Source organism: Streptomyces sp. NPDC007905, from assembly GCF_042959345.1.
Classification (GTDB): Bacteria; Actinomycetota; Actinomycetes; order Streptomycetales; family Streptomycetaceae; genus Streptomyces.
This window is the reverse complement of record NZ_JBIBKS010000011.1, coordinates 1-57,671: the sequence shown is the minus strand read 5'-3', so window position 1 is coordinate 57,671 and position 57,671 is coordinate 1. Positions and strand designations below refer to the sequence as shown.

General features: G+C 70.9%; 42 protein-coding genes and 8 pseudogenes (1 of these 50 running past the window's edge). 30 read left to right on the top strand and 20 right to left on the bottom strand.

Features of this window, described 5'->3' with window-relative positions:
* From ACFZDC_RS20645 to ACFZDC_RS20620, 6 genes are all read right to left on the bottom strand, one after another.
* On the bottom strand, positions 1–170 hold the beginning of the coding sequence (locus ACFZDC_RS20645) for an LOG family protein (protein WP_391325746.1). It extends 955 nt beyond the left edge of the window; only the first 170 of its 1,125 coding nucleotides appear in the window; it begins with the start codon at positions 168–170; its stop codon lies beyond the left edge, outside the window.
* Positions 171–303: 133 nt separating this feature from the next.
* Positions 304–711, bottom strand: coding sequence for a VOC family protein (locus ACFZDC_RS20640; protein WP_391325745.1), 408 nt, complete (start codon positions 709–711; stop codon positions 304–306).
* A gap of 112 nt (positions 712–823) precedes the next feature.
* Complete coding sequence (locus ACFZDC_RS20635; RefSeq protein ID WP_391325743.1) at positions 824–2,179, bottom strand: hypothetical protein; 1,356 nt, start codon at positions 2,177–2,179, stop codon at positions 824–826.
* Positions 2,161–2,901: an ATP-binding cassette domain-containing protein gene (locus ACFZDC_RS20630; protein ID WP_391325741.1), complete on the bottom strand. Its 741-nt coding sequence runs from the start codon at positions 2,899–2,901 to the stop codon at positions 2,161–2,163. The genes ACFZDC_RS20635 and ACFZDC_RS20630 overlap by 19 nt, the downstream gene beginning before the upstream one ends.
* A 190-nt stretch (positions 2,902–3,091) precedes the next feature.
* Positions 3,092–4,474, bottom strand: a complete 1,383-nt coding sequence (locus ACFZDC_RS20625) for an aspartate aminotransferase family protein (protein WP_391325739.1) — start codon at positions 4,472–4,474, stop codon at positions 3,092–3,094.
* A complete protein-coding gene (locus ACFZDC_RS20620) occupies positions 4,459–4,977 on the bottom strand; it encodes an Lrp/AsnC ligand binding domain-containing protein (protein ID WP_391325737.1) in 519 nt (172 codons plus the stop codon). The genes ACFZDC_RS20625 and ACFZDC_RS20620 overlap by 16 nt, the downstream gene beginning before the upstream one ends.
* A 205-nt stretch (positions 4,978–5,182) precedes the next feature.
* Between ACFZDC_RS20620 and ACFZDC_RS20615 the strand changes: the two genes are divergently transcribed.
* The 8 genes from ACFZDC_RS20615 to ACFZDC_RS20580 all read left to right on the top strand — a co-directional run bounded on the left by ACFZDC_RS20615 (position 5,183) and on the right by ACFZDC_RS20580 (position 13,478).
* The gene (locus ACFZDC_RS20615) at positions 5,183–6,631 is read left to right on the top strand and encodes an aminobutyraldehyde dehydrogenase (RefSeq protein ID WP_391325735.1); all 1,449 of its coding nucleotides are present in this window, start codon (positions 5,183–5,185) and stop codon (positions 6,629–6,631) included.
* Between the two features lie 204 nt (positions 6,632–6,835).
* Positions 6,836–8,029, top strand: a complete 1,194-nt coding sequence (locus ACFZDC_RS20610; protein WP_391325733.1) for an extracellular solute-binding protein — start codon at positions 6,836–6,838, stop codon at positions 8,027–8,029.
* A 328-nt stretch (positions 8,030–8,357) separates the two neighbouring features.
* Positions 8,358–8,849, top strand: coding sequence for a MarR family winged helix-turn-helix transcriptional regulator (locus ACFZDC_RS20605; protein ID WP_391325731.1), 492 nt, complete (start codon positions 8,358–8,360; stop codon positions 8,847–8,849).
* A gap of 822 nt (positions 8,850–9,671) precedes the next feature.
* Positions 9,672–10,634: a hypothetical protein gene (locus ACFZDC_RS20600; protein WP_391325729.1), complete on the top strand. Its 963-nt coding sequence runs from the start codon at positions 9,672–9,674 to the stop codon at positions 10,632–10,634.
* A 40-nt stretch (positions 10,635–10,674) separates the two neighbouring features.
* Positions 10,675–11,331: a hypothetical protein gene (locus ACFZDC_RS20595; RefSeq protein ID WP_391325727.1), complete on the top strand. Its 657-nt coding sequence runs from the start codon at positions 10,675–10,677 to the stop codon at positions 11,329–11,331.
* Positions 11,315–12,295, top strand: a complete 981-nt coding sequence (locus ACFZDC_RS20590) for an inositol monophosphatase family protein (RefSeq protein ID WP_391325725.1) — start codon at positions 11,315–11,317, stop codon at positions 12,293–12,295. The genes ACFZDC_RS20595 and ACFZDC_RS20590 overlap by 17 nt, the downstream gene beginning before the upstream one ends.
* Positions 12,296–12,445: 150 nt before the next feature.
* Positions 12,446–13,285 carry a Scr1 family TA system antitoxin-like transcriptional regulator gene (locus tag ACFZDC_RS20585; RefSeq protein WP_391325723.1) on the top strand — a complete coding sequence of 280 codons (840 nt, stop codon included), beginning with the start codon at positions 12,446–12,448 and terminating at the stop codon, positions 13,283–13,285.
* The gene (locus tag ACFZDC_RS20580; RefSeq protein WP_391325722.1) at positions 13,257–13,478 is read left to right on the top strand and encodes a DUF397 domain-containing protein; all 222 of its coding nucleotides are present in this window, start codon (positions 13,257–13,259) and stop codon (positions 13,476–13,478) included. The genes ACFZDC_RS20585 and ACFZDC_RS20580 overlap by 29 nt, the downstream gene beginning before the upstream one ends.
* A 10-nt stretch (positions 13,479–13,488) precedes the next feature.
* Here ACFZDC_RS20580 and ACFZDC_RS20575 read toward each other — a convergent pair whose 3' ends face one another.
* The 3 genes from ACFZDC_RS20575 to ACFZDC_RS20565 form a co-directional block, all read right to left on the bottom strand.
* Entirely contained in the window at positions 13,489–14,199 is a 711-nt protein-coding gene (locus tag ACFZDC_RS20575; RefSeq protein WP_391325720.1) for a DUF4232 domain-containing protein, read from the bottom strand.
* 92 nt (positions 14,200–14,291) lie between these two features.
* Entirely contained in the window at positions 14,292–14,585 is a 294-nt protein-coding gene (locus ACFZDC_RS20570; RefSeq protein WP_391325718.1) for a hypothetical protein, read from the bottom strand.
* Positions 14,586–14,922: 337 nt separating this feature from the next.
* Positions 14,923–16,209, bottom strand: coding sequence for an SLC13 family permease (locus ACFZDC_RS20565; protein WP_391325717.1), 1,287 nt, complete (start codon positions 16,207–16,209; stop codon positions 14,923–14,925).
* A gap of 102 nt (positions 16,210–16,311) precedes the next feature.
* On the opposite strand from ACFZDC_RS20565, the gene ACFZDC_RS20560 reads away from it, so the two are divergent.
* Both ACFZDC_RS20560 and ACFZDC_RS20555 read left to right on the top strand, forming a co-directional pair.
* Complete coding sequence (locus ACFZDC_RS20560; RefSeq protein WP_391325715.1) at positions 16,312–22,158, top strand: TIR domain-containing protein; 5,847 nt, start codon at positions 16,312–16,314, stop codon at positions 22,156–22,158.
* 66 nt (positions 22,159–22,224) lie between these two features.
* Positions 22,225–22,737, top strand: coding sequence for a hypothetical protein (locus tag ACFZDC_RS20555; protein ID WP_391325714.1), 513 nt, complete (start codon positions 22,225–22,227; stop codon positions 22,735–22,737).
* On the opposite strand, the gene ACFZDC_RS20550 is transcribed toward ACFZDC_RS20555, so the two are convergent.
* Together ACFZDC_RS20550 and ACFZDC_RS20545 are read right to left on the bottom strand one after the other, a co-directional pair.
* Entirely contained in the window at positions 22,727–23,872 is a 1,146-nt protein-coding gene (locus tag ACFZDC_RS20550) for a serine hydrolase (protein WP_391326085.1), read from the bottom strand. The genes ACFZDC_RS20555 and ACFZDC_RS20550 overlap by 11 nt on opposite strands.
* Before the next feature lie 175 nt (positions 23,873–24,047).
* Positions 24,048–24,131, bottom strand: a pseudogene (locus ACFZDC_RS20545) (transcriptional regulator); the annotation flags it as partial.
* Here ACFZDC_RS20545 and ACFZDC_RS20540 point away from each other — a divergent pair.
* Positions 24,131–24,232: pseudogene (locus ACFZDC_RS20540) on the top strand (NADP oxidoreductase); the annotation flags it as partial. The pseudogenes ACFZDC_RS20545 and ACFZDC_RS20540 overlap by 1 nt on opposite strands.
* A gap of 386 nt (positions 24,233–24,618) precedes the next feature.
* Here the strand turns inward: ACFZDC_RS20540 and ACFZDC_RS20535 are convergent.
* Together ACFZDC_RS20535 and ACFZDC_RS20530 are read right to left on the bottom strand one after the other, a co-directional pair.
* Complete coding sequence (locus ACFZDC_RS20535) at positions 24,619–25,329, bottom strand: glycerophosphodiester phosphodiesterase family protein (RefSeq protein ID WP_391325712.1); 711 nt, start codon at positions 25,327–25,329, stop codon at positions 24,619–24,621.
* 20 nt (positions 25,330–25,349) lie between these two features.
* Complete coding sequence (locus tag ACFZDC_RS20530; RefSeq protein ID WP_391325710.1) at positions 25,350–26,420, bottom strand: adenosine deaminase; 1,071 nt, start codon at positions 26,418–26,420, stop codon at positions 25,350–25,352.
* A 150-nt stretch (positions 26,421–26,570) separates the two neighbouring features.
* Between ACFZDC_RS20530 and ACFZDC_RS20525 the strand changes: the two genes are divergently transcribed.
* Complete coding sequence (locus ACFZDC_RS20525) at positions 26,571–27,539, top strand: DUF4190 domain-containing protein (RefSeq protein ID WP_391325708.1); 969 nt, start codon at positions 26,571–26,573, stop codon at positions 27,537–27,539.
* A 243-nt stretch (positions 27,540–27,782) separates the two neighbouring features.
* On the opposite strand, the gene ACFZDC_RS20520 is transcribed toward ACFZDC_RS20525, so the two are convergent.
* Positions 27,783–28,346 (bottom strand): NADAR domain-containing protein, encoded by a 564-nt coding sequence (locus ACFZDC_RS20520; RefSeq protein WP_391325706.1) that lies wholly within the window; start codon positions 28,344–28,346, stop codon positions 27,783–27,785.
* Between the two features lie 208 nt (positions 28,347–28,554).
* Here ACFZDC_RS20520 and ACFZDC_RS20515 point away from each other — a divergent pair, with 208 nt between their 5' ends.
* The 8 genes and pseudogenes from ACFZDC_RS20515 to ACFZDC_RS20480 all read left to right on the top strand — a co-directional run bounded on the left by ACFZDC_RS20515 (position 28,555) and on the right by ACFZDC_RS20480 (position 38,316).
* Entirely contained in the window at positions 28,555–30,090 is a 1,536-nt protein-coding gene (locus tag ACFZDC_RS20515) for an aminobutyraldehyde dehydrogenase (RefSeq protein ID WP_391325704.1), read from the top strand.
* A 52-nt stretch (positions 30,091–30,142) separates the two neighbouring features.
* A complete protein-coding gene (locus ACFZDC_RS20510) occupies positions 30,143–31,390 on the top strand; it encodes an extracellular solute-binding protein (protein WP_391325702.1) in 1,248 nt (415 codons plus the stop codon).
* Positions 31,387–32,547, top strand: a complete 1,161-nt coding sequence (locus tag ACFZDC_RS20505) for a polyamine ABC transporter ATP-binding protein (RefSeq protein ID WP_391325700.1) — start codon at positions 31,387–31,389, stop codon at positions 32,545–32,547. The genes ACFZDC_RS20510 and ACFZDC_RS20505 overlap by 4 nt, the downstream gene beginning before the upstream one ends.
* 2 nt (positions 32,548–32,549) lie before the next feature.
* Complete coding sequence (locus ACFZDC_RS20500; protein WP_391325698.1) at positions 32,550–33,479, top strand: ABC transporter permease subunit; 930 nt, start codon at positions 32,550–32,552, stop codon at positions 33,477–33,479.
* Positions 33,480–34,280 carry an ABC transporter permease subunit gene (locus ACFZDC_RS20495; protein WP_391325696.1) on the top strand — a complete coding sequence of 267 codons (801 nt, stop codon included), beginning with the start codon at positions 33,480–33,482 and terminating at the stop codon, positions 34,278–34,280.
* A 23-nt stretch (positions 34,281–34,303) separates the two neighbouring features.
* Positions 34,304–35,734 carry an FAD-dependent oxidoreductase gene (locus ACFZDC_RS20490; protein ID WP_391325694.1) on the top strand — a complete coding sequence of 477 codons (1,431 nt, stop codon included), beginning with the start codon at positions 34,304–34,306 and terminating at the stop codon, positions 35,732–35,734.
* Between the two features lie 215 nt (positions 35,735–35,949).
* Positions 35,950–36,386 (top strand): annotated as a pseudogene (locus ACFZDC_RS20485) (hypothetical protein); the annotation flags it as partial.
* Positions 36,387–36,510: 124 nt separating this feature from the next.
* The gene (locus tag ACFZDC_RS20480) at positions 36,511–38,316 is read left to right on the top strand and encodes a carbohydrate binding domain-containing protein (protein WP_391325692.1); all 1,806 of its coding nucleotides are present in this window, start codon (positions 36,511–36,513) and stop codon (positions 38,314–38,316) included.
* On the opposite strand, the pseudogene ACFZDC_RS20475 reads toward ACFZDC_RS20480, so the two are convergent.
* The 3 genes and pseudogenes from ACFZDC_RS20475 to gabT form a co-directional block, all read right to left on the bottom strand.
* Positions 38,258–38,938: pseudogene (locus ACFZDC_RS20475) on the bottom strand (phosphatase PAP2 family protein); the annotation flags it as partial. The gene ACFZDC_RS20480 and the pseudogene ACFZDC_RS20475 sit on opposite strands and share 59 nt — an antisense overlap.
* 99 nt (positions 38,939–39,037) lie before the next feature.
* Positions 39,038–39,265 (bottom strand): annotated as a pseudogene (locus tag ACFZDC_RS20470) (phosphoesterase); the annotation flags it as partial.
* Positions 39,266–39,386: 121 nt separating this feature from the next.
* Complete coding sequence (gene gabT / locus ACFZDC_RS20465; RefSeq protein ID WP_391325690.1) at positions 39,387–40,721, bottom strand: 4-aminobutyrate--2-oxoglutarate transaminase; 1,335 nt, start codon at positions 40,719–40,721, stop codon at positions 39,387–39,389.
* A gap of 294 nt (positions 40,722–41,015) precedes the next feature.
* On the opposite strand from gabT, the gene ACFZDC_RS20460 reads away from it, so the two are divergent.
* The 3 genes from ACFZDC_RS20460 (at position 41,016) to ACFZDC_RS20450 (ending at position 46,540) form a co-directional block, all read left to right on the top strand.
* Positions 41,016–43,139, top strand: coding sequence for an ATP-binding protein (locus ACFZDC_RS20460; RefSeq protein WP_391325689.1), 2,124 nt, complete (start codon positions 41,016–41,018; stop codon positions 43,137–43,139).
* Positions 43,140–43,315: 176 nt separating this feature from the next.
* Positions 43,316–44,887, top strand: a complete 1,572-nt coding sequence (locus ACFZDC_RS20455; RefSeq protein ID WP_391325687.1) for a PucR family transcriptional regulator ligand-binding domain-containing protein — start codon at positions 43,316–43,318, stop codon at positions 44,885–44,887.
* A 207-nt stretch (positions 44,888–45,094) separates the two neighbouring features.
* Entirely contained in the window at positions 45,095–46,540 is a 1,446-nt protein-coding gene (locus ACFZDC_RS20450; RefSeq protein WP_391325685.1) for an aldehyde dehydrogenase family protein, read from the top strand.
* A gap of 477 nt (positions 46,541–47,017) precedes the next feature.
* On the opposite strand, the gene ACFZDC_RS20445 is transcribed toward ACFZDC_RS20450, so the two are convergent.
* On the bottom strand, positions 47,018–48,169 hold the full coding sequence (locus tag ACFZDC_RS20445) for a hypothetical protein (protein WP_391325683.1): 1,152 nt from the start codon (positions 48,167–48,169) through the stop codon (positions 47,018–47,020).
* A gap of 704 nt (positions 48,170–48,873) precedes the next feature.
* On the opposite strand from ACFZDC_RS20445, the gene ACFZDC_RS20440 reads away from it, so the two are divergent.
* The 3 genes and pseudogenes from ACFZDC_RS20440 (at position 48,874) to ACFZDC_RS20430 (ending at position 51,609) form a co-directional block, all read left to right on the top strand.
* Positions 48,874–50,247 carry a S8 family serine peptidase gene (locus ACFZDC_RS20440; RefSeq protein ID WP_391325681.1) on the top strand — a complete coding sequence of 458 codons (1,374 nt, stop codon included), beginning with the start codon at positions 48,874–48,876 and terminating at the stop codon, positions 50,245–50,247.
* 464 nt (positions 50,248–50,711) lie between these two features.
* Positions 50,712–50,936, top strand: a pseudogene (locus ACFZDC_RS20435) (hypothetical protein); the annotation flags it as partial.
* A gap of 31 nt (positions 50,937–50,967) precedes the next feature.
* Positions 50,968–51,609, top strand: coding sequence for a chorismate mutase (locus tag ACFZDC_RS20430; RefSeq protein ID WP_391325679.1), 642 nt, complete (start codon positions 50,968–50,970; stop codon positions 51,607–51,609).
* A 117-nt stretch (positions 51,610–51,726) separates the two neighbouring features.
* Here ACFZDC_RS20430 and ACFZDC_RS20425 read toward each other — a convergent pair.
* Both ACFZDC_RS20425 and ACFZDC_RS20420 read right to left on the bottom strand, forming a co-directional pair.
* A pseudogene (locus tag ACFZDC_RS20425) lies at positions 51,727–51,846 on the bottom strand (hypothetical protein); the annotation flags it as partial.
* A gap of 184 nt (positions 51,847–52,030) precedes the next feature.
* A pseudogene (locus ACFZDC_RS20420) lies at positions 52,031–52,225 on the bottom strand (TIM-barrel domain-containing protein); the annotation flags it as partial.
* A 272-nt stretch (positions 52,226–52,497) separates the two neighbouring features.
* Here ACFZDC_RS20420 and ACFZDC_RS20415 point away from each other — a divergent pair.
* From ACFZDC_RS20415 to ACFZDC_RS20400, 4 genes are all read left to right on the top strand, one after another.
* Positions 52,498–54,435 carry an acyl-CoA dehydrogenase family protein gene (locus tag ACFZDC_RS20415; protein ID WP_391325677.1) on the top strand — a complete coding sequence of 646 codons (1,938 nt, stop codon included), beginning with the start codon at positions 52,498–52,500 and terminating at the stop codon, positions 54,433–54,435.
* Between the two features lie 263 nt (positions 54,436–54,698).
* Positions 54,699–55,973, top strand: coding sequence for a 1-deoxy-D-xylulose-5-phosphate reductoisomerase (dxr, locus tag ACFZDC_RS20410; protein ID WP_391325675.1), 1,275 nt, complete (start codon positions 54,699–54,701; stop codon positions 55,971–55,973).
* Complete coding sequence (locus ACFZDC_RS20405) at positions 55,970–57,274, top strand: site-2 protease family protein (RefSeq protein ID WP_391325673.1); 1,305 nt, start codon at positions 55,970–55,972, stop codon at positions 57,272–57,274. The genes dxr and ACFZDC_RS20405 overlap by 4 nt, the downstream gene beginning before the upstream one ends.
* A gap of 204 nt (positions 57,275–57,478) precedes the next feature.
* On the top strand, positions 57,479–57,671 hold a 193-nt coding region (locus ACFZDC_RS20400; RefSeq protein WP_385512837.1), incomplete at its 3' end, for a flavodoxin-dependent (E)-4-hydroxy-3-methylbut-2-enyl-diphosphate synthase.

Sequence of the window (57,671 nt, the reverse complement as noted above, 5' to 3'; positions counted from 1 at the left end):
CCGGTGGTGTCGAGGGTGAGCAGGGCCTTCGTACGGCCAGTCAGATCGATGGCCTGGACGCGGAACCGGGCCAGGGAGCCGTGCTCGGCGACCACCTGGTCGAACTCGGCGAGGGACTCGATCTCGCGGTCGTGGGCGGCTCGGGGCGGCTGGGCGGGTGTCGGATGCACCCGCCCATGCTAGGTCCGGTCGTCGAACTCCCGTCGTCACACTCCCTTGAGGCAGTGGGGGAGCGTGCAGGGCGTCGCGGGGCAGGCGGGAGTCCGACGACAGGGCCCGGGCTCGGGCGTCGGCCGGGGAGGGTCAGCCCTGCACCGCGGCCGGGTCCATCCACATGACCTCCCAGGTATGGCCGTCGAGGTCGTCGAAGGCGCGGCCGTACATGAAGCCGTGGTCCTGGGTCTCGCCGCTCGCCGAGCCGCCGGCCGCGATCGCCTTGTCGACCAGCTCGTCCACCTTCTCGCGGCTCTCCGCGCTCAGACAGATCAGCACCTCGCTGGTCGTGGTCGAGTCGGCGATCTCCTTCTTGGTGAAGGTGGCGTAGTGCTGCCTGCTGAGCAGCATCGCGATGATCGTGTCGCTGATCACGACGCAGGCGCAGTCGTCGGTGCTGAACTGCGGGTTGATCGTGTAGCCGAGTTCCGTGAAGAACTTCTTCGACGCCTCGACGTCGGCGGTGGCCAGGTTCACGAAGATCATCTGCTGGTACATGGGTCCCTCCCGGGGTGCCGTGGCTGCTGTTCGCGCGGATCCGTTCGTGGGGATGGACACCGGGCCGCCGGAAAACTCATCGCCGCGCCGGAGATCTCTTTCGTCCGGCTTCTCAGTGGGCCGACGGCAGCGCCGCCAGGTTGGCGATCGCCACGGTGAGCGGGCCGAACAGGGCGAGCAGGGCGGCCGCGCGGAGGGCGGCGGCGCCGCGCAGCACCGTGGCCGGGGCGCCGAGGCGCAGCAGGGCCGCGGTGGTGTCCGCGCGGCACTGACGGACCTCGTCGGCCGCCGTCAGCAGGGTCGCCACCGTGCAGCCCGTGACCACGAGCGCGCCGAGCGTGGTCAAGGGGCCGAACGAGGGGGCGGGCCCGTCGTACAGGGCGGTCAGGGCGTAGGTGGCGGACGCCACCGCGCAGACCACGCCGAGCGGGCGGCCGATCCGGGTGGCCTCCGCCATGAGGCCCCGGCCGGCCAGCAGCCTGAGGGCACCCGGGCGGACGGACTGGAGGAGGCGCCCGCACAGATGGGTGAGGCCGGGGGAGGCGAGGACGAGCCCGAGGGCCGTGAGGATCCAGCCGACCAGCACGGCGATGGCGCCGACCGGGAGGTAGGTGGGCGCGGGGACGGGGACGGAGCGGCCCGCGTAGGCCTGGACGGCGAGGCCGACGGCGACGATGGCGATACCCCAGGGCAGACCGGCGGGCGCTTCGCCCGGTGGCGGGGGCCCGGTGAGGGCGCCGGCGCCGGCCCCGGCCCCCGCCGGGGTGGCGGGGGCCTCGGCCGCGGTGCGCTCGGCCGAAGGCGGCGGAGCGGTCGGCGCAGCGGCCTCCTGCTGTCGTGCGGGGCCGCGCAACCGCGCCCCGAACCTCCCGTACGCCCCGAACGTCTCCCTGCTGACCGAGTGGCCGTACGCCCCGAATCGGCCGAACGCGCGCGGGCTCCGGACAGTGGGGCGGGGTTCCCTCGGCCGGAGGGCCACCGCCACGGTCGTGGAGGCGAGCGCCGGGACCAGGGACAGCAGGATCAGGGCCCCCGGAACCGGCAGGGGCTGGTCCGCGGCCAGGAACTGTGCTGCCGCGCCGTCGAAGGGCATGCCGGTCAGGTCGCCGCGCAGGAGCAGGAACACGAGCAGCGCCAGCAGCGAGCCCAGCGTGGTGGACAGGGCCGTCGTCAGGGCCGAGACCGCCATCAGGCGGCCAGGGCCCAGGCCGACGGCCGACAGGCCGGGGCGGGGCCGGGTGCCGGGGTCCGTGCGGGCCACCGCGAGCGCGAAGTACACCGTGGCGGCGAGCGGGACCAGGCACCAGGCCAGCCGCAGCACGGCCGCGCCCGGAGTCTCAGGGTGGCCCAGCGCGTACCCCAGGGCGCCGAGCAGCAGGAAGCCGGTGCCGGCCGAGGCCGCCGCCACCAGCAGGCGGCGCAGCTGGACGGCGGGCCGTGCCCCGCGGGTCAGGCGGAGAGCGAGCACGCGGCCCGGCCTTCCGTCTCGGGGGCGTCCGGCAGGTGCACGGTCTTCACGCGCCGTCCGTCCAGCAGGGAGACCGTGCGGTCGGCGAGGGCCGCGGTCTCGGAGTCGTGCGTGGCCAGCACGACGGTGATGCCGTGCGAGCGGGCCGCCGTGGTGAGCGTGCGCAGCACGTGTGCGCGGTCGGCGCGGTGCAGCGGGGCCGTCGGCTCGTCCGCGAAGAGGACCGTGGGCCCGGGGGCGAGCGCGCGGGCGATGCAGACGCGCTGGCGTTCGGCCTGCTGCAGCTCGCAGGGGCGTTTGCGGGCATGTTCGCCGACGTCCAGCCGCTCCAGCCACTCCAGCGCGGCCACCTTGGCCCGGCGGCGGCGGACGCCGCGCAGCATCAGGGGCAGCGCGGCGTTCTCCCAGACGTTCAGCTCCGGTACGAGCACGGGAGCCGGGTCGATCCAGCCGAACCGGTCGCGGCGCAGCCGCGCCCGGGCCGGCGGCCCCATCGTGTGCACGGGCACGCTGTTGAACCAGACCTCGCCCCTCTGCGCCGGGACGAGACCGGACAGGCACCTGAGGAGCGTGGTCTTGCCGCTGCCGCGCGGGCCGCCGATGGCGAGGATCTCGGCCTCCCGCACGCCTAGCGAGACCCCGGCCAGGCCGGGTGATCCGTCGTCGTGCCTGAAGTGCAGGGAGTATGCCCACAGCACATCGTTGTCCGGCCGAGCCTCCATCGGCGTACACCTCGGTTCTGATCCGTTTTCCCGTGCCTGATCCCCCGTTAGGCGGAACGAAGGCTGGGCCGATCGGTCACTGGAACGCTAGGCAGCCGTCACGGGGAGGCCGGACAGCACACGGCCCCGGGCCGCCGTTCTCACTCGAACGGACGCCACCGGGGCCGGTGTCGATCATCCAGTCGGATGATCAGAGCTTCGTCCACGCCTCCGTGAGGGTGGCACGCAGGATCTGCTCGATCTCGTCGAAGGTCTCCTGGGTGGAGATCAGCGGCGGGGCGAGCTGGATCACCGGGTCGCCGCGGTCGTCGGCACGGCAGTACAGGCCGTTGTCGAACAGCGCCTTGGAGAGGAAGCCGTACAGGACGCGCTCGGTCTCCTCGTCGTTGAAGGACTCCTTGGTGTGCTTGTCCTTCACCAGCTCGATGCCGTAGAAGAAGCCGTTGCCGCGGACGTCGCCGACGATCGGGAGGTCGTGCAGCTTCTGCAGGGTCTGCAGGAAGGCACCCTCGTTGTCCAGCACGTGCTGGTTGAGGTTCTCGCGCTCGAACAGGTCGAGGTTGGCGAGACCCACCGCGGCCGACACGGGGTGCCCGCCGAAGGTGTAGCCGTGCAGGAAGGTGTTGTCGCCCTTGTAGAAGGGCTCGGCGAGGCGGTCGGAGATGATGCAGGCGCCGATCGGGGAGTATCCCGAGGTCATGCCCTTGGCGCAGGTGATCATGTCCGGGACGTAGCCGAACTTGTCGCAGGCGAACATCGTGCCCAGGCGGCCGAAGGCGCAGATGACCTCGTCCGACACGAGCAGGACGTCGTACTGGTCGCAGATCTCGCGGACGCGCTGGAAGTAGCCGGGCGGAGGCGGGAAGCAGCCGCCGGCGTTCTGCACCGGCTCCAGGAAGACGGCCGCGACCGTCTCCGGGCCCTCGAAGAGGATCTGCTGCTCGATCTGGTCGGCGGCCCAGCGGCCGAAGGCCTCCGGGTCGTCACCGAAGATCGGGGCGCGGTAGATGTTGGTGTTCGGGACCTTGTGCGCGCCCGGCACCAGCGGCTCGAAGGGGGCCTTCAGAGCCGGCAGGCCGGTGATCGACAGGGCGCCCTGCGGGGTGCCGTGGTAGGCGACCGCACGCGAGATGACCTTGTACTTGGTCGGCTTGCCCTGCAGTTTGAAGTACTGCTTGGCGAGCTTCCAGGCGGTCTCGACGGCCTCGCCGCCGCCGGTGGTGAAGAAGACCTTGTTGAGGTCGCCCGGCGCGTGGTCGGCCAGGCGCTCGGCCAGCTCGACGGCCTTGGGGTGGGCGTAGGACCACACCGGGAAGAAGGCCAGCTCCTGGGCCTGCTTGAAGGCGGTCTCGGCGAGCTCCGTGCGGCCGTGACCGGCCTGGACCACGAACAGACCCGCGAGACCGTCGAGGTAGCGCTTGCCCTTGTCGTCGTAGATGTAGGTGCCCTCGCCCCGGACGATGGTCGGGACGGGGGAGTGCTCGTACGAGGACATGCGGGTGAAGTGCATCCACAAGTGGTCGTACGCGGTGCGGCTGAGGTCCTTCTGGCTCACGGTTATCGGGTTCCCCACATGTAGGTCTGCTTCTTCAGCTTCAGGTAGACGAAGCTTTCGGTGGAGCGCACGCCGGGCAGGGCCCGGATGCGTTTGTTGATGACGTCCAGCAGGTGGTCGTCGTCCTCGCAGACGATCTCGGCGAGGATGTCGAACGAGCCCGCGGTCATCACCACGTACTCGACTTCCGACATGCCGGTCAGCGCGTCCGCGATCGACTCGACATCGCCCTCGGCGTTGATCCCGACCATCGCCTGCCGGCGGAAGCCCACGGTGAGCGGGTCCGTGACGGCGACGATCTGCATCACGCCCTGGTCCAGCAGCTTCTGGACGCGCTGGCGCACAGCCGCCTCGGACAGGCCCACGGCCTTGCCGATCGCGGCGTACGGCCTGCGGCCGTCCTCCTGGAGCTGCTGAATGATGGCGAGGGAAACGGCATCCAGCTGGGGGGTGCCGTTCCTGGACTCGCGGGAGGAGTCCCTCTGGTCTGCGCTTCGACTGGCCACGAGCTCACTGTGCACGACGTCTCGACAGTTTCGCAAGGTCGTGGCGATGAAATTCGTTGTTTACGAGTATGAGACTTGCGGATTTCGCAGAACGGGTGCCGATAGGGGTGTTGAAAACGTGGGTGTGCCGATTAGGGTGGGTGTCTCAGCGACTGGACAGCCGCACCGGGCTGGCCGCGCTGCACAGCGTGAATCTTCGAACCAGATCAGGAGGCCGGCAGTGAGCACCGAGCTGCGTGGGCTGCGCACACTCCGGAATTACATCGCCGGTGAGTTCCGGGACGCCGCCGACGGACGGACCACCGAGGTGGTCAACCCCGCGACGGGCGAGGCGTACGCCACCGCTCCGCTGTCCGGGCAGGCCGACGTGGACGCAGCGATGGCTGCCGCCGCCGCGGCCTTCCCGGCCTGGCGCGACACGACCCCCGCCGAGCGGCAGAAGGCCCTCCTCAAGATCGCGGACGCGTTCGAGGAGCGCGCCGAGGAGCTCATCGCGGCCGAGGTGGAGAACACGGGCAAGCCCACCGGGCTCACCCGCTCCGAGGAGATCCCGCCGATGGTCGACCAGATCCGCTTCTTCGCGGGTGCGGCCCGGCTGCTCGAGGGCCGCTCGGCCGGCGAGTACATGGACGGGATGACCTCGATCATCCGCCGCGAGCCGGTCGGCGTCTGCGCGCAGGTCGCGCCGTGGAACTACCCGATGATGATGGCCGTGTGGAAGTTCGCCCCGGCGATCGCGGCGGGCAACACGGTCGTCCTGAAGCCGTCCGACACCACCCCGGCCTCCACCGTCCTCATCGCGGACATCATCGGCTCGATCCTGCCCAAGGGCGTCTTCAACGTCATCTGCGGCGACCGTGACACCGGCCGCATGATGGTCGAGCACGACACCCCGGCGATGGCCTCCATCACCGGATCCGTACGCGCCGGCATGTCCGTCGCCGAGTCCGCCTCCAAGGACCTCAAGCGGGTCCACCTGGAGCTGGGCGGCAAGGCCCCGGTCGTCGTCTTCGAGGACACCGACATCGCCAAGGCCGTCGAGGACATCTCCGTGGCGGGCTTCTTCAACGCCGGCCAGGACTGTACGGCCGCGACCCGCGTCCTCGTCCAGGAGTCCATCCACGACGAGTTCGTCGCGGCGCTCGCCAAGGCGGCCGCCGAGACCAAGACCGGTCACCCGGACGACGAGGACGTCCTCTTCGGCCCGCTGAACAACCCCAACCAGCTCAAGCAGGTCTCCGGCTTCATCGACCGCCTGCCGGCGCACGCCAAGGTCGAGGCGGGCGGCCACCAGGTCGGCGACAAGGGCTACTTCTACGCCCCGACCGTCGTCTCCGGCCTGAAGCAGGACGACGAGATCATCCAGAACGAGGTCTTCGGCCCGGTCATCACCGTCCAGTCCTTCTCGGACGAGGACCAGGCCGTGCAGTGGGCCAACGGCGTCGAGTTCGCCCTCGCCTCCTCGGTGTGGACCAAGGACCACGGCCGCGCGATGCGCATGTCCAAGAAGCTCGACTTCGGCTGCGTGTGGATCAACACCCACATCCCGCTGGTCGCCGAGATGCCCCACGGCGGCTTCAAGAAGTCCGGCTACGGCAAGGACCTGTCGGCGTACGGCTTCGAGGACTACACGCGCATCAAGCACGTGATGACGTCGCTGGACTCGTAGCACTGGACTCGTAGCAGCCGGGCAGGCCCGAGCGGCCCCCGGACGGGACACCTCCCCGTCCGGGGCCGCTCTTCGTCACTCCGCTGCCACGCACTGCAGCCCGGAGGAGTGACCGGCACTGATCGACAAGGTGTCGGGCCGGCGCCGGCGTACTTGACGCAGCGTCGATTGCCGGTACGGGGGCCGGGACGGCATCCTTCCGGGGTGCCCCAGACTTCCTCGCCCGCAGTCCCCGTCTCCCGTCGCTCCCTGCTGCGCGCACTCGGCGGCACGGCCGCGCTCGGCGTCCTCGCCGGCTGCGGTGTGCCCGCCGCGTACGTCGGGCCCGGCGACCGCGCCGTGACCGACGAGTCCACGGCCGACCGGAAACTGACCTGGGCGAACTGGCCGTTGTACATCGACACCGACGACGACAACCCGAACAAGCGGCCCACGCTGGAGGCCTTCGAGAAGCGCACCGGCATCTCCGTCGACTACGTCGAGGAGATCAACGACAACGACGAGTTCTTCGGCAAGATCAGCCCCGCGCTGATGAACCACCAGTCGACCGGCCGCGACCTGATCGTCATCAGTGACTGGATGTGCGCGCGGTTCGTGCGGCTGGGCTGGGTGCAGCGGATGGACCGCGCCCACCAGCCGAACGTGGCGAAGTACCTGGACCCACTCCTCCGCTCCCCGGCCTTCGACCCGGGCCGCAGGTCCACGGTGCCCTGGCAGTCCGGCATCACCGGGATCGCGTACAACCGCCGCAAGCTGGGCCGCGAGATACGGCAGGTGAAGGACCTCTGGGCGAGCGACCTCAAGGGCCGTGTGACGTTGCTGTCCGGACTCGACGAGGCGTTCGCGCTGCTGATGCAGGGCAACGGCGTGGACATCACCAAGTGGACGGCGGCCGACTTCCACCAGGTCTGCGACCAGGTGGAGCGTGAGGTCCACCGCGGCCAGATCCGCCGCTTCACCGGCAACGACTACACCAAGGACCTGGTCAGCGGAGACGTCCTCGCCTGCCAGGCGTACTCCGGCGACGTCATCCAGCTCCAGGCGGACAACCCCGACATCCGCTTCGTCGTCCCCGAGGAGGGCGCCGAACTGTGGTCGGACTCCCTGATGATCCCCAACCGGGCCCGCCACAAGGCCAACGCCGAGCGCCTGATCGACTACTACTACGACCCCGAGGTCGCCGCGAAGCTCGCCGCCTGGGTCAACTACGTCTGCCCGGTCCCTGCGGCACGCGAGGTGCTCGCCGCAGCCAAGGACAAGGACGCCGCGGCCCTCGCCGACAACCCCCTGATCTTCCCCGACGGCACGATGCGCAAGAGGCTCGCAATCGCCCGGGACATCACGTCCACGCAGCGCGCGGAGTTCGCGAAGCGCTGGAACAGGATCGTGGGGCTCTGAGGCGTCCCGCTGGTTGCGTGTGACGAGGATTTTTGGTTGGCACAAATCAGGGATAGTTGGCACCAGCCAGCGGCGTGCGTCTGCGCAGGGAGTGGATATTGAGATCCGTAGCTTCGGCGCGGATCGACGAGGTCCTTGTTCCCGCGCCTGTCGGAGGCACCTCCCAGGTGGGTCGGCGTATAGGGTCCTACCCGCGCGTGCGGTGTCGGGTGGCGGGAGAGGGGGCTGAGGGTGAGCTTGTCAGGTTCGCATCTCCAGACCCCGCCAGTTGAGAGGGTTAGCGAGATTCGACATGTTCGCATCCGCACGGGCATGTAGCGTCGCGATCATGGAAGAGCTGATGGGAACCCCCACTGACCAGGCGCCGGCCGATCCGGCCGTCACCGACGACATGCTGGCCACTCAGCCCGTCGGTTACTGGAGCGGCCTGGCTCATACGGCCGTCACCCGGCATCTGCGCGACGCTATGGCCAAGGTCGACGTCACGCAGCCGCAGTATTGGGTGCTCAACCACGTGAACGGTGGGCCCGCGGCGCCGAGTCGTGAGGAAGTGGTCGCCCAGCTGTCGCCACTCGCGGACGGGCAGAACGAGATCGCCCGGGTCGTCGACCAGTTGCTCCACCGTGGCTGGCTCCACATCGACGCCGGGCGGCGCCTGCACCTCACTGACACCGGGGAGGCTGCCAGGGTGAGGCTGCGCGAGCTGGTGACCGAGCTGCGCACCGTGGTCCACATGGGCATAAGCGACGAGGATTATGTAGCAGCAATCAAGGTGCTGCGCAGGATGATCGCCAACGTCGAAGGCAACAAGCACTCCTAGCCTCGCGCTCTGGCGGCGGCTGTCGTCCAGCAGGCGATCACGTCAGTAGAAAGTGCCTCTGAACAGCAATGCCGGTGATTTAGGGTCTTTTCGCGGGTGGGGGTAGGTGTCCTGGGTTCCCTGTGACTTTGAGTGAGTAGCTGACGTGGCTGGGAGGGCGGGGTTCGTCCCGGCGTTTGGCTTCGAAGGTGTTCCTCGGTGGTTTCTTGAGTCGTTGGCAGCGGCGGTCGCGGCGCGAGGGCAGGAGGTCGTTCAGGAGTTCCTGGACTACTTCGAGTCGGGCGGCGCACTGGATCTGCGGGCTCGCTGCGGTCTGGCCAGCGGTCGTGAGCCGGGCGAGCTGCACCGCTGTGGTGAAGGAGATCCGGTCGGGAGCCGTCGGCCCGCAGGCCGCTGTCAGCGTCTCACCACGTCTAGGACATCCCCGGCCAGTGGGTGCTCGACACCGAACCGGCGGCGCACGATCTCGGCGATCCGGGCCAGCGTCCCAGCACTGGTCACTCCAGCCGGAGACGGCCAGGTCGGCGTCCCACACCGCCGCCATGACCGCGCAGTTGTACCGCATCGGGCTTGCGACGAGCGCCGCCGGGGCCCGTGCGAGCCAGAACCTGCCGGCCGCCATGGGCCAACGCCCGCGGCCAACGGTTCGCAGACGTCCGGGTCACCCGGAACCGTCGGGCCACCTCCCGGAACGACCTTCCCTGACAGACCGTCGACTGGATGCCGAAGGCCTCGTCACCCGGTCTGCCGAAGGCTGATTGACGCATGGTTGCGCACGCAGCTTCCTCTTACGATGGAATCCACCGTCGGGGGAGGGTGGACGTGACGCGCAGGACACCGCAGGGGGCCGGGCGCCGGCTGGAGGAGTCGATCGCCTGGGCGGTCCGGAACGCGGACGGGGTCGTCGCCATCGGGGTCGCCCTGGTCGTCGGGCTCATGGACGTCATGAACGACAAGTTCAGTGACCACATCGTCTCCGGCGCCACCCTGCTGGTTCTCGCCGCGCTGGTCTACGGCTCACTGACCGAGCGCAGACGTCGGCTCGCCGACATCCAGCAGGCGACCGAGGGGACCAGCCGGGCCATCGAAGACCTGGCGATGGTGCGGACCCTGTCCGGGCCGGAGGTCGCGCTGGCGCACGAGCGGGCCCGGCGCAGCACCACCCGCTGGGTGTTCAAGGGCGGCACCGGCACGTATCTGCGCGCCGTCACGCTGCCGGAGTGCGTCCTGGAGGCCCAGCGGCAGCGCCGCTCCATCAGCATGAAGATCGACATCGTCAACCCGGACGACGACCAGGCCTGCGCCGCCTACGCCCGGTTCCGGCGCACCTTCGGGCAGGGCACCGGCGGCGAATTCGCCGAGTGGACCACCGAGCGCACCCGCAAGGAGTCGTACGCCACCGTGGTCGCCGCCGCCTGGCACCGGCAGCGGCTGGACACCCTGGAGATCGACGTCCACCTGTCCTCGGTGGCACCGGCCCTGCGCTTCGACCTCTCGGACACCTGCCTGATCATCACCCAGGACGATCCGCGCCGGGTCAGCCTCTACGTCGAGCGGGACCGGCCGCTGTACGACTACTACGTCACCGAGCTGCACCAGAGTCGGGAACAGGCGGTCAAGCTCGACCTGCGGGAGGCCGTCCCGCTGAGCGACGAGCCGACCGTCGACGAGGTCAGACGGCTCCTCGACCGGCTCGGCCTGCCGCTGCCGGCCAGCTTCACCGACCCCGACGTCGGCGACATCATCGACAAGGCGCTGCGCGCGGAGAACCCCTACCGCAGGTGAGCGCCGTGTTCCGGCCACAGCAGGCCCGAGGGGGGACACGATGGACTACCCGGCCCTGGAACGGGCCGCCCGGCGGCACGCCGCCGCCGAGCTGAGGCGACACGCCGTGGCGGAACTGGATCGGATCGTCTCCGGGCGCCGCGACCTGCGCGCGGTACGCCATCCCCTGGGGTTCGTCTGCCTGCCCATCCTGCGCGACGGCAGCGAAGGGGTCTGCGTCCATGTCTTCGGGGTGGCGGAGGCGCAGTCCGACGCGCCGGTCCCCCAAGTGCACTCGCACAGCTGGGACCTGATCAGCACCGTGTTGTACGGCTGGCTGGGCAACCGGCGCATGGACGTCGACGACACGACCGAGGCACCCACCCACCGGGTCTTCGAGGTGCTCAGCGAACCGTCCGGCGTGGACGAACTCCGGCCGACCCAGCGGCTGGTGCGCTGTCTGCCCGGCGCCGAACAGACCAGCGCCCGCGGCCAGACCTACGCCCTGCCGGCGGGTGAATTCCACACCACGGTGGTGCCGGACGACCGCCCCACCGCCACCCTGGTCCTGGGACGGACCCTGCCCGGCCGGCTGGACCTGTCCCTGGGCCCGTTGTCGGCACCGGGCCACCGCATGGTCCGCCGGACCTGCGACGCGACCGAGACCGCCCGGATCGCTCGGGCCGCCCTCAGGAGGATCCATGAGTCCGAACCCTGACCCCCCGGCCCCGCCCACCGGCTTCGCCCCCGAGCACCGTACGGCGGTGGCCGCCGCCGAGGAGGCCGGGGCGCTCCTGCGGTCCCGCTTCCCGGACGGCTTCACCGCCCGCCCCAAGGGCCAAGGCGGCGACGTCGTCACCGACTTGGACCTGCAGGCCGAACAGCTCGTCGTCGGCCGCATCCGCGAGCGGTTCCCGCACGACCGCATCCTCGCCGAGGAGTCCGGGGAACTGCAGGGGGACGGTGGCGGCCGTACCTGGCTGGTCGACCCGCTCGACGGCAGCAACAACGTGGTGATCGGCCTGCCCGTCTACGTCGTCGGCATCGCCCTGTGCGTGGACGACACGCCGGTGGTGGGTGTCGTCCACGACCCGATGACCTGCCGCACCTGGTCCGCCCTGCGCGGCGGCGGGGCGCACGGTCCGCGCGGACGGCTCGCCGCGCCCGCCGGCGCCCGGCCGCTGCCCCCGGCCGGGCCGTTGCTCGCCTGGACGCAGGGGCACGCCGTCTCCCGCGACGACCCCGCCGCCTGCGCCCTCAAACGCACCCTGGAACTCCGCTGCCGGCGACTCCTCCAGCTCTGGGCACCCCTGGTCGCCTGGGCCATGCTCGCCCGCGGCGACATCGACGGCTTCGTCGGCTACCGCGCCGAAGCCATCGACCTGCCCGCCGGCGCGCTGCTCGCCCGCGAGGCCGGCATGGCCCTACGGCACCTGGACGGCGCCGAGTTCGCCGGCGGCTTCAGCGGGCCGGACACGGCGCGCTCCTTCGTCGCCGGGCGGCCCGAGGTGCTGCCGCACCTGCTCGACCTGGTCGCTAACTCCACTTCTTCACCCGGCACCGAGGACACGCACACGGCGGGAACCGCCCCGACAGGTCCAGCGGCGCGGCGTCCTTCGGCGGCCGGTACGTCACCCTGCGGCCCCACGTCCGGCCGCCGTCCCGGGAGACCCTCAGCGTGAGGTACGCGCCGATGAAGCCCTCTTCCTCGTCCTGCATGCCAACGCCTTTCACGTTCCGTGGTGATGCATGCACAGAGTGAGGTGGAGTCGGGTACCTTCGGAAGGTGACCGAGCGTGACAATGGCGTGCGCACCAGGGGGAGTTGAACAGGTGGCGATTGAGGACAATCCACGGTCGCGCGAGCAGTACGGGCAGGAGCTGAAGCGGAGGCGGGAGGCGGCGGGGCTCACGCAGGAGGAGCTGAGCCAGCGTGTCGTGATGTCCCGCACGCACATCGCGCATATTGAGGCGGGGCGGCGGCGGCCGGATGTGGAGGATGCGCGGCGGCTGGATCTGGTGCTGGGGGCGGGTGGGTTCTTCGAGCGGTTCCTGCCGGTGCTGGATGGCAGGAGGGTTGCAGAACACTTCGCAGAGGCACTGGAGTTCGAGAGCAAGGCGACTGAGATCCGTGAGTACGCGCCCAAGCTGGTGCCCGGCATCCTTCAGACGCCGGCATACGCCCGCGAGGTGCTCAGTTCCGGTGCCTCCCCCAAGACGCCTGAGGAGCGCGACGAGCTACTCGTCACACGCCTCGAACGCGCCCGTATCCTCGACAACTTCCATGCCCCCAAGGTGTGGATGCTGCTCGACGAGGCGGTCTTGAGGCGGAAGATCGGGGGCGCGCAGTTGATGTGCGAGCAACTTCGTCACATCGGGGCCCTCGGGGAGAGCAACCGCATCCGCGTACATGTCCTCCCGTTCTCGGTCGGCTACCACGCACTCCTGGAGGGATTCGTCTCGCTCATGTGGTTCGAGGACCTTCCGCCCATCGCCTACGCGGAGGGCTTGAAGTCGGGCCGGATACTGGAACTTCCGTCCGTGGTCCGCGCATGCCAGGTCGCCTACGATCATGCGCTGGGCGACGCGTTGTCGCACCGTAAGTCCCTGGCGCTGATCAGGTCGGTTGCGGAGGATTACCAGCATGAAGCACAGCGAACACAGCACTCCTGACGCATCCGCCCTGACGGGTTGGCGCAAGTCGAGCTACAGCGGCGGCAGCAGCGGCGACTGCCTCGAAGTCAACGACGCCGCCGCCCCCACCCACATACCCGTCCGCGACAGCAAGAACCCCACCGGCCCCGCCGTACTCTTCACGGCACCCGCCTGGTCGGCGTTCATAGGTGCCGTGAAGATCAGCGGCTAGTGCTGCCCGGTCAGGCGTGGAACGCCTCGAACTTCACGTCGGGACCGCAGACGTTGAACGTGGCCGGCGAGCCGCTGCCGTTGACGACCTTGACCGTGCGGCCGACATCCTTGGGCAGGGCGATCTCCACCTTCGACGCCTGGACCCCGCACACTTCGCGGGCCGACTGGCTGCCCTCGAAGTTCAGGTCGGCGTAGAGCACCTCGGCGGTGGCCGTCGCACCCGGCGCCAGGTCGACGGCGTCGGTTCCGGCCGCGGAGTTGTCGGCCTCGATCGGGTTGCTCTTGCCCTGGTCGTCCTTGGCCACCAGGCTCGTGGCGCCGACGATCGTGCACGGCTTGCCCGACGTGTTGGTGATCTTCACCGTGGCGGCCGCGGGCTCGGACTCGGTGGCGTGCTTGGCGGCGGCCACGAAGGTCACGCCGGTCGTCTTCGCGGTGCAGGCGACGATCGTGCCGCCCTTGCCGCCCGAGCCGGCCGCGCCGCCCGACGTGCCCTTGCTGCTGGATCCGGCGGTGCTGCCCGCCGCGCCCTTGCCGCCGGTGGCGGAGCCCGCCGTGCCGGAGGCGTCGCCCTGGGACTTGCCCGGCGTGCTCTTGGCCGTGGTGGTGTTGGCGTTGGACGGGTTGCCGCCGGCCTTGTCGTCGTCTCCCTGACAGGCAGTGAGAGCCAGCCCTGCGACGAGCATGGTGGCGGCGGCGATCGCTGTACGAACTCGCATTGGAAATCCCCCCTGATGCCGCATTCGGGTGAATGCATGCGGGGAGACGTGGTCGACACCGAGCTCCGTTCCGAGCTGGTACATGACATGAGTCACAGTCCCTGGTGCGGCGAGCGCGGCAACCGAGGGGCGGTTACTTCCGCCGGTGCCCGGTGCCGCTTCGTGTACGACCAGGCCACCGCGGTCATGAGGGCCGGGATGGCGAGCAGTGGGGCGTAGGCGAGGGCCCGGACGGTCTGTGCGGTACCGCTCGACAGGTACGTCCGGCTCTCGACGACGCAGGCGACCACGACCTGCCACAGCGCCACCACGACCAGGCCGGCCGAAGCGGTCCAGGCCGGCGTGGCGAGGGTCCGGGGCCGCGGCGGCCGCCACCGGTCGCTCACGAGGAGCGGCGGGAGCAGGGCGGCCGGCTCGGCGAGGACGGGGAGGCCGACGACGTACGCGACGCCCCAGCTCGGGATGTCGTGGACGTCCTGCAGGACCCGGTCGCTGTAGCCGACGGGGAGACCGGACGGCCATGGCGATGCGCCACAGGCCGGACGGCACCGCGCACAGGGCGATGCAGTGAGCGGCGCGGCGGGCCCAGACGGGCGCAGGAGCGGGGAGCGGAGCGGCTCCTGTCGTCATGAGGCACATGCTGGCCGCGGACACGGCTGCCACGCTTCGTCCGCTGTGGCAGACCGTCTCCCCCGTGCGGCGGAGGACTCATCCGCCGATGCACTACCAGCGGGTCAGCGCCAACGCCGTCACCGAAGCCACCACCGCGGTCGCGGCCAGCACCGCGCCCGTGCCCATCAGCCGTGCCACCGGCACCCGTACCCCGTACGCCACGCACCGCTCGTACCACAGCAGCGTCGCCAGGGAGGCCCACGGCGTCACCACCGGTCCGGCGTTGGTGCCGATCAGCAGGGCGAGGAGCTGGTCATGGTTGCCCAGAGGCACGGCTGACTCCCCGGCGAGATACACGGGGAGGTTGTTGAGGACGTTGGACAGCCCCCCGCCCACCGCCGCCGCCCGGAACAGGCCGAGCGTGCCGCCGTCATGGCCGACCGCCGCCGCCAGCAGGTCGTGCAGTCCGTGCGCGTTGACCGTCTCGACCACCAGGAACATCCCCGGCACCATCACCAGCAGGCGCCAGGGAATGAGGGACGGCCGCAGCACGGACCGGTCGCGTACGGCGAACGCGGCGACGGCGACGGCCGCCGCCGTTGCGGACGCCATCCACAGCGGCACGTCGGCCACCAGGATGGCGAGCAGGAAGCCGCCGCAGGCGAACGCACAGGCACGGAAGAGCACGGGGTCGGCGGGGCTGTGCACTCCGGGCGGCACGTAGCGGTCGGCGCTGTCCGGCCGGACGTCCCCGGCGCGGGCCGCGCCCGGCCCGGACGCCGGTACGGCCACCAGGTCGAGCCGGTCCCCATCCGAAACACCGGCCCCACGCCGGTCCCGCCGCCAGAAGAACAGCCACAAACAAGCCATCGTCACCACGACAGCGGCGAGTTGCGGCGCCCACATCCGCCCCGCCAGGCCCAGTGGTGACAGAGCCACCCGATTCGCGGCGAGGAGGTTCGTCAGGTTCGAGACCGGCAGCAGCAGGCTCGCCGTGTTCGCCAGCCATACCGTGGTCATCGCCAGCGGTACCGGTGCGATGCCGACCCGGGAGGCGAGCGCCAGCATCACCGGGGTCAGCAGGACGGCGGTGGTGTCCAGGTTCAGGGAGATCGTGGTGAGGGACGCGAAGGCCACGCACAGCAGGAACAGAAGCGGATAGCTGCCCCGTCCCGCCCGGGCCACCCGTGCCGCCACCACGTCGAACACCTCGGCTCTGCTGGTCAGTTCGGCCAGCACGATGACCGTGCCCAGGAACGCCAGCAGTGGCGCGATGCGGGACATCGCGTCCGACGCGGACCCTGTGGGGAGCAACCCCGTCGCCACGCACAGCAGCCCGGCCGTCAGCAGGCCGAGCGCCACCCGGTCGAGGACATGCAGACGTAGTAAGGCACGCACGGAGGGTAGCGTCGCACACCTGTGCCCAGCCGGAGCCGGACTGCTCTCGAACGCCTGGAAACGGCCGGTATCGGCCTCTCTTCTCACGGCATCATTGAACACATGGTGGCTCGTCAGATCATCCCGGGGGACACCGGGCCATTGGATTTCTTCATCAGCTACTCGCCCGCGGACGAACGCTGGGCGTCCTGGATCGCCTGGACCCTGGAGGAGGCCGGTTACCGCACGGTGCTGCAGGCCTGGGACTTCGTGCCGGGCACCAACTTCGTCGACTTCATGGACCGCGGGGTCAGCGAGTCCGCCGCCGTCATCGCCGTACTGTCGCGCAACTACGAGCGCTCGCGCTACGGCCGGATGGAATGGCAGGCCGCGTTACGGGCCGACCCCGACGCGCCGGAGCGGCGGCTGATCACCGTGCGGGTCGAGGACATTCCGGTGGAGGGGCTGCTGGCCACCATCACCTACGTCGACCTGGTGCCGGTCACCGACCCGTCGGCCGCCCGCGAGTTGCTGCTCACCCGCGTGCGCCAGGCGCTGGACGGCCGTGCCCGGCCCAGCCTCCGCCCCGGCTACCCGGGTGCCGGCGGCCACCCGGTGCAGCCCGTTCTCCCGGCGCCCGCCGTTCCGTCTCCCGGGCGGCCGCTCGGCCGTACCGGCTGGGCGGGGCGGCGCAGACCGGCCGCCCCGCCGTCGTACCCGCGGGTCTCCGTAGAGACCCGGGGACGGGAGGCGGTCACCGTGCTGCATCTGGCCGGTCCTGCCTTCGGCCGGGGCCAGGACCCCGCCGAGCTGCAGGCGGCGATCTGGGGCGACCTGGTCGAACTCACCGACGCCGGCGCACCCTCGCCCGACCTGCTGGTGGTCACCGGCGACCTGACGGCGAGCGGCAGCCGCCGGGAGTTCGAGCAGGCGCTGGCCTTCCTCACCGGGCTGCGCGCCCTGCTCGGCCTCGAACCGCACCGGGTCGCCCTCGTCCCAGGGGGCCAGGACGTCAACCAGGCCGCCTGCCAGGCCTACTTCAGCAACTGCGAGGCCGACGAGATGCCGCCCCGGCCGCCGTACTGGCCCAAGTGGCGGCACTTCACAGGGCTGTTCCAGGAGCTGTACCAGGGCCTCGACGTCGTCTTCGACAGCGACCAGCCGTGGACCCTCTTCCCGGTGCCCGAACTGCACACGGTGATCGCGGGCCTGAACTCCTCGATGGCCTACAGCCACCGCCGTGACGACCAGTACGGCATGGTCGGCCCCGAGCAGGCCGCCTGGTTCGCCCAGGCGCTGCGCCCGCACGAGACCGAGGGCTGGCTGCGCATCGGCGTGCTGCGCCACTCACCCGGCACCGCGCGGACGTCCGGCGCCCGCCGGACCGCGGCCGCCCTGGACGGCGCCGGGCCGCTGCGCGACACCGACGTCCTCACCCGGCTGACCGCGCCCCGGCTGCACCTGCTGCTGCACGGCCCGACCGACCCCGGTGCGCTGCCCGTCCTGACCACCGCCGCCGGCGAGGTGCCGGTGATCGGTGCCGTCGGACCGGGGCGGCACCAGTTGCTCCGCGTCTCCCGCGAGGGCCTCGCGACCTGGCAGGGTCCGGGGGAGCCGCAGCGGCGCCCGGTCCCGTGGCGGCAGGCCCACCGCGCCTTCGGTCCCGAGGCCACCGTGACGACCGACGGCGGGGAACCGGACGGCCCGGACAGCCCCCTCCTGCCCGAGCCGGAGCCGCGCTCCGTGCAGACGCCGGCCGAGATCCTGCTCGCCCGGGTCGCCGAGGTCTGCCGCACCCGTCACGAGGGCGCCCAGATCCGGCAGGTGGACGGGCCCGTGCCGCAACTCCTGGTCACCTGGAGCCAGTCCGGCTTCGTGCGGCAGCAGCGGGTGGCGGTCCACACCGGCACCCCGACCGCGCAGGACATCGACCGGTTCGTGGCCCTCGTGCACGCCGCCGACGCCGAGACCGAGGCCGAACTCGTCCACGACGGCCCGCCGCCTCGCCGGGAGCTGCGCGACGGCGCCCGCCGCAGGGGCGTGCGGGTGCGCAGTTTCACCGAGTTCCAGGGCCTGCTCGACCTGCGCGGATACGTCGCCGGGCAGAGCGAGCGGCTGCGCACCGATCCCCGCTATCCGCCGGGCATGTACCTGCCGCAGAGGTACCGCGAGGTGGAACGCCTCGACGCCGAGGACCGCGACGGGCTGGTCGACGAGATGCTCCGGCTGCTCGACTCCGACCAGGGGCGCTTCCTGCTGCTCCTCGGTGACTTCGGGCACGGCAAGACCTTCGCGCTGCGCGAGCTGGCCCGTCGTATCCCGGCCGAACTGCCCCATCTGGTGCCGCTGCTGGTGGAGCTGCACGCGCTGGACCGGGCGTACTCCTTCGAGGGGCTCGTCGCCGCCCACCTCGCCGCCCACGGCGTCGACAACATCGACCTGCGCGCCTTCCGGTACATGCTCCAACAGGGCCGGATCGTGCTGCTGTTCGACGGCTTCGACGAGCTGGTCAACCAGGTGACGTACGACCGTGCCGCCGAACGGCTCCAGGTGCTGCTGGACTCCGCCGTGGACAGCGCCAAGATCGTCGTCAGCAGCCGTACCCAGCACTTCCGCTCCCAGGGCCAGGTGCTGACCGCGCTCGGCGAACGCGTCGGCCTGCTCCCGCACCGCCGGGTGCTGGCCGTCCAGGAGTTCACCCCCCGGCAGATCCGCGCCTACCTGGTCAACCGCTACGACGGCGACGAGCAGGCCGCCGACCGGCGCCTCCGCCTCCTCGACGCCATCCCCGACCTGCTCGCCCTGTGCCGCAACCCCCGGCTGCTCGGCTTCGTCGCCGACCTGGACGACGACCAGCTGCGCGCGGTCGCCGGGGCCGGCCGCGCGCTCAGCCCCGCCGGGCTCTACCAGGAGGTGCTGACCGCGTGGCTGCGCTTCGAGGAACAGCGCGCCGGCGGCGGCACCGGCCGGGTACCCGGACTCAGCCTGGACCAGCTGTGGCACGCGGTCACCGCGCTCGCCCTGCGGTTGTGGGAGAGCGGCCAGGACGCGCTGCGGCTGGACGAGCTGACCGACGTCGCCGAGACCCTGACCGGACTCGCGGGCACCCGGCTGTCGGTGCCGCAGACCGCGCACGCCATCGGCTCCGGCAGCCTGCTGGTGCGCAGCGAGGACGGCCTGTTCCGGTTCATCCACGGCTCGGTGGTGGAGTGGCTCGTCGCCCGGGAGTGCGCCCAGCGCCTCACCGCCGGCGACGCCGCGCTGCTGACCAGACGCCAACTCAGCCAGCTTGCTGTGGAGTTCCTGTGCGACCTGGCCGACCACCGGGTCTGCCAGGCGTGGGCCGAGCGACAGCTGGGCGGCGAGGAGCCGGACAACTCCTCGGGGGGCGAGGAGGTCGCCCGGGCCAACGCCGTGAAGATCCTCACCCGGCTGCGCGTGCCCGCCCACACCGACCTTCGCGGGGCCGCCCTGGCCGGTGAGGACCTCTCGTACCGCGACTTCTCCGGCGTAGACCTCACCCGCGCCGACCTCACCGACGCCCGGCTCGTCGGCGCCAACCTCTCCGGCGCCGTCCTGCGGCACGCCCGCCTCACCGGCGCCCGGCTGGACGGCGCGGACCTGACCGGCGCGGACCTGCGCGGCGCCGATCTGCGCCGGGCCCGGCTGATCCGTACCGACCTGACCGGCGCCCGGGTCGAGGGCGGCCGCTGGCGGCAGACGGCGCTGATCTCGGCGACCACCGGCTCCTTGGCGGACACTCCCGAACTGGCCACCGCCGCGATCGCCCCCGGCCTGGCCGTCGACTCCGGCTTCCGGCCCTCCACGGTCGGAGTGCCGTACGGCTTCGACACGCGCACCAGCCGGCTGCCCGAGCCCATCTCCCACAGCCCGGACGGCGAACTGCTCGCCGTGGGCGGTGAGGACGGCGGCGTGCTGGTCTGCGACGCCGCCACCGGCCTGGCCCTGCGCACCCTGCGGGGTCACACCGGCCGCGTGTACGCGGTCAAGTTCCGCGAACGGGTGCTGGCCACCGGCAGCGCCGACGGCACCGTACGGCTGTGGGACCCGGTCTCCGGCCGCTGCCTGCACGTGCTCCCCATCCACCCGCGCGGAGTCTGGCCGCTCGCCCTCGACGCCGAGGGTTCCCTGCTGGCCACCGGAGACGCCGACGGCGTGGTCACCGTGTGGGACACCGCCTCCGGCACCGCGCTGCACCGGCTCCCGGGACACTCCGCGCCCGTCTACACCGTGGCGTTCGGGCCGGGCAACGCCGGCCTGGTCACCGGGGACGCCTCCACCGCCGTACGCCTGTGGGACCTCACCACGGGGCGGCAGACGGGCGAACTGCCCGGCCACCGCAGCGCGGTGTACCGGGCCCGGTTCAGCCCGGACGGCACCCTGCTGGCCACCGGCGACCGGGGCGACGACCGGCGCGACGGCACCGTCCGCGTCTGGGACCTGGCCACCCGGACCCTGCGGCACGAGTTCCCCGGCCACTCCGGCCGCGTCTACACCCTGGACTTCCACCCCGACGGCAGGTTGCTGGTCAGCGGCGACACCGACGGCGAGGTACGGCTGTGGGACCTGGCCGCCGGCGGCTCGGCCGGGCTGCTCGGCGGCTGCCGCGGGGCCGTCTACCAGGTGCTGTTCGACCCCGACGGCACGCTGCTCGCCGCCGGCGACAGCGCCGGAGTGGTCCGGCTGTGGCGCATCGACCCGCAGGCCGACCCCGTCGCGGCACCGCTGAACCGGCAGCCCGCCGAGCACCGCGGCTCGGTCTGGGTGTGCAAGTTCCGGCCGCACGGCGACACACCCGCCCCGGGCTCCGGTCCGCTGCTGGTGACCGGCGGCAACGACGGTGTCGTACGGCTCTGGGACCCCGCCACCGGCCAGGGCAGGCGCATCCTGCGCGGCCACGGACGGCGGATCGGCACCCTGTCCTTCAGCGCCGACGGATCGATGCTGGCAGCCGGCGGCAACGACGGTGTCGTCCGCGTCTGGCACTCCGCCTCCGGCCGGCGACTGCGCGAACTCACCGGGCAGAGCGACCGTCTGGTCTCGGCGGCGTTCGGGCCCGCCGGCCACATGCTGGCCACCGCGAGCAGCGACGGCGACATATACCTGTGGAACGCGGCGACCGGCGAGTACCAGCGCGAACTGGACGTAGAGACCGAGAACGTGTGGGCCGAGGCGTTCAGCGCCGACGGCGAACTGCTGGCCACCGCCAACGACGACGACACGGTACGCCTGTGGTACCGGGCGACCGGAGCGCACGTGGCCACCATCACCGAGCACTACGGCCGGGTCCGCGCGATCGCCTTCCGGCCCGACGGCACGGCCCTGGCCACCGGCTGCGACGACCGCAAGGTGCGGATCTGGGACCTGGCCGGGCGCCGGATCACCGGCGTGCTCGACGGCCACACCGACCGGGTGTACGCCGTGGCGTTCGGGCCCGACGGCTCCTGGCTGGCCAGCGCCTCCTGGGACGGTACGGCGGTGATCTGGAAGGACGGCGAGGTCGACCACCGTCTGACGGGCCACACCGGCAAGCTCTGGACGGCCGCGGCGCATCCGCTGCGTCCCCTGCTGGCGACGGCGGGCGACGACCGGACCGTCCGCCTGTGGGACCCGCGCACCGGCCGGGAGACGGCCCGTCTGACGGGCCACACCGGCCGCGTGCTCGCGGTCGCGTTCAGCCCCGACGGCTCCCTGCTGGCCAGCGGCGGCGAGGACGGCACGGTACGGCTGTGGAGGGTCCCCACCGACGCCCCGGCCGCCCTGCGCGCCACCCTGGTCGGCATGCCCGGCGGCTGGGCCGCCCTGTCGCCGTCCGGCGGCTACAAGTACGAGGGCGACGTGACCGGCGAGTTCTGGCACGCGGTCGGCATGTGCCGCTTCGAACCAGGAGAACTGGACGGCCACCTGCCGGGCGTGCGGCACGTGCCCCTGGACGAACCACTGGAGTGATACGGGCGTACGGAGCGGACAGGGGGCGGTTTTGAACGCGTTCAAACGCGGGCGTACGCTCCTGCCATGAGCGACAGAGCCGCCCTCCTGAAGGGCATTCGCGTCTGGCTGGTCTCCTTCGTCGTGTGCCTCGTGCTCAGCGGGGCCACCGCGTTTCCCCTGGTGCACGAACTGCGCTGGACCGAGAGCGCGCTGCGGGCGCTGTCCGCGCCCGACCTGCTGCCGGGCCTCATGGAGTGGATCTCGCGGGTGCGGGACGGGCTCGACACCGTCGACGCCGAGTACCCGTTCGTGCTGTACGGCACGGACTGGCTGGCGTTCGCGCATCTCGTCATCGCGGTCGCCTTCTACGGGCCGTACCGGGACCCGGTCCGCAACATCTGGGTGGTCGAGTTCGGGATGATCGCCTGCGCCGGGATCATCCCGCTCGCGCTGATCTGCGGGCCGGTCCGGGGAATCCCCTTCTGGTGGTCGCTGATCGACATGTCCTTCGGGGTGTTCGGGGCCGTCCCGCTCTACGTCGTACGGCAGAAGATCAAGCGGCTGGAGGGCTTGAACCAGGGGTACGTCAGCGGTTGAACGCGGGGTAGGCGAAGCGCTGGGCGACGGCCTGGCCGTCGCCCTTGGCGTCGGTCGAGGTGACCGAGTAGACCAGGGTGCGGGAGAGGTCGGGGGTGGCGGCGATCACCGTGGCGTAGCCGGGCCGCGAGCCGGTCTTGCCCCAGATCACCCTGCCGTCCAGCTCGAACCGCTCCAGCGCCGCGCCGTACCGCGCACCGGGGACGTCGGGAAGCGTGAACATCTCCTTCAGCTGCGGCTCGGGCACCACCCGGCCGCTGAAGAGACCCACCAGCAGCTTTTCCAGGTCGGCGGTCGTGGAGATCATGTCGCCGGCCGCCCATCGGTCGGACATGTTCCAGTCGGTCACGTCCGTCAGCCTGCCGTCGATCCAGTCGTATCCGCGGTTGTGCGGCCCGTGGATCCGGGGGTCGGCGCCGACGGGGAACGAGCTGTCCCGCATGCCGAGCGGCCGGAAGATCCGCACCGCGGCCTGGTGCGCGTACGAGTCGCCGGTCACCTTCTCCATGAGCATGCCGAGCACGGTGTAGTGAATGTTGTCGTAGTCCTGGTGGGTGCCCGGCTCGTACGCCGGCCCCTGGGCGACGGAGGAGGCCACGACCTGCTGGGGTGTCAGCGTCTCGAAGCGGTGCGGGTACCCTTCCTCGACCGTGTCGCCGAGCGACGCGCCCGACCGCAGGCCACTGGTGTAGTTCAGCAGCTCCCGCACGGTGACGGGGTGGAAGTCCGCGGTGAGCAGGCCCGGCAGATACTGCTGCACTGTGCCGTCGAGGTCGATGCGGCCCTCCGAAGCCAGCTGCAGCACGATCGCCGCGGTGACCACCTTCGTCACCGAACCGGCCCGGAAGCGTCCGTTCTCCAGGACGGGCGCCCCGGTCCGGACGTCCCGGACCCCGGCCGCCCCGCGCCACGTTCCCTTGCCGCCGACGCGGAGGACCGCGGCGGTGGCGTCGTGGTCGGGCAGTCCGGCGATCGCTGCGGCCAGGGCCTCGGCGTCCGGACCGGTCGACGTGCCGCCGGCCGTGCCGGTCGCGGTCCGCTCGGGTGCGGCGAACGCGGGGGCGGCCAGCGGACCGGCGGCCAGAGCGAGGACGAGACCGGCGGCAAGGACGGTGGTGCGGTGGGCGCGGCGCATGCTGGGCTCCTTGAGGAGATCGCGGTGAGGATTCTTGATCATCCTCTGGCTCCGCGTCGCCCACCGGATCGTCGGCGAGGAGGGGTGCCGACCCTGACCGGCCCCTGGTCAGGGGAACGGAAAAACGGGGGAGTTGTGGGGGTCGCCCCCTACGGCGGCCCGCGCCAGCGGCGGCTCAGGGCTCGCGCGCGTAGCGCTCCTGCGCGGCCATGACCTCGTCCCCGTGCTCGAACGCCCAGGCGCCGAAGGCATCGATGGGCCGGACTGCTGGAGGCGACGGCCGCGCTCCTGATCCGGCTGTGGGTGGTGGAGGGGGCCGATGCCCAGACGATCGCGCCGCCGCTGGAGTTCGCCGGCGGCCATGGCCTGTCCGATGGACGACCGCTCAGCGGAAGAGTCCCGGGCCCGGTGCGCGACCTCCTCGGCCGTCAGGTTCTCCGTGCGGGTGAGGAAGACCCGGACATGGCCGTAGGGGTTTTGCAGGATGGTCGTGCGGTCGCCGTGGAACTGGTCGGCCGGCGGCTGCAGTAGTTCGGCACCCGCCGCAACGGCCCTGCGTGCGAGCGCGTCGACGTCGTCGACGACGAATGACGCTTCGTACTAACCCGGCCACCGACACCGTCGTCAACGCGGATCACCAGCGCTTCCTACCACGCGAAGTACCTGAGCAACTTCTACAAGATCCGCTCAGCCTGCGGAGGCTGATGAGGCCGGTGCCCATCGCTGCACCCCTCGCCGGAGAGGCCCTAACCGCCGTTGCGCAGGGCGTGCAGGGTGTCGTTGCGCAGGGCGTGCAGGGTGTCGATGCGGTTCGTGGTGATCGAGTCGACGCCCAGGTCGAGGAGGTGGCGCATGGCACGGCGGGTGTCCGGGGTCCAGACGGACAGCAGGTAGCCGCCGTGGTGGACGCGGGCCGTCAGGTCGCGATCGACCAGGGAGAAGCGGTAGTTGAGCCAGCGCGGGCGCACCGCGTCCAGCAGGGCGGGCCGGGGCGGGGCCAGGGTCGTCCAGGTCAGGGCGATCTCGGCGGACGGATCGGCGGCGCGGACGGCGAGCATGGCCTCGGCGTTCGCGCAGTAGTACACGCGGTCCCGGGCCCCGCACTGCCGGACGACGTCCAGGGTCTTCTCGACGGTCCGCCGGTCGACCCGGCCGCACAGGTCCACCATCACCCGGGCGCCGTGCGTCGCGGCGAGGGCCTCCGCCAGCGTCGGCACCGCGCCCGCCGTGAGTCCGCGCAGTTCCTCGGCCGACAGGGCGAGCAGCGGCCGGTCGTGTGCCCACAGTCGCTCCAGCGTCTCGTCGTGCAGCAGCACGGGGACGCCGTCGCGGGTGAGCCGTACGTCGATCTCGACCGCGTCCGCGCCCAGGTCGAGCGCGGAACGCAGCGAGTCGAGGGTGTTCTCGCGGAAGCGGTAGGGGTCGCCGCGGTGGGCCACGGCGGTCACGGTCTGCATGGCCCCCATTGTGGGGTGTCTCAGGGGGCGAGCCAGCGGGCGGTATAGGTGTCGATCTCCGCCGCGATCCGGGCCTTGCCGACCGGGTCCAGGAAGGACGCCTCGACGGCGTTCTTGGCGAGGCCGGCCAGGCCCCGCTCGTCCAGGTCGAGGAGGCGGGCGGCCACCGCGTACTCGTTGTTGAGGTCGGTGCCGAACATCGGCGGGTCGTCGGAGTTGATCGTGACCAGCACGCCGGCCCGGGTGAACTCCTTGATCGGGTGCTCGTCCAGGGTGCGGACCGCGCGGGTGGCGATGTTGGAGGTCGGGCAGACCTCCAGCGGGATGCGGTGCTCGGCGAGGTGTGCGAGCAGCTTGGGGTCCTGGGCGGAGCTGGTGCCGTGCCCGATGCGCTCGGCGCGCAGTTCGGTCAGCGCGTCCCACACCGTCTCCGGGCCGGTCGTCTCCCCGGCGTGCGGGACGGAGTGCAGGCCGGCCGCGATGGCACGGTCGAAATAGGGCTTGAACTGCGGTCGGGGCACGCCGATCTCGGGCCCGCCGAGCCCGAAGGACACCAGGCCCTCCGGGCGGATCCGGTCGTCGGTGGCGAGGCGGGCGGTCTCCTCGGCGGACTCGAGACCGGCCTCGCCGGGGATGTCGAAGCACCAGCGCAGTACGGTCCCGAACTCGGCCTCGGCCGCCTTGCGCGCGTCCTCGATCGCGGCCATGAAGCCCAGTTCGTCGATGCCGCGGCGGGTCGAGGAGAACGGGGTGATGGTCAGCTCGGCGTACCGCACCTGCTGCCGGGCCAGGTCACGGGCCACCTCGTAGGTCAGCAGCCGGACGTCCTCCGGGGTGCGGATCAGGTCCACGACGGACAGGTACACGTCGATGAAGTGCGCGAAGTCCGTGAACGTAAAGTAGTCGACCAGTGCTTCGGGGTCGGTGGGGACCTTGGAGTCGGGGTGGCGGGCGGCCAGTTCCGAGACGATGCGCGGGGAGGCGGAGCCGACGTGGTGGACGTGCAGTTCGGCCTTGGGCAGTCCGGCGATGAAGGCGTGCAGATCGCGGTCGGGCGTGCCGACGGCGGGTACGGAGCTGCGGTCGGTCAAGGGTTCCTCCCCAGGAACGGCGCCCACGGACCGAGGTCCGGGCGCGGGTGATCGGCTGATCGGTGACTCGGGGTCATGGTAGGCCCCCGCCTTCGGCGGTCGGGCCCTCGCCGTAGCATGGCGGGACATCCATCAAGGGGGGCTTGAGACATGTCCGACGAGGTGCCGCAGTCGATGCCACCGGAGCACGGCGCCGGGGGCCGGCCCACCTCACCTCGGGTCTCCCTGGACAAGGAGTCCGGGGAGCGTTCCGTGCCCGAGCAGCCCGTACCGGACCCGCCGGGGGCGGCGCCGCCCGCGAGCACGGACCCGTGGGCGGCTCCGACGAGCCGGCCGGGAGCCGGTGACACGGTCCTCTCCGGTGCGTCCGGAGCACCGGCACCGGCACCGCACCCTTCCGTTCACGACCAGCAGACGGTCACCTCCCTCTCCATGCCGGACGCGCCTGCCGACGCGGTGCCACCGGCGTGGGCCAAGCCGGCCGACCCCTACGCGTCTCCAGCGGTCGCGCCGTCGGCGAATGCCCCGGCCAACCCCTTCGCGCCTCCGTCCGCGGACGCCCCGGCGACCCCGTTCACCCCGCCCGGTGCCGCCTACTCGGCAGGAGCTCCGGTGCATCCCTACGCCCCGTCGGCGCCGGCCGCCCCCGGCAACCCGTACGCGCCGCCCACGGCATCCGCTGCCCAGCCCCAGGAAGCGGTCCCCGTGCCTCCGCCGCCCATAGCGCCCGACGGCCCCGGCCAGGTGCCGTACGGCTACCCGGCCGCCCCGTCCGCGTACGGCTACCCGGCCCAGCAGCCGCAGTACGCCGGGCCCGGCATCCCGTCCTACCCCGCGGCCAACGGCTACGCCTGGCCGGGACTGCAGCAGCAGCCGAACAACGGCATGGGCACGGCCTCCCTGGTGCTGGGCATCCTGGCGTCGGTCGGCTTCTGTGCCTGGCCGCTGGCCCTGGTGATGGGCGTCCTGGCCGTGATCCTCGGTGCCCTGGGCCGCGGCAAGGCCCGCCGGGGCGAGGCCACCAACCCGGGCGTGGCCCTGGCCGGGATCATCTGCGGGGCCGCGGGCATCGTGCTGGTGCTGGGGCTGTTCGCGTTCGCCATCGCGTACTACAGCTGACCTGTCGGTCACCTCGTGGGGGGGCCATCGCGTACCACAGCCGGCCTACCGGGCACCTCGCCGCGGGCGAGCGGAGAGCCGCCCAGGAAAGCGGGCTGTGTGTGATGCGGGGCCGGTTCCAGGCGGGGCCGTGCTTGATACGCGGCTCGCCGCCTGGGCGCGCACAGGTCTCACCGCATCCGCTGTTGCCGTCACCCCTCACGCCCGGCGGCGATCAGGCCAACCCGCCGAAGGCCCGCACCATCACACGCCGACTGCTGCCAGCCGCTCCCGCGCCTCCATCAGCGCGAAGCCCAGCAGGTTCGGGCCGCGCCACTGCTGCGGATCCGCCGCCCGCTCGTCGTCCGCGGCGAGTCCGATGCCCCAGATCCGGTCCACGGGGCTGGCCTCGACCAGCACCCGCTTGTCCGTGGCCAGCAGGAAGTCCCGCAGGTCCGGATGCGCGGCGAACTTGTGGACGCTGCCCGCGACCACGATCGCGTACCGCTCGCGCTCCCATACGGAGTCGTCGAAACCGCGCACCAGCCGCCCCGCCTGCTTGGCCAGCGCGGGACTGCGCGCCTCCAGAACGCGCCGCTCCGCCTCCGCGTCGCCGAAGAGCCGCGCCTTTCCCGCCATCATCCAGTGCTCGGCCGTTGCATAACGCCTGCCGTCCACGGTGAACGGCGCCGGCCACCACTGGCTCAGGCAGCTCGCCCCGACCTGCCCGTCCGTCCGCGGACGGTGCCCCCAGAAGTGCAGATACTCGACCTTCACCCCCGAGCGGACCGCCTTGATCAGGGCTTCCCTCGAACCGATCTTCCCCATGCACGCGAGTCTGGCACGTACTACGGACACTCCGTCCGCCCTTTTCCGCGCCCACTCGACACCTGGTCGACAGATTTCGTCGCGTAACCAAAAGGCAACAACGGAATCACTTGTTGGGGTCCTATTGCTCTGTCAGGATCGGCACTCAAATCGAGCTGGAGCTACGCCACCCCACCCCCGGGACGGGCGAACGGCGGAGGAGAGCGACATGCACAACCCGGGCATTGCCCCCCCGGAACGATTCGCCGCGCAGGAGCGCCTCGCGGACGGCGCGCAGTTCATCGCGGGCCGTCTCACCAAGGGCACCTCGGGCCGCACCCACGCCGTGGTCGACCCCGCCACCGGCGAGGAGGTGTACACCTATGAACTGGCCGGCACCGACGACGTCGACGCGGCCGTCGCCGCCGCGCGCGAGGCCTTCCCCGGCTGGGCCTCCACCACCCCGGGCGAGCGCTCGGACGCCCTGCACCGGTTCGCCGCCGTCCTCGCCGACCGTGCCGAGGAGTTCGCCCGCGCCGAGTCCCTGCAGTGCGGCAAGCCGCTGAAGCTCACCCGCGAGTTCGACGTACCGGGGACCATCGACAACACCGCGTTCTTCGCCGGCGCCGCCCGGCATCTGCAGGGGCAGTCCGCCGGTGAGTACTCGGGCGACCACACGTCGTACGTCCGGCGCGAGCCCATCGGTGTCGTCGGGTCGATCGCGCCCTGGAACTATCCCCTGCAGATGGCCGCCTGGAAGATCCTCCCGGCGGTCGCCGCGGGCAACACCATCGTGCTCAAGCCCGCCGAGCTGACGCCGCTGACCTCGCTGCTGTTCGCGCAGGCCGCCACGGACGCCGGCATCCCGGACGGTGTCATCAACATCGTCACCGGGACCGGCAAGGAGGTCGGTGAGCACCTCGTCGGGCACCCCGACGTGGCGATGACCTCCTTCACCGGATCCACCGCCGTCGGCAGGCGGGTCGCCGAAATCGCCACGGCCACGGTCAAGCGCCTCCACCTGGAGCTGGGCGGAAAGGCCCCCTTCGTCGTCTTCGACGACGCCGACCTGGAGGCCGCCGTGAACGGCGCGGTCGCGGGTGCGCTGATCAACACCGGGCAGGACTGCACGGCCGCCACGCGCGCGTACGTGCAGCGACCGCTGTACGAGGCCTTCGTGGAGCGGACGGCCGCCCTGATGGAGACCGTACGGCTGGGCGATCCCTTCGCGGCCGGCACCGACCTCGGACCGCTCATCTCACACGTCCAGCGCGACCGCGTCGCCGCCTTCGTGGACCGGGCGCGCGACTACGCGCGCGTGGTGACCGGCGGCGAAGCTCCCCAGGGGGACCTGAAGAACGGCGCCTACTACCGGCCCACCCTGATCGCCGACGCGGCCCAGGACAGTGAGATCGTCCAGTCCGAGATCTTCGGTCCCGTCCTGATCGCACTGCCGTTCGAGAGTGATGATGAGGGCATCCGGCTGGCCAACGACACCCCCTACGGCCTTGCCGCCTCTGCCTGGAGCGCCGACGTCTACCGGGCGAACCGCGCCACCCGTGAGCTCAAGGCGGGCTGTGTGTGGATCAACGACCACATCCCGATCATCAGCGAGATGCCGCACGGCGGCTACCGGGCCTCCGGCTTCGGCAAGGACATGTCGGTGTACTCATTCGAGGAGTACACGCAGGTCAAGCACGTAATGTTCGACAACACGGCGGTGGCGAGGAAGGACTGGCACCGCACCATCTTCGGGGACCGCTAGAGACGATCCGGCCAGTGAACAGGCCGATTCCTCCCGAAAGGGCACCACGCGCATGGAGCAGTACGAGCCCGACCGCCTGACCCCGGCCCAAGTGGCCGCCGTGCGGCGCAGCCTGCGCAACGGCCGGGCGGCGATGACCCGCCGGTCGCTGCTGCGCGCCTCCGCCGGCGGCGCGCTCACGGTCGGCGGACTCGGGGCGCTGAGCGCCTGCGGGATCCCCGCGGCGGGCAAGACGCAGGGCGGCACGTCCGCCCAGGACCACTCGGCCAAAGAGAAGGTCGTGAACTTCTCCAACTGGACCGAGTACATCGACGTCGACGACAGCGGCAAGCACCACCCGACGCTCGAGGCCTTCCGCAGGCGGAGCGGTATCACGGTCAAGTACACCGAGGACATCAACGACAACAACGAGTTCTTCGGCAAGATCAAGCCGCAGCTCGCGGCGGGCCAGGACACCGGCCGCGACATCGTCGTCCTCACCGACTGGCTGGCCGCCCGGCTGATCCGCCTCGGCTGGGTCCAGAAGCTGGATCCGTCCAACCTGCCGCACGCCTACACCAACTTGTCGGCCCAGTTCCGCGACCCCGACTGGGACCCGGGACGTGCGTACTCCTATCCCTGGCAGGGCATCTCGACCGTCATCGCCTACAACAAGAAGGCGCTGGACGGCGTCGAGGTGAGGTCGGTCTCCGACCTGCTCGACAACCCCAGGCTCAAGGGCCGCGTCGGCTTCCTGTCGGAGATGCGCGACAGCATCGGCATGACCCTGCTCGACATGGGCAAGGACCCGGGGAACTTCACCGACGACGACTTCGACGCGGTGATCGCCCGGCTGCAGAAGGCCGTCGACAAGGGCCAGATCCGCCGCTTCACCGGCAACGACTACACCTCGGACCTGACCAAGGGCGACTTCGCGGCCTGCATAGCCTGGGCCGGTGACGTGGTCCAGCTCAAGGCGGACAGCCCGGACGTCGACTTCGTCATCCCCGACAGCGGCTACATGACGTCGACCGACAACATGCTGGTCCCCAACCGGGCGCGTCACAAGACGAACGCCGAGCGGCTGATCGACTTCTACTACGAGCCCGAGCAGGCCGCCGCGCTCGCCGCCTACATCAACTACGTGAGTCCGGTCGACGGAGTGAAGCCCTACCTTGCGAAGATCGACAAGGATGCGGCGAACAACCCGCTGATCGTTCCCGACAAGGCCATGCAGGCAAAGTCCCACGCCTTCCGCTCCCTGAGCCAGAAGGAAGAGACGGCCTACGAAGAGAAGTTCGCGAAGCTCACAGGGGCGTGACGACCATGACGACAGACAACAGCGGCGACGTCCGCCTCTCCGGTATCGGCAAGACCTACGGCGCCTTCACCGCCGTGCACCCGCTGGACCTGACCGTGCCGCAGGGCTCCTTCTTCGCCCTGCTCGGCGCCTCCGGCTGCGGCAAGACGACCACCCTGCGCATGATCGCCGGCCTGGAGGAACCTTCCTCCGGCACCGTGCACCTCGGTGACCAGGACGTCACGCACCTGCCGCCGTACAAGCGGCCGGTCAACACGGTGTTCCAGTCCTACGCCCTCTTCCCCCACCTCGACATCTTCGAGAACGTCGCCTTCGGTCTGCGCCGGCGCGGCGTCAAGAGCGTGAAGAAGCAGGTCGAGGAGATGCTGGAGCTGGTCCAGCTCGGCGAGCAGGCGCGCAAGAAGCCGCACCAGCTCTCCGGTGGCCAGCAGCAGCGTGTCGCCGTGGCCCGCGCGCTGATCAACCACCCCAAGGTGCTGCTCCTCGACGAGCCCCTCGGCGCCCTCGACCTGAAGCTGCGCCGCCAGATGCAGCTGGAGCTCAAGCGCATCCAGACCGAGGTCGGCATCACCTTCATCCACGTCACGCACGACCAGGAGGAGGCCATGACGATGGCCGACACGGTCGCCGTGATGAACGCGGGCCGTGTCGAGCAGCTCGGCTCGCCCGCCGACCTCTACGAGAACCCGCAGACCACCTTCGTCGCCAACTTCCTCGGCACCTCCAACCTGATCGAGGCCGAGGTCGACACGGAGAACGGCGACGACATCGTACTCAAGGCGGGCGGCGGCAAGCTCGTCCTCCCCGGGGCGCGGTGTTCCGCCCCGGCCACGGCCGGCGGCAAGGTGCTGGTCGGCATCCGCCCGGAGAAGATCTCCCTCACGCACGCCGACGACGCGGGGGAGATCCCCGAAGGCCGCAACCGCATCACCGGGAAGATCGCCGATTCCAGCTTCATCGGTGTCTCCACGCAGTACGTCATCGACAGCCCGGTCTGCCCCGAGTTCGAGGTCTACGCCCAGAACATCGACCGCGACCACCGCCTGACGCCCGGCGCCGACGTCGTCCTGCACTGGAACCCGGCGCACACCTTCGGCCTGGACGCGGCCCAGGACATCGACGCCGGTGTGGAGACCGTCGAGGAAGAGGTCGCGTAGACATGTCGACGCTCACCGAGGCGCCCCCGCCCCTCGCACCCGCCGAGCCGGCGAAGCAGCCCCCGCGCAAGCGCGGCCGGTTCACGCCCTACTGGCTGCTGCTGCCCGGCATCCTCTGGCTGGTCATCTTCTTCGCGCTGCCGATGATCTACCAGGCCTCCACGTCCGTGCAGACGGGCTCCCTGGAGGAGGGCTACAAGGTCACCTGGCACTTCGCGACCTACTGGGACGCGCTGTCCGCGTACTGGCCCCAGTTCCTGCGCTCGGTCCTCTACGCGGCCGCCGCGACCGTACTGTGCCTGCTGCTCGGCTACCCGCTGGCCTACCTGATCGCCTTCCGCGCGGGCCGCTGGCGCAATCTGATCATGATCCTGGTGATCGCGCCGTTCTTCACCAGCTTCCTGATCCGCACCCTGGCCTGGAAGACGATCCTCGCCGACAACGGTCCGGTCGTGCACATCCTGAACTCGCTGCACATCCTGAACCTCACCGACTGGCTCGGCTGGACGGCCGGCGACCGGGTCCTCGCCACACCGCTCGCCGTGGTGTGCGGACTGACGTACAACTTCCTGCCCTTCATGATCCTTCCGCTGTACACCTCGCTGGAGCGGATCGACGGCCGGCTGCACGAGGCGGCCGGCGACCTTTACGCCAAGCCGTGGACCACCTTCCGCAAGGTGACCTTCCCGCTGTCGATGCCGGGCGTGGTCTCGGGCACGCTGCTCACCTTCATCCCGGCAGCCGGTGACTACGTCAACGCCGAACTCCTCGGCTCCACCGACACCCGCATGATCGGAAACGTCATCCAGACACAGTTCCTGCGGATTCTGGACTATCCGACGGCCGCCGCACTCTCCTTCATCCTCATGGCCGCGATCCTGGCCATGGTCACGATCTACATCCGCCGGTCCGGGACGGAGGATCTGGTCTAAATGCCCTTCGTCAACTGGCTCAAGCGTCATCTCGTCGTCATCGCCGGGCTGCTGACCCTCGGTTATCTGCTGCTGCCGAACGTCATCGTCACGGTGTTCTCCTTCAACAAGCCGAAGGGACGCTTCAACTACGAGTGGCAGCAGTTCTCGACGGCCGCCTGGAAGGACCCCTGCGGGGTCGCGGACATGTGCGGTTCGCTGTCGATCAGCCTCCAGATCGCCGTCTGGGCGACGGTCGGCGCCACGCTCCTCGGCACGATGATCGCCTTCGCGCTGGTGCGCTACCGCTTCCGCGCACGATCCGCCGTGAACTCGCTGATCTTCCTGCCGATGGCCATGCCCGAGGTCGTCATGGCGGCCTCGCTGCTCACCCTGTTCCTCAACATGGGCGCCCAGCTGGGCTTCTACACGATCCTGATCGCGCACATCATGTTCTGCCTCAGCTTCGTGGTCGTCGCGGTGAAGGCGCGCGTGATGTCGATGGACCCGCGCCTGGAGGAGGCCGCCCGGGACCTGTACGCCGGCCCGGCGCAGACCTTCCTGAGGGTCACCCTGCCGATCGCGGCACCCGGAATCGCCGCGGGCGCGCTGCTTTCGTTCGCGCTCTCCTTCGACGATTTCATCATCACCAATTTCAACGCGGGCTCGACCGTCACCTTCCCCATGTTCGTGTGGGGTTCGGCGCAGCGCGGAACACCCGTCCAGATCAACGTCATCGGTACGGCCATGTTCCTGGTCGCCGTGCTGCTCGTCCTGGTCTCGATGCTCATCACCAACCGTCGTAACAGCCAAAAGGCGTAATCGCTCTGTAGGGAGTTGGAATCATGGCCCCAAGCGCCATGAGTCGTGGCAAAGACAACTGGATCGCCTCTCTTTCCGAAGCCCAGCCGGTCCCGTACTGGCTGGAAGACCCCGGCAAGCCCCACCCCGAACCCGCCCTCACCGGCACCGAGACCTGCGACCTGCTCGTCGTCGGCGGCGGCTACAGCGGACTGTGGACCGCGCTCAACGCGAAAGAGCGTGATCCGCAGCGGGACGTGGTCCTGCTGGAAGGCCGTGAGGTGGGCTGGGCCGCCTCCGGCCGCAACGGCGGCTTCTGCGCCGCCTCCCTCACGCACGGCCTGCCCAACGGCCTCACCCGCTGGCCGGACGAGATCCACAAGCTCCAGGCGCTGGGGATGCGCAACCTCGACGAGATCGAGGCCGCGATCGTCCAACACGACATCGACTGCGACTTCGAGCGCACCGGCGAGATCGATGTCGCCACCGAGACCTACCAGGCCCGGGAGCTGCGCGACTGGCACCGGGAGATGGAGGAGAAGGGACTTGCGGAGGGCATCGAGTTCCTCGACGCCGACGCCGTGCGCGAGCAGGTCCGTTCGCCCACCTTCGAGGCGGGCCTGTGGGACCGCCGGGGCGTGGCCATGCTGCACCCGGCCAAGCTGGCCTGGGGGCTGAAGCAGGCGTGCGTCAGGCTGGGCGTGCGCGTGTACGAGCACACGCCCGCCCTGACCCTGAAGCAGTACGGCGCCGGCATGGCGGTACGCACTCCGTACGGCTCGGTCCGGGCCCGCCGGGTCGCGCTCGGTACGAACATCTTCCCGAGCCTGCTGCGGCGCGTGCGCTCGTACACCGTCCCGGTCTACGACTACGCGCTGATGACCGAGCCGCTGAGCGCCGGCCGGCTGGCGTCGATCGGCTGGAAGAACCGCCAGGGCCTCGGGGACTCGGCGAACCAGTTCCACTACTTCCGGCTGTCCGCCGACAACCGGATCCTGTGGGGCGGCTACGACGCGATCTACCCCTACGGCGGCCGGGTGCGCGCGGAGTACGACGACCGGCCGGAGACGTACGCCAAGCTCGCCGGGCACTTCTTCACCTGCTTTCCGCAGCTGGAGGGTGTCCGCTTCACCCACGCCTGGGGCGGCGCGATCGACACCTGCTCCCGGTTCTCGGCGTTCTTCGGCACCGCCCACCAGGGGAAGGTGGCGTACGCGGCGGGCTACACCGGCCTGGGGGTGGGCGCGACGCGCTTCGGCGCCGACGTGATGCTGGACCTGCTGGACGGGGAGCGCACCGAGCGGACGGAGCTGGAGATGGTGCGCAGGAAGCCGCTGCCGTTCCCGCCGGAGCCCTTCACCTGGACGGGTATCGCCCTGACCAAATGGTCCCTGGCCCGTGCGGATGCGCAGGGCGGGCGGCGCAATCTGTGGCTGCGGACGATGGACCGGCTGGGGCTGGGCTTCGACAGCTGACCTCGTCCCGAGCAAAGGCCCCGGGCATCGACCTGGGCCTTTGCGACCAACGGCAGGCCCCCGGCTGACGATGCCGCCCCTGCCGGTGGCCGACCCGGGTAGGGCGTGACCCGGTTCACTCAAAAGAACAGCGGAACCCGGCGTAATGCCGGCCGCAAGGCCTCCCTCTCCCTCGTGACGCGAACCGCGTCCACGAGCGAACGGGAGGCCTTCTCATGACTGGGGCGAAGACGGTGGTCGAATGGCCGGCATCCGTCGCACCGGACCCCGAGGCCTGCCGCTGGGAATGGGAGCGCAGCCCCTGGGCGTCGCGCTGCTCCCCGCCGGCAAGGCCTGGGACGTGCTGATGCTGCCGGGTGGCCTCGGATACGCCACGCTCGACGTGCTCACCCGGACCCTCGACCAACCCGGCCCGGTACTGGCCGACTTCGGCGACGACCGGGTCGGGTTCTTCGTGCCGCCGGGCACCGCGGCCAGCCGGCTCGGCACCGGCATCCGTACCGCAGGACCCGGCACCTGGATCGTCGTGCCGTACCCGGGCCGGGCGACCCGGGGCGTGCGCCGGCTGATCCCGCCGGACGGCTCGGGCACGCTGACCGACCCGGCGCTGCCGGAGCTCGCGATGCACGAGGCGGCGGCGGGGCCGGCGAGGGGCAGGGGCGGTGAGGGGGAGCGACGAGAGACCTTGACAACAGGATTGGTCTGGACCAAGTTGAGTGCGCTCCACCCCTCCAACTCCCCCGACACCGGAGGCCCTTGTGGATCGCGTCCGACCCGTGCGCAGCGCCAGACGCCCCAGATCCGTGCTCGCCCTGCTCACGGCCGCGCTGCTGGCCGTACCCGGCATCACCGCGCTCTCGTCGGCCGCCCGTGCGGCCGATGCGGACCTCGCCCGGAACGGCGGCTTCGAATCCGCCCTCGACGGCTGGACCTGCACGGCCGGCAGCGCGGTCAACTCGCCCGTGCACAGCGGAAGTCACGCGCTGCAGGCAACCCCGGCCGGCAGCGACAACGCCCAGTGCGCGCAGACGGTGACCGTCCAGCCGAACGCGCAGTACACCCTGTCCGGCTACGTCCACGGCTCCTACGTCTACCTCGGCGCGAACGGCACCGGCACCACCGATGTCTCCACCTGGACCCAGTCCGCCCCCGACTGGCAGAAGCTGGTCACCACCTTCACCACCGGCGCGGCCACGACGAAGGTGACCATCTACACGCACGGCTGGTACGGCACCGGCGCCTACTACGCCGACGACATCTCCCTGGTCGGCCCGGGCGCGAGCACCGGGCAGCCGCCCGCGGCGCCCACCGGCCTCAAGACCGGCCCGATCACCTCGTCCTCCGTGGCGCTGTCCTGGCCGGCGGTGACGGGCGCCACCGGTTACGCGGTCTACCGCGACGGGGTCAAAGTCCAGACGGCGAGCGCCACGTCGGCCACCGTCGGTGGACTGGCGCCCTCGACGGCGTACAGCTTCCAGGTCACCGCGAGCAACGACGCCGGCGAGTCCGCCAGGTCGGCCGCGGTGACCGCGACCACCGCGGCCGGCTCCGGCGGCGGCTCGACCGGTCTGCCCACCCACGCCCTGGTCGGCTACCTCCACGCCACCTTCGCCAACGGCTCCGGCTACACCCGCCTCGCCGACGTACCCGACAGCTGGGACGTCATCGACCTCGCCTTCGGCGAGCCCACCTCGGCCACCTCCGGGGACATCCGCTTCAACCGCTGCCCGGTCACCGAGTGCCCGAACGTCGAGAGTGACGCCGACTTCAAGGCGGCCGTCAAGGCCAAGCAGGCGGCCGGCAAGAAGGTGCTGATCTCGATCGGCGGCCAGAACGGCCAGGTCCAGCTGACGACCACGGCCGCACGGGACACCTTCGTCGCCTCCGTCTCGAAGATCATCGACGACTACGGCCTGGACGGCCTCGACATCGACTTCGAGGGCCACTCACTGTCCCTGAACGCGAACGACACGGACTTCAAGAACCCCACCACGCCCGTGATCGTCAACCTCATCTCGGCCCTGAAGACCCTGAAGGCCAGGTACGGCTCGAAGTTCGTGCTGACGATGGCACCGGAGACCTTCTTCGTGCAGAACGGCCACCAGTTCTACGGCACCGGCAAGTGGGGCGGTCAGGACCCGCGCTGCGGGGCGTACCTCCCGGTCATCCACGCCCTGCGGGACGACCTGACCCTGCTGCACGTCCAGGACTACAACTCGGGCCCGATCATGGGCCTGGACAACCAGTACCACTCCATGGGCGGTGCCGACTTCCACATCGCCATGACCGACATGCTGCTCACCGGCTTCCCGGTCGCGGGCGACGCGAACAGCGTCTTCCCGCCGCTGCGCCCGGACCAGGTGGCGATCGGCATGCCCGCGTCGACGAACGCGGGCAACGGCTACGTGTCCCCGTCCGAGGTCACCAAGACCCTGGACTGCCTCACGAAGAAGACGAACTGCGGCTCGTACGCGACTCACGGAACCTGGCCCGCTCTGCGGGGTCTGATGACCTGGTCGGTGAACTGGGACCGGTACGCGAACTGGGAGTTCGAGAAGAATTTCGACGCCTACTTCGGCTGAGCACGAGGGACAGGGCGGTCAGCAGCACCGTGCACAGGCACCAGCTGGCCACCACGTCCAGCGGCCAGTGCCAGCCATGGCGGACCAGGCCGTAGGACACCCCGAGGACGAGGGCCACGCAGCCGCCGACGAGGGCCCGGCGGGCGGCGGGGGAGCGCAGCCCCGGCAGGAGGAGCAGGGTGGCGGAGCCGTACGCGATCGCCGCCGTCGCCGTATGGCCGGAGGGAAAATAGCCGACCCCCGGGGGCACCACAGGGGTCCCCGGGCGGGCGGTCCAGTCCTTCAGCGGTACGACGATCGCCGGGACCAGCGCCATCAGCACGGCGGCGGCGACGGGCGGCAGCCACCACAGGTTGGTACCGGCCGTACGGCCACGCCGGGCGGAGCAGGCCAGGGCGACGACGAGCACCGGCACGGCGACCTGGATGTCGCCCAGGTCGGAGAGGAGCTCGGAGAACCGGTCCGGGTGGACCAGCGCGTGGCTGAGCCGGGCGTCCAGACCCAACAGCGGGCCGTGGCTGACGACCTGCCAGGTGATCAGGGCGAGGAGGAGGGCCGGGACGAGGCCCAGGAGAAGGCCCGGCAGCAGGTGTTTGAGGCGCGGATCCGGTGAGGTCGACACGGGGCCCAGCTTCGCAGGTCCGGCCGGAAGGAGCGGGCAGGCGAAGGAAGACGAAGAGACGCCGACGGGACGCCGACGAGGCGCCCACGAGAAGCCGAAGAGAAGGAGGTCGGCCGCCCCGGAACAGGGGGGGTGGTTCCGGGGCGGCCGTCCGGATCGGAACGTCGCTCGCCCCGGGGGGTTTGGGGCGGCGACCGTCCGATCGGTGAGGAGATCCCGGAGCCGTCAGGCCCCGGTTGTGTGCGCGAGGGCACGACCAGGTCGAAGCTGGGGAGGCCCCGGCCTGCAGTCGCCCACAGTCCCCTGTGGGCGGGGTGTATCTCTCATCTGGGTAGAACCTACGACAGCCGGAGGCGCTTGGGCAGACGCAAACGCGTCCCGCCATCCACCCCGCACACCTTCTTCACACGGCTGCCGCAGGCGTCCTTCACAGGTGCGAACCATTCGCTCAGATGCGCGAGAAGGCCTGCTCGATGATGTCGAGACCCTCGTTGAGCAGGTCCTCGCCGATGACCAGCGGGGGCAGGAAGCGCAGCACGTTGCCGTAGGTGCCGCAGGTAAGGACCAGCAGGCCCTCCTGGTGGCAGGCCTTGGCGAGGGCGGCGGTGGCCTCCGGGTTCGGCTCCTTGGTGGCGCGGTCCTTGACCAGCTCGACGGCGATCATGGCGCCGCGGCCGCGGACGTCACCGATGATGTCGAACTTCTCGGCCATGGCACCGAGGCGGGACTTCATGATCGCCTCGATGTTCTTCGCCTTGGCGTTGAGGTCCAGCTCCTTCATGGTCTCGATGGCACCGAGCGCGCCGGCGCAGGCGACCGGGTTGCCGCCGTAGGTGCCGCCGAGGCCGCCCGCGTGCGCGGCGTCCATGATCTCGGCGCGGCCGGTGACGGCGGACAGCGGCAGACCGCCGGCGATGCCCTTGGCGGTGGTGATCAGGTCCGGGACGATCCCCTCGTCCTCGCAGGCGAACCACTGGCCGGTGCGGCAGAAGCCGGACTGGATCTCGTCGGCGACGAAGACGATGCCGTTGTCCTTGGCGAACTGGCTGATCGCCGGCAGGAAGCCCTTGGCCGGCTCGATGAAGCCGCCCTCGCCGAGCACCGGCTCGATGATGATCGCGGCGACGTTGTCCGGGCCGATCTGCTTGGTGATCTGGTCGATGGCCTGCTTGGCGGCCTCGGGGCCCGCGTTCTGCGGGCCGGTCGGCCAGCGGTAGGCGTAGGCGACCGGGACGCGGTAGACCTCGGGGGCGAACGGACCGAAGCCGTGCTTGTACGGCATGTTCTTCGCGGTCAGCGCCATGGTGAGGTTCGTACGGCCGTGGTAGCCGTGGTCGAACACGACGACCGCCTGGCGCTTGGTGTACACACGCGCGATCTTGACGGCGTTCTCGACGGCCTCGGCGCCGGAGTTGAACAGCGCGGACTTCTTGGCGTGGTCGCCCGGGGTGAGCTCGGCGAGGGCCTCGGCGACCTCCACGTAGCCCTCGTACGGGGTGACCATGAAACAGGTGTGGGTGAAGTCGGCCAGCTGGGCGCTCGCACGGCGTACGACGGCCTCGGCGGAGGCGCCGACGGAGGTCACGGCGATGCCGGAACCGAAGTCGATGAGCCGGTTGCCGTCGACGTCCTCGATGATGCCGCCGCCCGCGCGCGTGGTGAAGACGGGCAGCACCGAGCCCACGCCCTGCGCGACCACGGCGGTACGGCGGGCCTGCAGCTCCTGCGACTTCGGACCGGGGATGGCGGTGACGACGCGGCGCTCCTGCGGAAGAGCGGTCATGAGGGCTCCCTGAAGATCTTGCGTACCGGGTGTTCCCGGGCGAGGCGTTTCCGGACGGTGCGTTTTTCGGACGCTTGTCTCTTTCTTCGCAGGTTAGGGCCGAGAACGGAGGCGGGGCATGCTCCATGTGGGCGTTGTCGGGAGGATGCGTTGTCCGTCGTGGACATAGCACGCGGTGACGGGTGCGGCCGGTCGCGCCGTCCTCTCGGCCGCGTAAGCGGTGAACTCCCTTTCTCGGGGCGTTAGATTGGCTCGCTGACGGTGGATGGAACGGCTGGTCAGGGGGCAACGGCGATGGACAGCGACGGGACGCGGGACGTGCGCGGTACGCATGCGAATCCTGTGCCGCGCCCGGCGGTGCCCCGGGAGGGTGCCGCCGTGCCGCCGATGCCCGCGACGCCGCCCGGGGCGCCGCCCAGGCCGGACGGCTCGGCCTACCTGGCCTGGCTGCGGGCGCCCCGGCCCGAGGCGGCGCCGGGCGTATGGCGGTTCGGGTACCGGCCCCGGCCCCAGCAGGAGCCCGAGCTGATCCCGGCCCGGCAGCTGCTGAGCGGCGCGGTGATCGCGTTCCTCGTGGGCTGGCTGGTGTGGTCCCTGCTGTGGAACGGCTACCTCGGCGGCTGGTGGGTGCTGCCGCTGGAGCTGTTCACCCCGGACTCCTGGCGCCAGGGCAACGACCGCGTCGGCAACGCCGTCCTCTGGTACTCGTACTACACCCTCATCGCCGTCGCGATCATGCTCGTCGTCGGGCGTCTCGGCCGCTGGGGCGAGGTCTGGCGCCGTTACGGTCCGCCCGCCTGGCGGCCCGCCGCGCCCGCCGCCGAACCGCCCCCCGCGCCGGAGCAGGACCCCGCCGAGTGGCCCCAGCTGCGGCGGGCCGGCGCCCATGAGGCCGCCGAACGGCTGGCCGCCGAGGCGAAGGCCGGACTCATGCGGGACGTGGACCACGCGAGGATCAGCCGGGCCTGGCAGGGCGTGCGGTCGGGCACGCACAGCCTCGCCTCCTTCACCGGCGCCGTGCTGAAGGACGGCTCGGCCGCCTGTCTGCATCCCTCGGGCGAGCGCGACCTGCCCGCCCGGCACGCCCGCCACGACCTGCTCACCGGCCAGGTGCGGCTCGGCACCACCGCCGACGACCCCCGCAACCCGTACCACTACCGCGGCGCCGGACTCGCCCTCGGCCCCGAGCTGCTCGGCACCTCACTCCTCGCCGTCGGCCCGGCCGGGTCCGGGAAGACCGGCGCGGTCATCCGGCCGCTCGCCGAGTCGCTGTGCCTGCACGCCCTCGCCGGACGAGCCGCCGTGGTGGTCGTCGGCGCGGCGGGCGCGCTCGGCCCGGCCGAGTCGTACGACGTCGTCGTACGGATCGGGCATCCCGAATCCGTCTACGACCTTGATCTGTACGGCGGCACCACCGACCCGGACGAGGCCGCCGCCATACTCGCCGAGGCCCTCGTCGGCGACCTCGCCGACCCGCACCCCGGCGGCGACAGCCGTCGCTCCACCACGGTTCTCGCCCAGCTGCTCGGCCCCTTCCGCGCCGTCCACGACCGCTTCCCGTCCGTCCCCGAACTGCGGCAGCTCCTCGACGGCACGCCGGGCCCGCTGGCCGCACTGCGCAAGGCGCTGACGGACACCGGGCAGGAGGCACTGCTCAGGGAACTCGACGCGCGGGAGCGGCAGATGGCCCACCCGGGTGATGTCGGCGCGGTGCTCGCCGACCGCGTCGCGCTGCTCGACCGGCCCGCCTTCGCCGCCTTCTTCGACACCTCCGGCCAGTCCCGGCCGTTCTCGCTCAAGGCCCTGGACCACCCGGTGCGTGTCCGCGTCGACCTGCCCCAGCGCGGGCACGCCGACGCCTCCCGGATCCTCGCCCGGCTGGTCCTCGCTCAGTTCACGGCCAGTGTGACGGTACGGGAGGACCGCTCGCTGTTCGCGTGCCTGCTGCTGGACGACGCCTCGGGTGTGGTCACCCCGGAGGCCGTGCGCGGGATCCAGCGGCTGCGGTCCGCGAACGCCGGTGCCGTTCTGACGCTGCGCACCCTGGACGACGCACCCCGGCCGCTGCGCGGACCGCTGCTCGGCGCCACCGGATGCCGGATGGCGCTGTCCGGGCTCACCCCCTGGGACGGGCAGGACTTCGCGGAGGTGTGGGGCAAGGAGTGGACCGAGACCCGGGACGTCACCGACCGGCAGATCATCGCCGAGACCCCGGCCGGCAAGGCCGTGCACATGCTGCGCCGGGTCATCACCGGACAGGCGCCCACCGCCCGGGCCGTCACCGTTCGCCAGGTCGAGCGCGAGCGCTGGTCGGCCTCCGAGCTGGCACACGGGGTGCCGCCGGGGCATGCGGTGCTGTCACTGACCACCGTGCAGGGTGAGCACGCCCCGCCGCTGCTGGTGGATCTGCGCGGCTGATGCGGCCGTGGAGGCCGCTGCGGCGAAGGAGGCCGCTGCGGCCAGGGAGGCCGATGCGGGCCAATGCAGCCATGGAGGTACGGCCATGGGGCCAGCGGGCGACCGTACGGTGAGGCAGAATCGGCATAGGCCGTTCATACGCAGCGGCCAAAAGATCACCCAGAACTGAAGGCCCGATGCCCCCGACTCTCGCCTCGCTCGTCCACCACTCCGCGCTCAAGCTGATCGTGCGCGCGGGCGAGGACCGTCTCGACGTGCCCGTCCGCTGGGCGCACGTGAGCGAGCTGGCCGACCCCGTGCCCTACATGGAGGGCGGCGAGCTGCTGCTGATCACCGCGCTCAAGCTGGACGCGGAGGATCCGGATGCCATGCGGCGCTATGTGAAGCGGCTGGCCGGGGCGGGGGTCGTCGGGCTGGGGTTCGCCGTCGGGGTCAACTACGAGGAGATCCCCCGGGCCCTCGTCGACGCCGCGGCCGAGGAGGGGCTTCCGCTGCTGGAGGTGCCCCGCCGTACGCCCTTCCTCGCCATCAGCAAGGCCGTCTCCGCCGCGATCGCCGCCGACCAGTACCGGGCCGTCACGGCGGGCTTCGCCGCCCAGCGCGAGCTGACCAAACAGACCCTGAACGCCGGACCCGAGGGGCTGCTCACCGCACTCGCCGCGCAGGTCGACGGGTGGGCGGCCCTCTACGACGCCTCGGGTGCCGTCGTCGCCACCGCACCAGAGTGGGCCGGCCGCCGGGCCGCCCGGCTCACCGCCGACGTCGAACGACTGCGGGAGCGGCCCGCGCCCGCCTCCTCGGTGGTCGGCGGACCCGACAACGAGGACCGCGTGGAGCTGCACTCCCTGGGGACGGGCCGGCGCCCGCGCGCCGCGCTCGCCGTCGGCACCGCCGCCGCCCTCGGCACCGCCGAGCGGTACGCCGTCCACTCCGCGATCGCCCTGCTCACCCTCACCACCGAACGCTCCCGTTCCCTGCACGCGGCCGAACAACGCATCGGCGCGGCCGTGCTGCGCATGCTGCTCGCCGGTGAGCCGGACCACGCCCGGGCCGTCGCCGGGGACCTGTACGGCGGGCTGCTCGACGCGCCCTTCCGGATGATCGTCGCCGAGTCGGTGTCGGGCGGTGACCCGTTGGGCGCGCTCACGGAGACGGTCGAGTCCGCCGCCGCTCGCTCCGGTGAGGCGGTGCTGGTCGTGCCGGAGGGGGAGCGGCTGGTGATGCTGGCCACGGACGGGGGCGCGGCGGTGGCCGCGTGTGCCGCGCACGCGGCCGGGCTGGAGTCGGCGCGTGCCGTGCCGGAGCAGGGGACGGAGGAGGAGGACGAGCTGGTCGTCGGCCTGTCCGCACCGGCCGGGCCGATCGCCGCGGCCGCGGCCTACAAACAGGCCGAGCAGGCGTTGTCGGTGGCTCGGCGGCGGGGGCGGGTGTTCGTGGAGCACGAGCAGCTGGCCGCGGGGTCGGTGCTGCCGTTGCTGGCCGACGACGCGGTGAAGGCGTTCGCCGACAGCCTGCTGCGGGCGCTGCACGAGCACGATGCGACGGGGCGCGGGGACCTGGTCGCCTCGCTGCGGGCATGGCTGTCCCGGCACGGGCAGTGGGACGCGGCCGCGGCGGACCTGGGCGTGCACCGGCACACACTGCGGTACCGGATGCGGAGGGTCGAGGAGATTCTGGGCCGCAGCCTGGACGATCCCGACGTCCGGATGGAGCTGTGGCTGGCCTTGAAGGCCACGTCGTCGGAGTGACAGGCGCCAGGGACTCCGCCCCCTGGCCCCGGGCTCATGCCCACCCACTCCCGCCTCGGCCGGCCGAGAAGTGGCCCACCACGCCAAACCGGCGCATCCCTCACCCCCACCAGTACGACCCGGACAAGCGCCCCTGGCCCACCCCCGGCCTACCGTGGACCACGAACAGAAAGAACACCTCCAACGCGGAAGGGCCGGGACTCGCACATGACTTCCAACCACGCCTTCTGGCTCGCCGGCCGCCAGGTCACCGGCGAGGACAGCTTCGACGTCACCTCCCCGTGGGACGGCCGGCTCGTCGGCAAGGTCAGCATGCCGACCGACGCCCAGGTCGAGGAGGCCGTGGCCGCCGCGTACGCCGTGCGGGACGAGTTCGCCGCCACCCCGGCGCACGTCCGCGCAGCCGCCCTCGACCACGTCAGCAAGCGTCTGGCCGAGCGCACCGAGGAGATCGCCCAGCTGATCTCCGCCGAGAACGGCAAGCCGATCAAGTGGGCCCGGGGCGAGGTCGGCCGTGCCCTCTCCGTGTTCCGTTTCGCGGCCGAGGAGGCCCGCCGCTTCAATGGCGGCGAGGCCCAGCGCCTCGACACCGACGCCGGCGGCCAGGGCCGTCTGGCGCTGACCCGTCGCTTCCCGAAGGGCGTCGTCCTCGGCATCGCGCCGTTCAACTTCCCGCTGAACCTGTGCGCCCACAAGGTCGCCCCGGCCATCGCCGCCGGCGCGCCGATCATCCTCAAGCCGGCCCCGGCCACCCCGCTCTCCGGCCTCATCCTCGGTGACCTGCTCGCCGAGACCGAGCTGCCCGCCGGCTCCTGGTCGATCCTCCCGGTCTCCAACGACCGCATGCCCGCCCTGGTCCAGGACGAGCGCCTGCCGGTGATTTCCTTCACCGGCTCCGAGACGGTCGGCTACGCGATCATGGACTCGGTGCCGCGCAAGCACTGCACCCTGGAGCTGGGCGGCAACGGCGCGGCCGTCGTGCTCGCCGACTTCGCCAGCGACGCGGACCTCGACTGGGCAGCGAACCGCATCGCGACCTTCTCCAACTACCAGGGCGGCCAGTCCTGCATCTCGGTGCAGCGCGTGATCGCCGACGCCTCCGTCTACGACCGTCTGCTCCCGCGCATCGTGGCGGCGGTCGAGGCCCAGGTCACCGGCGACCCCTCCGACGACAAGACCGAGGTCGGCCCGCTGGTCAGCGAGGACGCCGCGAAGCGCGTCGAGTCGTGGGTGGACGAGGCCGTTTCGGCGGGGGCGAAGCTCCTCACCGGCGGCAAGCGTGACGGCGCGTCCTACGCGCCGACCGTCCTGACCGAGGTGCCGGCCGACACGACGATCTCCTGCGAGGAGGTCTTCGGTCCCGTCCTCACCGTGCAGAAGGTGGACGGCGAGGACGAGGCGTTCGCCGCGGTCAACGACTCCAAGTACGGCCTCCAGGCGGGTGTGTTCACCCACGACCTCCAGGTCGCCTTCCGTGCCCACCGCGCCCTCGAGGTCGGCGGTGTCGTCATTGGTGACGTTCCGTCCTACCGCGCCGACCAGATGCCGTACGGCGGCGCCAAGCAGTCCGGTGTGGGCCGCGAGGGCGTGAAGTTCGCGATGGACGACTACACATACGAGCGCGTGCTGGTTCTCACCGGCCTCGCGCTCTGACCTGCCACGGACAGGTCAGCGGGACTGACCTGGCACGGACAGGTCGGACAGAACGGTCGCAGCCCACTGTGCGGGGGCTGCGGCCGTTTCTGCCACCAGGGCACTGACCTGCATTCGAGGGACGTCAGAATGGCCGGTTTCCCAACCCTTGCGGGAGTGCGCGGAGGACATCGACAAGTACCGCCGGCTCCGACACGGATGCTCACGCCTGGCCGACGCCGGCAGCGGTGTTCCTCTGCTCCGGGCTGTCCGGCACGGACGCCGCGGCGTCAGCCACTCCGTGGGTGAACCACCATGGAAGTGCCCGTATGCACGGGCGGTCCCCGGAAAGTCCCGATCAACACTCTCGCATTTCTCAGAAATCGCCGGGGACCTGGCCGGTGCCCGACAGGTGTTCCGAGGAACCCTGTCGCGGTTGACCGGTCCTATTCACGACGATTGCGCCGGTTTACGGCATAGTCAAGAGAGTCGGCCCCATCACTCAGCGGAGGTCGGCTGCGCGGGGAGTTCGAACCGCAGCAGGGCTCCGGCCTGCTGCGTGCGCAGTTCCGTCTCCGTGTCCACGTGCCGCACCTCGCCCCCGTCGTCGATGACGGTCCCGGCCAGTTCATCGATCACGTCGGGCACCTCGCGCAGCGGCTCCCCGCAGAGCGGGCAGGTTTTCCCTGAGCGCGTCAGCAGCCCGTCCCGGTCGCAGACGAGGCCCGGTACGACGGCCTGCCCGTCCACCGCCAGCGTCCGGACCGCGGCTACGGACGCCGCCCACAGCGTCTCGTCCAGCCCGACGGCGGCGGGCCTGCCGACAGCCTTGGCCTCGAGGATCTCGCCGACCAGCCGCCGCTGCTCCTTCCCGGCGTGGTCGGCGACGAGCTCCCGCACCTTCTGCCGGATGTCCTCGGACGTCGCGGTCTCCCGGTCGAGGGTGAAGGTCCCGGCGAGGCGGTGCGTCAGCTCACGCGGCAGGAAGTCGACGAAGACCGACACCTCGTGCGCCTGACCGCCGACGGCGAGCAGGTCATAGCCCCCGCTCGCGAACAGTCGCTTGAGCTCGCCGACCAGCCGCCGGTAGTGCTTCTTGCTCAGCTCGTCCGCCTTGTTGCGGACGCGGGGCTCGGCGTACGCGTCGGAGTAGGCGTGTTTGCGCTGCACGCGGTCACGGATCACCTCGAGCTCGCGGACCTCGTCGAGGTAGTACTCCCAGACCTGGCCCACGCTCTTGTCGCCGACGACGGCGCAGGTGCGGTAGTACTCGTCGAGCACACCCAGGAGGGGCCGGACATAGGGATCGGCGTCCACCACGATGTTCTCGCGCGTCCCGCGGGGCAGCCACACCTGTTCGTAGACGTCGTGGCCGGCGCAGGAGAAGACCGCGACGGTCCCCGGCCGGAGGGGCTCTTCCTTCAGTGTCTTCTCGATCCTCGCGATGTCCTCGCGGAGCGAGAGCCGCACGGCGTGCTCGGCCGACGCGTCCTCCGCGAGCGGCTGGATGCGGTTCATCAGGCTCGTTACGCGGCTGTCGAATTCTCGGCGGTCGGGCCTGCCGGGGTTCACCGGGACGTACAGGGACACCAATGGGAGTCCGTTGCCTCTCAGCCGCAGGATTCGCTCGATCTGCTCTTGCGTGATCATCGCCGCTCCTCGCCGCTCCATGAGCCTCGTCGCCCGATGGGCCTCGGCCCCTCGTTCCAGCTAACGAGGTGGGCGGGGCGGCGGCAACCGCAGCGCGACGGCCGTGGGCGGACCCCGGGAAGCACGCCCCACGACGGCGACCGAAAGCATCCCCGTGGCGATCGTGATCAATGCGTCGTGGTGGCATGGTCATGAGGCGGAGCGGCGCGATCACGCACGCGGCGGGCCATATGGCCTGAACGGCTCGTACGGCGGGGCATCAACTCCGTATGCGCGAACGCGGCCCGGCTGTGGCCACCGATGGCGACTGGGCGAGAGTGGTTCCTGGCCAATCCGGTCCACCTGTTCAAGACCGGGGTGCGCTACGGGGAACTTACGGGTCGAGCCGGTCACGCAGTCGTGTTCCCGTGCCGTGATCCCACGGGGAACAAGGAGCCGCCCTCGATCGGGCGCCGGGTGGGCTGAGACGGGCCCGTTCAGGCTGAGGCGGGAAGCGGGAGCGCAGGTCACAGCGACGTGCGAGGTCAGGCAAGCTGGGCCAGTCCCACTGTGCTGGGGCTGCGGCCGTTCACCTTTCCAGGTGAATGACGTGGGCTGGTAAAGGATTCGGCATCGACAGGTCAATAGTCTTGTTCTGTGCATGACTCACTCGATGGGATGCGTGTCGACCACTACGTCCGACTGCGGACCACTCAGGGGAATTCATGCACATAGCCCGTACCGGGCGCGGCGTCGCGGCTTCCACCGCCGCCACCGCCGCCCTCGTCGCCGCCGCCCTGGCGACCACCGCGCAGGCCGGTGTCATCACCGCCGCGCCCGCCGCCGTACCGCACACCAAGGCGGTTCCGGCCATCGCCGGCCACACGCTGGTCCACGGGGTGGCGAGCCCGCTCTCCAGCGAGCAGTGCCAGGCCAAGTGGCACATCGCCTGTTACAACCCGCTCCAGTACCGCACCGCGTACAACCTCAACGCGCTGTACCGGCAGGGCATCACGGGCAAGGGACGCACCATCGTCATCGTCGACTCGTTCGGCTCCCCGACCGTCCAGCACGACCTCGACGTCTACAGCAGGCAGTTCGGCCTGCCCAGCACCAAGGTCAAGGTGGTCAAGTGGGGTCACGTCCCCGCTTTCGACCCCAAGAACTCCGACATGACCGGCTGGGCCGGCGAGACCACGCTGGACGTCGAGATGGCCCACGCCGTGGCCCCCGCCGCCAGGATCGTGCTGGTGGAGACGGCGGTCTCCGAGACCGAGGGCACCACTGGTCTCCCGGAGATGATGAGCGCCGAGAAGCACCTGATCGACCACGGGGTCGGCGACGTCATCAGCCAGAGCTTCGGCGCCACCGAGAACACGTTCCCCGGCTTCGGCAGGGGCGACTTCTCCAGCATCAAGAAGCTGCGGTACGCCTTCCAGGCCGCGAACCGGAAGCACGTGACCGTCCTCGCCTCCTCCGGTGACGGCGGCGCCACGGACCTGAAGGCGGACGGCAAGACCTACTACAAGAAGCGCGTCAACTCCTGGCCGTCCTCGGACCCGCTGGTCACCTCCATCGGCGGCACTCAGCTCCACCTGAACGACAAGGGCGAGCGCCTCAAGCCGGACAGCGTCTACAACGACTACGGCGCCGGTGGCGGCGGCCAGTCCCACGTCTTCTCCCGCCCGGCCTTCCAGAACGGCGTGAAGGGCGTCGTGGGCGCCCGCCGCGGCACCCCGGACGTGTCGATGGCGGCCGCGGTCAACGGCGGTGCCTGGATCTACTCCAGCTTCGACCCGACGGCCACGGGCTGGGACGTGACCGGCGGCACCAGCGAGGCCAGCCCGCTCTTCTCGGGCATCGTCGCCCTCGCCGACCAGGCGGCCGGCCACCGACTGGGCAACCTCAACGCGGCGCTGTACAGCCTCTCGAAGCACCGGAACACCGGCATCGTCGACGTCAACGACGGCACGAACAACAGCTACGAAGGCGTCAACGGCTACAAGGCCGTCAAGGGCTACGACATGGCCACCGGCGTGGGCACGGTCAACGCTCTGCGCTTTGTGACCACGCTCGCCCGGGAGAGCCACGGCGGCTGAGGGCGCGCTGCTCCACCAGGGCCTCGCCCCTGAGCCACCTGTGCGACGACGGCCCGGGTTTCGCACCCGGGCCGTCCGTTCGTCCGCCCGGCAAAAACCATGGCCGAGGCCGTGGGTGTACCGCCGCGGAAGTTGAGAAGCTGCGGGCTTCCCCGGCCTGGGGACTGTCCTGACCTGGTCGGACACCTTGCTGTACCCCGCTCGGTCTCGCGGGCGCGTGGCACCGTTATGGTCGGATCGCAGCGGCCGCGTTCACCAGCGGCCCACCACATCCGCCACTGGCCCCTGAGCTGATACCGTCCAGTAACTGTCGGGGGCGGTCAGCGCGCGCGGCGACAGCGGCGCCCTGCTCGGCGAGCGACTGGTCGGCACAGCCGCCAGTTCCTCTCGCTCGAAGCCCCGCACCACACTCCGGAACGATCACGCGTCCGCTGCCCCCAGTCATCGAGCTGGATGTCGGGTGGGTGTACAAGGGCAACAACGGCTCCAACGACGTCTTCTCCTTCGTCCGCAGCTCCAACTCCGGTTCCGGCACGGTCGACATCCTGCCGATCCTGAAGTGGATCAAGGACACCAAAGGCTGGTTCGGCAACGTGACCATCGATGACCTCCAGTTCGGCTTCGAGATCACGTCCACGTCCGGTGGTCTGGGCTTCTCCGTCAACAGCGAAACCGTCAACAGCAGTTGATCGAGTGGGTCCCTGCGGTTACATGGGGGGCATGCCAACGACCACCCCTCTGCGCCGTATCCTGACCACGGTCACCGCGACCGCGGCCGTCGTGCTCACCGCGACGGGCCCCGCGGTCGCGGTTCCGGTTGTCGGTCCCCCGACCGCACAGACCGCGGTGTCCGGTCCCACTACGACATCCGTCCTCGGCCCGGCCGCCCTGCACCCGGTCGTCGAACTCTCCGCCGAGCGGCTGGCCACCGCCGACCTGGTCGCCGCCGCGAAGTGGGGCACCGAAAGCCCCATCGACGACCCCGTCCGTGAGCAGCAGGTCCTCGACTCCGTGGCCGCGCAGGCCGAGCAACTCGGCGTCGACCCGGACGAGGTCCGGCTGATCTTCCGGGACCAGATCGAGGCCAACAAGACCGTGCAGCGGGCCCTGTTCCGGCGGTGGACCGATCACCCTGAGCAGGCGCCCGCCACCCGGCCGGACCTGAGCGTGGTCCGGAAGGAGATCAACCGCGTCAACGCGGCCCTCGTCCAGACCCTCGCCGGCACGGCGGCGGACCGTGAGGCACCCGTCTGCCTGCCGGAGCTCGTCCTCGCCGTCGTCCACGTCCACCACGAGAAGGACCTCGACCCCCTGCACACCACAGCGCTGGCCCGGTCGCTGCGGTCGGTCTGCGGAAGCTGAACAAGTGGCGAGGGCCCGGAGCCGCAACGGCACCGGGCCCTCGCCCTGGTCACTCGGCCACCGGCAACCGGGCCCCGTACCGCAGCAGCGGGATGCGGTCCAGCGGCGCGTCCACCGTCACCGCCGCACCGCCCTTGTACGTCGCCCCCGTCCACGCGTCCTCCACCTCACGCCCGCCGGCAGGTACGTCGTACGGACCGTGGCGCCCGCGGTCGGATCCGGGGCGACCAGCGCGTCGCGGCCGAAGAGGCGGGCGTCGTCGACGGGCCAGGCCGTCTGGTTCGTCGGGGAACTCCAGGAACAGCGGGCGCATCGCCGGCAGGCGCTCCTCGTGGGCCTCCCGCATGACGTTCAGGATGTACGTTCTGAGGCGCTCGCGCAGGAGCAGGTGCCTCGCCAGGGTGCCGTCCGCAGTCCTCGCCAGGATGCCGCCGGTCTCCTCGCCGTACGACCACACCTCGTGGCGCCGCCGGTCATCTCCGGGCCCAGCGGCGTCCCCCGGGTCGCGGAAGCCGTACAGGCGCATCAGCGGGGACAGCGCGCCGAACTGGAACCAGCGGATCATGACCTCGCGGTACGCCAGGTCATCCGGGTCGCCACCGTGGAAGTCGCCGATGCGGGTGCTCCATCAGGGGATGCCGGAGAGGGTGGGAGAGTGGGTGTCCAAGGCTGTCGAAGGCTTCGACATGTTGCCGAAGCGCTTCTACATGTTCCCTGAGCCCGCCAGGCGTGCCGCGAGCCGCCGGGCAACGCCCAGTGTGTCCCCGCTTCCACCGATCGGACCGCGAGGGGTGGTGGGGTCGGCCCGTTTCGGGTACCAACGATCCAGTAGCACCGGTCGGTAATGACCGGCCCCCATCGTCCCTCTTCGCGGCGAGGTGAGCCTCAATGTCCGCCACCACCACCCCACGCACCACCGTCACCGAGCGCGAGGCGCGCCAGGTGGCGGAGGCCGCCCGGGAGCAGGACTGGCGCAAGCCCAGCTTCGCCAAGGAACTGTTCCTCGGCCGCTTCCGGCTCGACCTCATCCACCCCCATCCGCTCCCGGACGCCGAGAGCGTGCGCCGCGGCGAGGAGTTCCTCGCCAAGCTGCGCGCCTTCTGCGAGACGACGATCGACTCCGCCCGCATCGAGCGCGAGGCCCGCATCCCCGACGAGGTCGTCGCGGGCCTGAAGGAACTCGGCGCCCTCGGCATGAAGATCGACCCCAAGTACGGCGGTCTCGGCCTCACACAGCTGTACTACAACAAAGCCCTCGCCCTGGTCGGCTCCGCGAGCCCCGCGGTCGGCGCCCTGCTCTCCGCCCACCAGTCGATCGGCGTACCGCAGCCGCTGAAGATGTTCGGCACCCAGGAGCAGAAGGACGCCTTCCTGCCCCGCTGCGCCCGCACCGACATCTCCGCTTTCCTGCTCACCGAGCCGGACGTCGGCTCCGACCCGGCCCGTCTCGCGACGACCGCCGTCCCGGACGGCGACGACTACGTACTCGACGGGGTGAAACTGTGGACCACCAACGGGGTGGTCGCCGACCTGCTCGTCGTGATGGCGCGCGTGCCGAAGTCCGACGGGCACAAGGGCGGCATCACCGCCTTCGTGGTGGAGGCCGGCTCCGAGGGCATCACCGTGGAGAACCGCAACGCCTTCATGGGCCTGCGCGGCATCGAGAACGGCGTCACTCGCTTCCATCAGGTGCGCGTCCCGGCCGCCAACCGGATCGGTCCCGAGGGCGCGGGCCTGAAGATCGCGCTCACCACCCTCAACACCGGCCGGCTGTCGCTGCCCGCGATGTGCGCCGGCGCCGGCAAGTGGTGCCTGAAGATCGCCCGGGAGTGGGCGGCGGAGCGGGAGCAGTGGGGCAAGCCGGTCGCGCTGCACGAGGCCGTCGGTGCCAAGATCAGCTTCATCGCGGCCACCACCTTCGCGCTGGAGGCCGTCCTCGACCTGTCCTCGCAGATGGCCGACGAGGACCGCAACGACATCCGCATCGAGGCCGCCCTCGCGAAGCTCTACGGCTCCGAGATGGCCTGGCTGATGGCCGACGAACTGGTCCAGATCCGCGGCGGTCGCGGCTACGAGACGGCCGAGTCCCTGAAGGCGCGCGGCGAACGGTCCGTCCCGGCCGAGCAGATCCTGCGCGACCTGCGCATCAACCGCATCTTCGAGGGCTCGACGGAGATCATGCACCTCCTCATCGCCCGCGAGGCGGTCGACGCCCACCTCTCCGTCGCAGGTGACCTCATCGACCCCGACAAGTCCCTGTCGGACAAGGCGAAGGCGGGCGCGAACGCGGGCCTCTTCTACGCCAAGTGGTTGCCGAAGCTGGTCGCAGGACCCGGCCAACTGCCCTCCTCGTACAACGAGTTCAAGCGCGAGATCGACCTCTCGGGCCATCTGCGCTACGTCGAGCGGCACGCCCGCAAGCTGGCCCGCTCCACCTTCTACGCCATGTCCCGCTGGCAGGGCCGGATGGAGACCAAGCAGGGCTTCCTGGGCCGGGTCGTGGACATCGGCGCCGAGCTGTTCGCGATGAGTGCGGCCTGTGTGCGCGCCGAGCGGCTGCGCGGCGAGGGCGAGCACGGCCGCGAGGCCTACCAGCTCGCCGACGCCTTCTGCCGCCAGGCCCGCATCCGTGTCGAGGAACTCTTCAACCGGCTGTGGACCAACACCGACGACCTCGACCGCAAGGTGGTCAAGGGAGTGCTCGGCGGGGCCTACGCGTGGCTGGAGGAAGGGATCGTCGACCCCTCGGGCGAGGGCCCGTGGATCGCGGACGCGGCCCCGGGCCCCAGCGAGCGTGAGAACGCCCGCCGGCCCTTTGGGAGCTAGGTCGACCACTCCTGGGGGGTGTCTTCCGGACCCTGCCGGCGACGCGGGATCCGCGATCCGGAGGACACCCCCAGGATGTCGTGCGTGAACTCCTTCGGGGCCGGCCGTCGCTCGGCCCGGCTGGAGGGTCATCACGCGATCACGCGATCTTCACCTGGACTTCACTGCGGGAAAACCGCTCCATCCGGCGACGAAAGCCGTCAACGCACCCGCCCGAGGGATGCGCTGTCCTGACGGCCGCGGCTTGCGGCCACAATGGGAGGATGACCGACAGTCCCGCCAGTCCGGCACCCCTCGCCGACCCGCACCTCGTGTACGACCCCCTCGCGGGAGACGGCCCGAAGGACGTGGTGATCCTCGGCTCCACCGGGTCCATCGGAACCCAGGCCATCGACCTCGTGCTGCGCAACCCCGACCGCTTCCGGGTCACCGCCCTGTCCGCGAACGGCGGCCGCACGGCCCTGCTCGCCGAGCAGGCGCACCGGCTGCGGGTGCGGACCGTGGCGGTCGCCCGCGAGGACGCCGTACCGGTCCTGCGCGAGGCACTGACCGAGCGGTACGGCGCCGGGGAGCCGCTCCCCGAGATCCTCGCCGGCCCGGACGCGGCCACCCAGGTCGCCGCCGCTGATTCCTCGGAGTGCCACACCGTTCTCAACGGCATCACTGGATCCATCGGCCTCGCGCCCACCCTCGCCGCCCTGGAGGCCGGCCGTACCCTCGCACTCGCCAACAAGGAGTCGCTGATCGTCGGCGGTCCGCTGGTCAAGGCGGTCGCCAAGCCCGGGCAGATCATCCCGGTCGACTCCGAGCACGCCGCGCTCTTCCAGGCCCTCGCCGCCGGCACCCGCGCCGACGTGCGCAAGCTGGTCGTGACCGCCTCCGGCGGCCCCTTCCGCGGCCGCACCAAGGCGGAGCTGGCGCACGTCACCGTCGAGGACGCCCTCGCCCACCCCACCTGGGCCATGGGCCCGGTGATCACGATCAACTCGGCGACCCTCGTCAACAAGGGCCTGGAAGTCATCGAGGCACACCTGCTCTACGACATTCCCTTCGACCGCATTGAGGTCGTCGTGCATCCCCAGTCGTATGTTCACTCGATGGTCGAGTTCACCGACGGATCCACGATCGCCCAGGCGACGCCCCCCGACATGCGCGGGCCCATCGCCATCGGTCTGGGCTGGCCCGAACGCGTCCCGGACGCCGCGCCCGCCTTCGACTGGAGCAAGGCCTCCACCTGGGAGTTCCTCCCGCTGGACAACGAGGCCTTCCCCTCGGTGAACCTCGCCCGGCACGTGGGGCAGCTCGCGGGGACCGCCCCGGCAGTGTTCAATGCCGCCAACGAGGAATGCGTCGAGGCCTTCCGCACCGGCGCACTGCCCTTCAACGGCATCATGGAGACCGTCACCCGGGTGGTCGAGGAGCACGGCACCCCGGTCACGGGAACCTCACTCACCGTGTCGGACGTCCTCGAAGCGGAGACCTGGGCGCGGGCCCGGGCGCGCGAACTGACAGACCGGACCGCGGAGGCGCGTGCATGACGACCTTGATGTTCATCCTCGGCATAGTGGTCTTCGGGGTGGGCCTGCTCGTCTCGATCGCGTGGCACGAGCTGGGGCACCTGTCCACGGCCAAGCTCTTCGGCATCCGCGTCCCGCAGTACATGGTCGGCTTCGGCCCGACCATTTGGTCGCGCCGGAAGGGCGACACCGAGTACGGCATCAAGGCCATCCCGCTCGGCGGCTACATCCGCATGATCGGCATGTTCCCGCCCGACGACGCCGGCCGGATCTCCGCCCGCTCCACCTCGCCGTGGCGCGGAATGATCGAGGACGCCCGCTCGGCGGCCTTCGAGGAACTCCAGCCGGGTGACGAGACGCGCATGTTCTACACGCGCAAACCGTGGAAGCGGGTCATCGTCATGTTCGCGGGCCCGTTCATGAACCTGGTGCTCGCGATCGCCCTGTTCCTCACCGTGCTGATGGGCTTCGGCATCCAGCAGCAGACCACGACCGTCGCCTCGGTCTCGCCCTGCGTCATCGCGCAGAGCGAGCACCGCGACAGCTGCAAGAAGTCCGACCCCGCGTCCCCGGCGGCGGCCGCCGGCATGAAGAACGGCGACAGGATCGTCTCCTTCGACGGCAGGCCGACCAAGGACTGGAACACGCTGTCCGACCTCATCCGCGACAGCGCGGGCAGGACCGTGACAGTCGTGGTGGAGCGGGGCGGCCGGGATCTGACCCTGCACGCGAAGATCGCCACCAACCAGGTCGCCAAGAAGGACTCCAGCGGCACCTACGTCCAGGGCCAGTACGTCAAGGCCGGCTTCCTCGGCTTCAGCGCCGCCACCGGCGTCGTCCAGCAGGGCTTCGGCGACTCCGTGACCTGGATGACCGACCGGGTCGGCGACGCCGTCGACTCGCTCGTCGCCCTGCCCGGCAAGATTCCGGCCCTGTGGGACGCGGCCTTCGGCAACGGCCCGCGACAGCCGGACTCCCCGATGGGCATCGTCGGCGCGGCCCGCGTCACCGGCGAGATCGCCACGCTGGACATCCCGGCCTCCCAGCAGCTGGCCATGTTCGTGTTCGTGCTCGCCGGCTTCAACCTCTCCCTGTTCCTGTTCAACATGCTCCCGTTGCTCCCGCTCGACGGCGGGCACATCGCGGGCGCCCTGTGGGAGTCGCTGAGGCGGAACGTGGCCCGGGTGCTGCGCCGACCGGACCCCGGCCCGTTCGACGTGGCCAAGCTGATGCCGGTGGCGTACGTGGTGGCCGGGATCTTCGTCTGCTTCACCGTCCTCGTACTGATCGCGGACGTGGTCAACCCGGTGAAAATCTCCTAGCCACCCGGCCTTCACGGCGTCCCGGAACCATGGAGGACCCCCGCTCGCGCGCAGCCGAGAGCGGGGGAGTTCCAGGCCTCCTTCCATCGGGTGGGTTTGCCGGATGGGATGTGCCGGCGCCGGGGCCGGTGCCGTAATCTCGAAGCCTGGAGCCCGCCGATTACGGGACCGGACCTTGATCCACGACTTGGGGTTGCACAGCAGATGACTGCGATTTCTCTCGGCATGCCGTCCGTTCCGACCAAGCTCGCCGAGCGCCGGAAGAGCCGGCAGATCCAGGTCGGATCCGTGGCGGTCGGCGGAGACGCGCCCGTCTCGGTGCAGTCGATGACCACGACCCGTACGTCCGACGTCGGCGCCACCCTGCAGCAGATCGCCGAGCTGACCGCGTCCGGCT

Excerpts from the sequence above, each read along its gene's own strand:
- ACFZDC_RS20640 (WP_391325745.1), bottom strand. The coding sequence starts at position 711 with ATGTACCAGCAGATGATCTTCGTGAACCTGGCCACCGCCGACGTCGAG.
- ACFZDC_RS20630 (WP_391325741.1), bottom strand. The coding sequence starts at position 2,901 with ATGGAGGCTCGGCCGGACAACGATGTGCTGTGGGCATACTCCCTGCAC.
- ACFZDC_RS20605 (WP_391325731.1), top strand. The coding sequence starts at position 8,358 with ATGGAAGAGCTGATGGGAACCCCCACTGACCAGGCGCCGGCCGATCCG.
- ACFZDC_RS20595 (WP_391325727.1), top strand. The coding sequence starts at position 10,675 with ATGGACTACCCGGCCCTGGAACGGGCCGCCCGGCGGCACGCCGCCGCC.
- ACFZDC_RS20590 (WP_391325725.1), top strand. The coding sequence starts at position 11,315 with ATGAGTCCGAACCCTGACCCCCCGGCCCCGCCCACCGGCTTCGCCCCC.
- ACFZDC_RS20580 (WP_391325722.1), top strand. The coding sequence starts at position 13,257 with ATGAAGCACAGCGAACACAGCACTCCTGACGCATCCGCCCTGACGGGT.
- ACFZDC_RS20575 (WP_391325720.1), bottom strand. The coding sequence starts at position 14,199 with ATGCGAGTTCGTACAGCGATCGCCGCCGCCACCATGCTCGTCGCAGGG.
- ACFZDC_RS20560 (WP_391325715.1), top strand. The coding sequence starts at position 16,312 with ATGGTGGCTCGTCAGATCATCCCGGGGGACACCGGGCCATTGGATTTC.
- ACFZDC_RS20555 (WP_391325714.1), top strand. The coding sequence starts at position 22,225 with ATGAGCGACAGAGCCGCCCTCCTGAAGGGCATTCGCGTCTGGCTGGTC.
- ACFZDC_RS20550 (WP_391326085.1), bottom strand. The coding sequence starts at position 23,872 with ATGCGCCGCGCCCACCGCACCACCGTCCTTGCCGCCGGTCTCGTCCTC.
- ACFZDC_RS20535 (WP_391325712.1), bottom strand. The coding sequence starts at position 25,329 with ATGCAGACCGTGACCGCCGTGGCCCACCGCGGCGACCCCTACCGCTTC.
- ACFZDC_RS20525 (WP_391325708.1), top strand. The coding sequence starts at position 26,571 with ATGTCCGACGAGGTGCCGCAGTCGATGCCACCGGAGCACGGCGCCGGG.
- ACFZDC_RS20520 (WP_391325706.1), bottom strand. The coding sequence starts at position 28,346 with ATGGGGAAGATCGGTTCGAGGGAAGCCCTGATCAAGGCGGTCCGCTCG.
- ACFZDC_RS20515 (WP_391325704.1), top strand. The coding sequence starts at position 28,555 with ATGCACAACCCGGGCATTGCCCCCCCGGAACGATTCGCCGCGCAGGAG.
- ACFZDC_RS20510 (WP_391325702.1), top strand. The coding sequence starts at position 30,143 with ATGGAGCAGTACGAGCCCGACCGCCTGACCCCGGCCCAAGTGGCCGCC.
- ACFZDC_RS20500 (WP_391325698.1), top strand. The coding sequence starts at position 32,550 with ATGTCGACGCTCACCGAGGCGCCCCCGCCCCTCGCACCCGCCGAGCCG.
- ACFZDC_RS20495 (WP_391325696.1), top strand. The coding sequence starts at position 33,480 with ATGCCCTTCGTCAACTGGCTCAAGCGTCATCTCGTCGTCATCGCCGGG.
- ACFZDC_RS20490 (WP_391325694.1), top strand. The coding sequence starts at position 34,304 with ATGGCCCCAAGCGCCATGAGTCGTGGCAAAGACAACTGGATCGCCTCT.
- gabT (WP_391325690.1), bottom strand. The coding sequence starts at position 40,721 with ATGACCGCTCTTCCGCAGGAGCGCCGCGTCGTCACCGCCATCCCCGGT.
- ACFZDC_RS20460 (WP_391325689.1), top strand. The coding sequence starts at position 41,016 with ATGGACAGCGACGGGACGCGGGACGTGCGCGGTACGCATGCGAATCCT.
- ACFZDC_RS20455 (WP_391325687.1), top strand. The coding sequence starts at position 43,316 with ATGCCCCCGACTCTCGCCTCGCTCGTCCACCACTCCGCGCTCAAGCTG.
- ACFZDC_RS20450 (WP_391325685.1), top strand. The coding sequence starts at position 45,095 with ATGACTTCCAACCACGCCTTCTGGCTCGCCGGCCGCCAGGTCACCGGC.
- ACFZDC_RS20445 (WP_391325683.1), bottom strand. The coding sequence starts at position 48,169 with ATGATCACGCAAGAGCAGATCGAGCGAATCCTGCGGCTGAGAGGCAAC.
- ACFZDC_RS20440 (WP_391325681.1), top strand. The coding sequence starts at position 48,874 with ATGCACATAGCCCGTACCGGGCGCGGCGTCGCGGCTTCCACCGCCGCC.
- ACFZDC_RS20430 (WP_391325679.1), top strand. The coding sequence starts at position 50,968 with ATGCCAACGACCACCCCTCTGCGCCGTATCCTGACCACGGTCACCGCG.
- ACFZDC_RS20415 (WP_391325677.1), top strand. The coding sequence starts at position 52,498 with ATGTCCGCCACCACCACCCCACGCACCACCGTCACCGAGCGCGAGGCG.
- dxr (WP_391325675.1), top strand. The coding sequence starts at position 54,699 with ATGACCGACAGTCCCGCCAGTCCGGCACCCCTCGCCGACCCGCACCTC.
- ACFZDC_RS20405 (WP_391325673.1), top strand. The coding sequence starts at position 55,970 with ATGACGACCTTGATGTTCATCCTCGGCATAGTGGTCTTCGGGGTGGGC.